Here is a 55,622-nt window from a genome sequence, read left to right on the forward strand (position 1 = left end):
CATCGTGGCGGATGCACCCCTTTAAGCCGTTGCGGCGCCCCCAAACGAAATCGCGCCGCTGCGCGAGTCTTCGCGGAGCGGCGGAGCCGACCCACCCGTGGTGGGGCGACCAATTGTCGGGGGGTACCCGATGCGTCGGTTCCTACCCCCGGCAGGGCGTTCCGGTCAAGCCGGCCGGCGGCCAATGACGACAAGGTTCTACCAGGCATCCGGCAGCGGGCTCGCCGCCGCCTCCGCCGTATTCCAGCAGGCCGAACAATGCGCCAACTCCACCTCCAGCCCCGAGTCGGCCAGCGCGTCCAGGACCTCCGCCATCGTGTATTCGCGGACATGATGGTGCGAGCTTTCGCCGGGGCCGAAGCCGGCGCCAAGGATGGGCTGCGGGTTGCGATCCTCCAGCAGGCGACCGCGGGCCGATTGCCGCAGGAAGTTCGGCGTCGTCACATACAGGAACCGGCCCGGCCGGAGGGTGCCCCCCAGCGCACCAAACAAGTTGGCGGGGTTCACCACCAGGTGCTCCAGCACCTCGCACAGCATGACGAGGTCCAGACCCTCCAGCGCCGTGTCCGGAACAGGCAGCGTGCTGGCGGCCCGCCGATCCACCAGTTCCAGGTCGAGTTGCACCTGGCGTTCGACCACGCCCTTCAACTGCGGGTGGTGGAACAGGCACAGCGATGTCAGGCGGAGGCCCGGGACGGCAGCGTGGTACAGCATCGGCGTGATGGAGGCGCCGATCTCCAGCACCCGGCAACCAGGCCAGCCGGGCGTGTCCCGCAGCAGGGTCCTGATGGCGCGCAGCGCCTCCGCGAACCGCAGGCGGTGGAAGGCCGCATAGTCCGTCTAGTCCTGCCGAGGGCCACCTGCGCCCCCGCCCCAGCCTCGAAGGCGGCCGACCGCGCGAGCAGTCCGGCATCGGCCGCCAGTCGCGCGGGCAAGGCAGGGGTAAAAGGCGGCGGCAGGGACCGGTTCGGTGGCCGGGAAGAAGCGGTTGCGCAGGGCGGCCAGCATCGAGTCTCTGCCAGCCTCCCTCAGCACCACCAGGGCCGGCGCCTATTTCGGCGCCAGCACCATGATCATCTGCCGGTTTTCCAGGCGCGGCATGGATTCCACCTTCGTGGCCTCCGCCAGCTCCGTCCGGATCCGGTCCAGCACGCGCAGGCCCAGATCCTGGTGCGCCATCTCGCGTCCACGGAAGCGAAGGGTTACCTTCACCTTGTCGCCTTCGGAGATGAACTCCTTCATCTGGCGCATCTTCACGCCGTAATCATGGTCGTCGATGTTCGGACGAACCTTGATTTCCTTCAGCTCGACGACCTTCTGCCGCTTGCGCGCCTCGTTGGCCTTCTTCTGCTGCTCATACTTATACTTGCCGTAGTCCAGGATCTTGCAGACCGGTGGCACGGCATTCGGGCTGATCTCGAGCAGATCGAGGCCGACTTCATAGGCCCGCAGCAAAGCGTCGCGCGCAGACATCACTCCAATCATCTCGCCGTCCTGATCGATCAGGCGGACCTGGGGTACTCGGATGTCTTCGTTGACCCGCGGGCCGTCGCGCGTCGGCAACTGGGCGGGCATCGGACCTCGGGCTATAGTGCTCTCCTGTCGTTGTTCAAGTCGAATCTGCCCTGTTATGGCGATGCGGTCCTGCGGAAGCAAGCCGCTACGGGGTGACCAAATCGGGGGGGACCGCTTCCGCGACCAGGCGGGCGACCGCCTCCGAAAGTGGTAGCGTCTCCTGTTCCCGCCCAGGTAGGCGCCGCAGAACCAGTTGGCCCTCCTCCGCCTCCCGCCGCCCGACCACCGCCAATACCGGCACGCGCTGCGCGATGTGGTCCGGCACCTTGCGGTTGATCTTCTCGTTCCGCAGATCCAGTTCCACGCGAATGCCGGCCTTGGCGAGGTCTGCCGCCACCTTGCGGGCATACTCGTCGGCATCCGAGACGATGGTCGCCACCACCACCTGCACCGGCGCCAGCCACAGCGGGAAACGTCCGGCATACTGCTCGATCAGGATGCCGATGAAGCGCTCGAAGCTGCCCAGCACCGCCCGGTGGAGCATCACGGGCCGCTTTCGACTGCCATCCTCCGCCACGTATTCCGCGCCCAGTCGCTCCGGCAGCACGAAGTCGGTCTGCAAGGTGCCGCACTGCCAGTCGCGGCCGATGGCATCGCGCAGCACGAATTCCAGCTTCGGGCCGTAGAAGGCGCCCTCCCCCGGATTCAACTCGTACGATACGCCCGCCGCCTCGCAGCCGCGCCGCAGCGCATCCTCCGCCTGGTCCCATACGGCGTCGCTGCCGGCCCGCTCCGCCGGGCGGTCCGAGAACTTCACACGGAAGCTCTCGAAGCCCAGGTCGCGGTAGACTGCGGTCAGCAGGGCCACGAAGCGCACCGTCTCATCGGCGATCTGCGCCTCGGTACAGAAGATGTGGGCATCGTCCTGCGTGAAGGCGCGCACCCGCATGATGCCGTGCAGCGCGCCTGAGGGCTCGTAGCGGTGGCAGGCACCGAACTCCGCCATCCGCCACGGCAATTCGCGGTAGGACCGCAGGCCCTGGTTGAAGATCAGCACATGGCAGGGGCAGTTCATCGGCTTCAGCGCAAGTGCGCGATGCGCCTCGTCCTGGTCCTCCACCGTCGCCATGAACATGTTCTTGCGGTAGTTCTCCCAATGGCCGCTGGCTTCCCACAGCTTGCGGTCCAGCACCTGCGGGGTGCGCACCTCCTGGTAGTCCGCCGCATCCAGGCGGCGGCGCATGTAGTCCTCCACCGTGCGGTACAGCTTCCAGCCCTTCGGATGCCAGAACACGCTGCCGGTCGCTTCCTCCTGCACGTGGAACAGGTTCATCTCGCGGCCGATGCGCCGGTGGTCGCGCTTCTCGGCTTCCTCGATCTGCAGCAGGTGTGCGTCCAACTCCTTCTGGTCGCGCCAGGCGGTGCCGTAGATGCGGCTCAGCACGGGATTGTCCGACTTGCCGCGCCAGTACGCCCCGGCCACCTTCATCAGCTTGAAGGCGGTGCCGACATCGCCGGTGCCGCGCATGTGCGGCCCGCGGCACAGGTCGATCCACTCGCCCTGGCTGTACAGGCTGATCTCGACGTCTTCCGGCAGGTCCTGGATCAGCTCGACCTTGAACGCCTCGCCCTTCTTCTCGAACAGCGAAATGGCATCGTGGCGGGACACGACGCTGCGCCGGAACGGCGCGTTGCGGGCGATGATCTCCCGCATCTTCGCCTCGATCGCGGCAAAGTCGTCCACGCCGAAGGGCTGGTTGCGGAAGAAGTCGTAGTAGAACCCGTTCTCGATGGTCGGGCCGATGGTGACCTGGGTGCCCGGGAACAGCGCCTGCACGGCTTCCGCCAGCACATGCGCCGTATCGTGGCGGATCATCTCCAGCGCCTCGGGGTCCCGGCGGGTGATGAAGCGCAGGCTGGCGTCTTCCGAAATCTCGTCCGACAGGTCGCGCAGGCGGCCATCCACCTGCATGGCGAGCGCGGCCTTGGCCAGGCCCGGCCCGATGCTGGCGGCGACCGTCGTGCCGGTGACGGGCCCGGCGAAGTCGCGGACGGAACCGTCTGGCAGGGTGATCGCGGGCATCGGGATACAGGGCTCCTGGGCTGTGCTAAGGGGGGCGGACCATGGCCAGCCCACTGCGCCCGCGTCAAGCCGGCGCGGCGGCCTGGGTGGCCTCGCGTGACATTTCTGCCGTCACTACCCGTCGTTACTACCTGATGGATCACTCATGACCGAAGCCGTCTCGCCGCCCCGCGCGGCGCTCTATGTCGATTTCGACAATGTCTTCATGGCCCTGATGCGCTGGGACGAGCGCGCCGCCTACGCCTTCGGCGAACGCCCCGATGCCTGGCTCGCTTGGCTCGAGGGACGGGAGGAGGATGGCAAGCCCGCCACCCGCCGCACCCTGGTGCGCCGCTGCTACCTGAACCCGGCCGGCTACCATGATTTCCAGCTCGGCCGCCCCGTCGCCCGCTACCGCGCGGCGCGGGACCTGCGCAACCGCACCTACTTCTCGGAATTCCGCGCCGCCTTCGTTCAGGCCGGCTTCGACGTGGTCGACTGCCCGGCCATCGCCTGGCTGAAGAACAGCGCCGACATGAAGATGGCGCTCGACATCAGGGAGGCGCTGGACCACCGCACGAACTTCGACGAATTCGTGCTGCTGTCCGGCGACAGCGACTTCCTGCCGGCGCTGGCGCGGCTGCGGGCGCATGACCGGCGCATCACCATCCTGGCGCAGGACACCGCCAAGGCGGCCTACCTGGCGGCGGCGGATGTCGTGGTGGGGCTGGATGAGTTCGCCCGCGCCGGCATGGGCAACCTGCCCGTGGCGCAGTTCAGCGCCCCGGCGGCGCCGCAGGCGGTCGCACCGGCCGCGCCGCGCCCGCCGGCCGTGGACATCCCGGCGCTGCGCGCCCAGGCATTGGACTGGGTGCGGGATGCGGTGGCGCGCAGCCCGGGCGGCGCCGTGCGCCTCACCGAGATCGGCCAGGCCCTGCCCCGCGCCTTCCCCGCCCTCCGCCACACGGACTATGCCGGCGCCGGCTCGCTCGGCGCCCTGATCGAGGAAGCGCACGACCCGCGCATGACGCTGTCCGGCCCGCCCGCGCGGCGCTGGGTCTTCGATGCGGAGCGCGGCGCCGCACCGGGCGACGCGCCCGCCGAGCCGGTGACGGCCCGGCCGCCCGAGGATGCGGCGAAGCCCGCCGAGGAGGTTGCGCCCACCGAGACGCCGGAACCCGCGCTCGAAGCGCCGGAGCCGGCACCCGAGGCCCCCGACATCGAAACGCCCGAGCCGCAGATCACGCCGGAGGCCGCGATGGCGGAGGCGGCGCAGCTGGTGCGCGACCTGCTCTGGGGCTCCCGTGACCCGAAGGGCCTGCCGCACGACCTGCCCGCCTTCACGTCGGAGGAACTCGGCTTCCTGCTGCCCGCGATCGCCGCAGCGCAACCGCTGAACCCCGCCGAGGCCGCGCCGATGCTGGCCGAGGCCGCCGCCGCCCAGGGGCTGTTCATCTCGGCGCGGGAGGTGACGGCGCTGCTGCGCTGGCTGATGCGCGGCTACGTCAAGCTGCACGAACCGGTCGGGCCGGAAGGCGCGCTGCGCCTGTCCCGCGTGCTGTTCGCCACGCTGGTCAACACCACCCGCGCGCTGGACGAGAAACTGTCGGAGCCGGAGACGGAGGCGCTGCGCCGCTGGACGCAGCACGCGCTCATCCCGGCGTAAGGTCCGCCGGCACCACGCCGGCCAGCGCCGCCTGCACCGTTTCCGGCCCCAGCGCCGCCAGCGGCACATGCCGCAGCACGGCGACGGCGGGCCCGCGCGGGGCGCACAGCGCCGGGTCGCTGTCGCCGCCGAACAATGCCAGCGTCGGGCATCCGGCGGCGGCGATCAGGTGGGTCGGGCCGGTGTCGTTGCCCAGCGCGAAGCGGGCGCGGCGTGCCAGTGCCGCGATCTCGGCGAAGCCGGTCCGGCCGGCCAGGCTGAGGCTGCCGGGTGCGACCCGCGCGATGCCCTCGGCCATCTCGACCTCCGCCGGCCCGCCGAGCACCACGCAGGGCACCGGGCAGGTTCGCGCGAATTCCGCGAAGCGCACCGCCGGCCAGCGCTTGCCGGGCCGCTGTGGCGAGGCGCCGGGCACCAGCAGCGCGAAATCCGGCGGCAACGCGAAGGCCGAAAGATCGGCATCCAGCCAGCCCATGGCCGGCGTGGGGAAATGCGTGATCCCGGCCGCCTCAAGCTGTTCGCGCTGGCGTTCCACAGTGTGCAGCGCATCGCGGTCTGGGTTGTCGTGCCGGTGGGAGGCGCCGCTGGCGACGCCCGACCACTCCGCCTGCAGGCCCACCAGCCAGCGGTAGCGGGAGGATCTTCCGCTGGTTTGCAAATCATACACGCGCCCGAACCGCGCCGCCCGCAGCCGCCGTCGCAGTGCCAGCACGGCGCGGAGGTCGTGCCAGGCCGGCCGACCTTCCGCCCAGACCTCGTCGAACCACGGGCTGCGCCGCGCCAGGTCGGCGAAGGGGGGCGTGGTCAGCAGCACGATACGCGCGCCGGGGTGATGCGCGCGGATTGCGGCGAAGGGTCCGAAGGACTGGACGAAATCGCCCAGCGCCCCGAGCCGGATGACGAGGATGGCATCCATCACAGCAATTCCCGATACACGTCCAGCGTCGCCGCCTGCATCGCCGCTGTGCTGTAGCGCGCCAGCACGGCCTTCCGCGCCGCCTGCCCCACCGCATCGCGCAGCGCCGCCGGCATGGCCAGCACCTGCGCCAGCATCGCCGCCAGCGCCACCGGGTCGCCGGGTGGCACCAGCCAGCCGGTCATCCCGTGCTCCACCGTCTCCCGCGGTCCACCAAGATCGGCGGCGATCACAGGCCGCGCCATGGCCTGCGCCTCGACGACCGTACGGCCGAAGGCCTCGGCATCCGTGCTGGCATGCACCACCAGCCCGGCGGCGGCCAGCGCCAGGTCCATGCGCTCGACGTGGCCGATCAGGCGCACGCGATCCGCCACGCCATGCCGGCGCGCGAGGGCCAGCAATTCGTCGCGGTAGGCATCCCGCCCGCCGCCCGCCAGCACCGCGATGGATTGCCCCGGCAGCCGCGCCAGCGCCTCCACCAGCACAGCCTGGCCCTTCCAACGGGTCAGGCGGGCCGGCAGCAGGATCGCCGCCTCGCCGTCCGGCACACCCCAGGTGGCGCGCTGCGCGGCGATGGCCTCAGGAGGGATCCGGGCCGGGTTGAAGCGCCGCGGATCGACGCCGCGCGCGATCAGCCGGATGCGCGCATCCGGCACGCCGTGGCGACTGCGGACCAGGTCGGCGATGAAGCCACTGATGGCGATGACACGGTCGCCCCGCGCCATGACGGAATTGTACAGCCGCTTGCCGGGCAGGTTCTCGTTGTAGGTGCCGTGGTAGGTGGTAACGAAGGCCCGACCGGTGCGCCGCGCCGCGATCAGCGCGGACCAGGCCGGGGCACGGGAGCGTGCATGCAGGATGGCGATATCCTCCTGCCGCACCAGCGCCGCCAGCGCCGCGGCATTGCGCCATATCGCCAGCGGCGACTTGGTGGCCAGGGGCAGGGTCACGTGCCGCACACCCAGCTCTTCCAGTTCCGCCACCAACGGCCCTCCGGCGGAGGCCACGAGCGGCCGCAGCCCGGCATCGCGGATCGCCTCGGCGATCTCGATGGTGCCACGCTCCACGCCGCCGGAGGCCAGGCTGGGCAGCAGTTGGAGCACGCCGGGCGGCTGGGTCATGGCGGTGCGCTCATCGCCGGCTGGTCTAGACCCCGGCCGCCTGTGCGTCCATCAGCCCCCCTTCACGCCGCCCTGCGTCAATCCGGCGACGATCTGCTTCTGCGCCACCAGCGTCAGGATCAGCACCGGCGCCGTGACCAGCAGCGCGGCGGCGGACAGTGGCCCCCAGCTGATCTGCTCGAAGGTCAGCATGTTGTTCACCGCCACCGGCAGCGTCCGCGTCTCCCGCCCCGCCAGCACCATGGCGAAGATGAAATTATTCCAGGAGAAGATGAAGGCGAGAATCGTCGCCACCGTGATGCCCGGCCGCGCCAGTGGCAGCGCAACGTAGCGGAAGGCCTGCCAGATGGTGGCACCATCGACCAGCGCCGCCTCCTCCAGCTCCCCTGGCAGACCCTCGAAGAAGCCGATCATCACCCATACCGCGATCGGTACAGTCAGCACCAGGTGGGTGATCAGGATCGGCCACAGCGTGCCAGTCAGGCCGAGCCACTGGAACAGCAGGAACAGCGGGATGAGGTAGGACAGGCCGGGCGTGATCCGCGCGATCAGGATCAGCACCGCCGCCTTCGTCGCGCGCATCTTTGCGATGCCGTAGCCCGCCGGCACGCCCACCAGCAGCGCAATGCCGGTGGCACCAAAGCTGACGACGATGCTGTTCCACGCCTGCAACAGGAAGTCGTTGCGCTCGAACACGGCGCGGAAATTGTCGAGCGTCGGCGGGTAGGGGATGAAGACCGGCGGGAAGGCGGTGTTGTCCACCTCGTTCTTCAACGACAGCGACAGCATCCACAGGAATACCAGCGCCGCCGGCGACACCAGCACGATGACTGAAAGGCCGAAGGCCAGGCTTTCCAGCCGCCGCCGGATCGGCCTGCGGCGTATCGCGCCATCCGCCATCAGACGGCGTCCTTGAAGCGCTCGCGCGACCACAGCAGCAGCATCGCGAGCAGGATGATGAGGGCGAAGAACACCACCACCACGGCGCTGGCGTAGCCCATGTTGTAGTAGGCGAAGGCGTTGAGATACAGGAAGATGTTGATGGTCTCGCTGGCCGTGCCGGGCCCGCCCTGGGTGATGACGTAGATCGTGTCGAAGGTCTTCAGCGCATCGATCGTGCGGATGATGATGGCCACCATCAGGAACGGCGCCAGCAGCGGCAGGGTGATGTAGCGGAAGGCCTGGAAGCTTGTTGCGCCATCGATCTTCGCCGCCTCGTAGGGATCGACCGGCAGGCTCGCCAGCCCGCCAAGCACCAGCAGCATCACCAGCGGCGTCCAGTGCCAGACCTCCACCATCACCAGCGTCGGGATCACGGTGTTGGCGTCATAGACCCACAGGCTCGGCGGGATGCCGAACTGGCTGAGGATCCAGTTCAGCACGCCGAGCTGCGGGTGGAACATCATGGTCCAGACCAGCGCCACGGCCACCGGCGTCGCCATCATCGGCAGGATGAAGATGGTGCGCGCCAGCCCACGCAGCGGGAACTTGCGGTGGAAGGCAAGTGCCGCCGCGACGCCGAGCACCACCGGGATCACCACCGCAAGCACGGTGAAGTACAGCGTGCGCAGGATGCTGCCGTGGAAGCGCTCGTCGTGCAGCAGGCGCTCGTAGTTCGCCAGGCCGACGAAGGTCCGGCCCTGCCCCAGCTTCCATTCCTGCAGGCTCATCCACAAGGTGAAGATCCAGGGGAACAGGATGACCGCCACCACCACTACCGCGGCCGGCACGATGAACGGCCAGTAGTGCCGCGCATAGGCGCGCTTGCGCCGCACCTTGTCCGCCGCGACGCCCGCCAGCGCCGCCGCATGCCCATCCGCCATCACAGGCGGCCCGAGACGGGCCGAGCGCCCGAACGGGCGCCGCCGCCAACGCAGCGAAGCCCGGCAGCCGGAAGATGCGCCCGGCGTCCGAGGGCGAACATCACGTCGCGCGTTCCGACTGCTCCAGGATCGGCCGGAACGCTTCCGTCGCGCGCTTCAGCTCCGTTGCCACGTCGGCGCCGCCGATGGTGTTGGTCAGCGCGGTGCCGAGCGTGTCGCGGAATTCCGTCACCGGCACGATTTCCGGCAGGCCCGGCCGCGCGATCTCGGCGCTCTTGATCAGCGTCTCGAAGTAGTCGCGCCCGAAGCGGCTGGACCGGATCGCCTCCTCGTTGCGGAAGGCGCTCTGCCGCGCCGGCGCGCCGGCGCCGGAGGTCAGGTAGCGAAGCTGGTTCTCCTTGCCCAGCGCCCATTGCAGGTAGTACCAGGCGGCGCCCCGCTTGCGTTCGGACGATGCCTCGCTGATGCCGAAGCCTGTGCCGAACAGGCAGCAATGATGATGCGCCGGCCCGGCCGGCACCACGGCGTAGCCCACCTTGCCGGCGACGCGCGAGCGCGTCGCATCCTCCAGCGGCGCGGCGAAGCCGACGCCATCCAGCCACATCGCGGCGCGGCCCTGCATGAAGGTGGTCTGCGCCTCGTTCCAGTTGAAGCCGGCGGATCCGGGCGGCGCGGTTTCCCGCATCAGCTTCTTGTACATCTCCCCGGCCCAGATCGCGTCCGGCGTATCCGTGATCAGGCGGGTGTTCGCATCGATCGTGTCGCGCTGCTGCGTGCCGAGCAGGAAGCTGGTGTAGAGCACGACATTGGCGTTGCGCAGGCCGCGCCCGACGAAGCCATATTGCTGCGCGCGTGCATCCGTCAGGCGCTTCGCCGTCTCGTACAGCTCGTCATAGGTCTTGGGCGGCTGGAGCCCGGCGCGGGCGAAGATTTCCTTGTTGTAGTACAGGATGAAGTAGTCGGTGAACTCCGGCAGCGTATCCATCCGCCCATCCGCCTGCGTCGAATAAGCCACCGCGCCGGCGCCGAAATCCGGAAAGTCGAAATCGGGAGCGGTCAATGACGCATCGGCGATCAGCGGCCGCAGGTCCGTGGTCCACTTCGCACGCCCGACCTGCCGCTTGCTGACATGCAGGCTGATGCCGACCGCATCGAAGGACGGCCGGCCGGAGCTGAACTCGATGACGAATTTCTGGCGGTGCTGCTGTTCGGGAATGCCTTCCGAACCCACGCGGATGCCGGTCAGCGCCTCGAATTCCCGCTGCTGGCGGATCAGGATCTGACTGCGCGGATTGGCGGTGAGGCTGACCTCGATCCGCTCGCCCTCGAAGCGCTTCCAGTTGAAGGCGCCCTGCGCATCCACCTGTCGCACCAGCGCCGGGGCCGCCAACAGACCCGCACCACCCAACAGCGCCGTGCGGCGCGTGAAAAGCGTCATCCGTTCCTCCATCGGGCTCGTCACGGCCCGTGGAACGTATGCTCCGCCAGAACTGCGCCGCACGGCAAGCCCCATTCGCGGCGCGTCACGCCGCGCGCGCGGCCCCCACGGCACGGCTGCGCGCCATTGCGGCCTGGGCGAAGGGGCTTTCCGGCTTGGCGGCCAGGCGCCGCGCCGCCAGGTCCCGCGCCACCGAGCCCTCCCCGGCCCGCAGCGCCGCTTCCAGCAGCGTCAGCCAGATCACGTCGCGCTGCGCGTTGGACCCGCCGAAGCCGATCGCCTGCCCCGCCACCGGCACCATGGTCCACACCGCGCGCCCGTGGTCGCCGAGCATGAAGGCGGCGAAGCCTTCCGCCAGCGGCAGGCCGATCTCGCGCGTCATGCGCGCGTTGCTGCCACGGCCGGCCGCCGCGCGCCGCATCGCGCCCAGCACCTCCGCCACCAGATCGGCACGGCCAGCCCCGAGATGCGCCATCACGGCGTGCAGGTCGCTGAAGGCATAGAAGCCGGCGCCGCCCATCGCCTGCCAGGCAGCGGAGACGGCGGCGAAGCGCCCACCGGTGTCGACGCCCCTTAGCATCAGCCGCCACAGCATGGCCGAGGCATCGACCAGCTCCAGCACCACGCTGCCCTCCCGCGGCGCCACCGCGCGGTCGTAGATCGCCAGCACCTGCTCATGCTCGCCATGCTCCAGGTGGTACAGCGCCAGGTGCCACCAGTTGTGCACGGCGAGCAGGCCGGCCTGGCTCCATTCGCCTTCCCGCAGACCGAGGAACCGCACGCCCTCCCGGTCGCGGCCCTGCATCTCCAGCACATGCGCGACCGCATGGGTGGCCCAGGCATCGGCCGGGTTCAGCGCCAGCGCCATGCGGCCGGCTTGCTCGGCCTGATCGTACGCGCCGCACTCCTCCAGCCCGAAGGCCTGCATGCCGAGCATCCAGGCGAAGCCCGCCTCCGCCTCCCGCCAGTCGCGCATCGCCGCCGTCGGGCGGTCGCGCAGCCCGGCCGCGTTGCCCAGGAAGAAGTCGGTGGTGTGCGCCACCTGCAGGGCGAACAGGTCGCGCGGGTATTCCGCGCTGATCGCGCCGTAGCGCGTCTGTGCGAGGGTCATGTCGCCCTCGCACCAGGCACGCGCGGCGGCCAGGTGGGCGCGTTCACGCGCATTGGCGTGCCGCAGCGCCTCCCCGGCCTCGACGCTGCGAAGGCCTTCCGCTGCGGCGGCGGGCTCGCCCGACATCACCATCAGGCCGGCGCGCAGCGCGTGGCCCATGGCGAAGTCCGGCTGCTCGGCAATGGCGGCATCGGCCAGCGCCAGCGGATCGGCGCGGAAGCCAAGCATGGCCTCCGCCGCCTGGTCCAGCGTCGCGACGGCGCTGCGATTGGTGGTGGAGACGGCGTTGCCGTAGCGGTCCGTGGTGGCCATCGATGAAACTCCCTCAGAACTGGTGCAGCAGCGGCAGGACAGGCGCCGGGGCGGGCGGCAGCCCGATGTCGCGGCGCAGGTGATTGTCGAGCCGGGCGATCTCCGCCCGGTGGCGCCAGCGGCGACCGATCCGGCCATCCAGCAGCGCGGCGAAAGCAGCGTCCATCATCGTCGTGATCCTTCGAGTGCATCGTCTGACGGCGCGCTTTCTGGCGGATGCGGGTTTCGGGCCGATTGCGCGGCGTGGCCCAAAGCGGTTTCGGCCGGATGTCGCGTGTTTCGCCGGCGGCACCCTGCCGAGGGGGGCCTTGGCGGTCGGCCGCAAGCGGCTACTCTGCCTGCCGCCAGCCACACAACAGGAAGATCGCACCGCATGTCCCAGCCCGATGCGCTGCCCGCAGATTGGCAATCCGGCAGCTTCGCGCTGCGCCTGATGACGCCGGACGGCCCGGTGGCCTTTGCGCTCCAGGCCGGCGAAGCCTTCGACATGACCCCCGCCTTCGGCACCGTCAGCGCCTGGCTGAACACGGAAGACCCGGTCGGTGCCATCCGCGCCCGCGGCGTGCCGGTGGCGCTGGACCTGCCCGCCGCGCTCGCCAATGCGCACCACGCCGCGCGCGATGCGGCGCAGCCCTGGCTGCTGGCGCCCATCGACCTCCAGGTCATCAAGGCCGCCGGCGTCACCTATGTGCGGTCCATGCTGGAGCGCGTCATCGAGGAACGATGCCGCGGCGATGCCAGCCAGGCGGAGGCCATCCGCGCCGAGGTCCGCGCCATCATCGGCGACGACCTGGCGAATTTGATCCCCGGCAGCCCGGAGGCCATGCAGGTCAAGGCGACTCTGGTCGAGAAGGGCTGGTGGAGCCAGTACCTGGAAGTCGGCATCGGCCCGGACGCCGAGATCTTCACCAAGGGCCCTGTGCTGTCAGCCGTCGGGCCCGGCGCCAAGGTCGGCGTGCATCCGGTCAGCAAGTGGTCGAACCCGGAACCCGAGGCGGTGATGGTGGTGAACGCGCAGGGCCGCATCGTCGGCGCCACGCTCGGCAACGACGTGAACCTGCGCGACGTGGAAGGCCGCAGCGCGCTGCTGCTGGGCCGCGCGAAGGACAACAACGCCGCCTGCGCGCTCGGCCCCATGGTCCGCCTGTTCGACGAAGCATTCACGCTGGAGGATGTGCGGCAGGCCGAACTTTCGCTCGACATCACCGGCCGCGACGGCTTCGCGCTGCACGATCAGGGCCGGATCGGCGCCATCAGCCGCGACCCGGCGGATCTGGTCGGCCAGATGATCGGCGCGCATCACCAGTACCCCGATGGCGCCGTGCTGTTCCTCGGCACGCCCTTCTCGCCCTCCAAGGACCGCGGCGCCCCCGGCATGGGCTTCACCCACCATCCCGGCGACATCGTCCGCATCGCGACCCCGCGCCTCGGCGTGCTGGAGAACGAGGTGGACCGCACCGATTCCTGCCCACCCTGGGGCACCGGCATCGGCGCGCTGATGGCGAGCCTCGCCCGCCGCGGCTATCCGGCGTGAGGGAAGAATCCGGTCGGCTCGACGACCGCCTTGCCTGGTCCCGCCTGCCAGGGGCCGGCCCCGGCGTGGTGTTCCTGCCCGGCTACCGCAGCGACATGCAAGGCAGCAAGGCGCTTGCGCTCCGCGACCACTGCGCAGCCCGCGGCCAGGCCTTCCTGCGCGTGGATTACAGCGGCCACGGCGCCTCTGCCGGACGGTTCGAGGACGGCACCATCGGCCAATGGGCGGCTGATGCGCTGGCGGTGTTCGATGCGCTGACCAGCGGTCCTCAGGTGCTGGTCGGCTCCTCCATGGGCGGCTGGATCGCGCTGCTGCTGGCGCGCCAGCGGCGGGACCGGCTGGCCGGGCTGATTGGCCTCGCCCCGGCGCCGGATTTCACCGAGACGCTGATGTGGCCGGCGCTGCCGCCCTCCCAGCAGGCCGCCCTGATGCGCGACGGCCTCATCCACCTGCCCAGCCAGTACGGCGAGCCGACGCCGGTGACGCGGGCGCTGATCGAGGACGGCCGCCGCCAGTCCGTGCTCGGCCAGTCCCTCGACCTGCCCTGCCCGGTCCGCATCCTGCAGGGCATGGCCGACCCCGACGTGCCCTGGCGCCACGCGCTGCGGCTGGTGGAGGCGCTGGGCGGCGGTGATGTGCGCCTGCACCTGATCAAGGACGGCGACCACCGCCTGTCCCGGCCGGAGGATCTGCGGCTGTTGGCGCAGACGCTGGACGCGATTCTGGACGATCCGACCAGCCCGGAGTGACCAGACCGCAACAAGCATAACCAAAGCACAACGATGCATCAATGCTGCTTCGTTTCTTGGACGCACTGCGCGAATATTGAAGTCTCTTGCCTGTCGAACAACAATTCGCGACCCCGCAACTCCTGCGTGACGGCGGGCAGTACGGCGCTTCAGATTGCCGCATCACCCGGTCGGGATGCGCGCTCATGTCGAGAAAGCTGGTTGCAGAGTTCATCGGCACCTTCTGGCTGGTGCTGGGCGGATGCGGCAGTGCCGTGCTCGCCGCCAAGTTTCCGGAAGTGGGCATCGGCCTGGTCGGCGTCGCGCTGGCCTTCGGGCTCACCGTCCTCACCATGGCCTATGCCATCGGCCACATCTCCGGCTGCCACCTGAATCCCGCGGTGACGCTGGGCCTGGTCGCCGCCGGCCGGTTCCAGGCGAATGAGGCGCTGCCCTACATCCTGGCGCAAGTCGCGGGCGCCACCATCGGCGCCGTCCTGCTCTGGGCCATCGCCTCCGGCGCGCCGGGCTTCGACCTCGCGGGCGGGCTTGCCGCGAATGGCTTCGGGGAAGCCTCGCCAGGTCGCTACAGCCTGCTCGCCGGCTTCACGACGGAAGTCGTGATGACGCTGCTGTTCCTGCTGATCATCCTCGGCGCCACCTCCGCCCGCGCGCCGGCCGGCTTCGCGCCGATCGCGATCGGGCTGGGCCTGACGCTGATCCACCTGATCAGCATCCCCATCACCAACACCAGCGTGAACCCGGCGCGCAGCACCGGCCCGGCGCTGGTGGTGGGCGGGCTGGCGCTGCAACAACTCTGGCTGTTCTGGGTCGCGCCCATCCTCGGCGGCGTCATCGGCGGCCTGCTGCATCGCTGGCTCTCGACGGAGGAAGCGCTCGACCGCGCCGACCGCACTGCCGCCATCCGCGCCGCCGCGACCACCGCCGCCGAGGCGCTTGCCCCCGCCCCGGCGCGGGAGCCGCGTTGAACCTCGCCTGCGGATCGTGACCGATCCGCACTCAGGCGCCGGCGCGCCACTCCGCGAGCTTGGCGACGCGGCAGGAGCCGCGGTGACCCTCCGGACGCTCACCCGCCTCCGGCGGGCGCCGGTCAACCGTGCTACGGCCGGCCCTGGCCCTCGCCGGCGAGGATGCGCGCCAGCCCCTCGCGGTAGCTCGGGCAGCGCCAGGTGATGCCGAGCGCCGCACGGGTCGCGCCGCTCGTCACGCGCCGGTTCTCGGACCAGAAGGACAGCGCCATCGGCGACATGCCGGTGCGCGCAACCTCGAACGGAATTTCGGGCGGCGGCGCCACGCCCAGCAGCCGCGCCGCCTCCGCCACCACCTCCGCATTGCCGGCCGGTTCGTCATCGACCAGGTGCAGGACGCGTGCGCCCGCAGAGGGCTGCCGCGCGGCCGCGACCACGGCCAGGGCGATGTCGTCGACATGGATGCGGCTGAAGGAATGCCCGGGCTTCACCACCCGGCGCGCCGTGCCCGCGCGCACATCCTCCAGCGCGCTGCGGCCCGGCCCATAGATGCCGCCGATGCGGAACAGGTCGAGCGCCCGTCCCGCCGCCGCCAGCCGCCACGCATTCTCCGCCGCCAACCGGCGCTGGGACCGCGGCTGGCCCGGCGCCGGCGGCGTCGCCTCGTCCACCTCGGCACCGCCACGATCGCCGTAGACCCCGGTGGTGGACAGGTAGCCGATCCAGCGCAGGCCGGTTGCGGCGGCCACGGCACCCGCATGGGTCGCGAGCACCGGGCAACCCTCCGCCTCCGGCGCCGCCGTCACCACCAGATGCGTCGCCTGCGCGATTGCCTCTCCCGCCTCGGCGAAGCGGACCACCGCAACGCCCTCCGGCGCTGTCGCGCGGCCCGGATCGCGCGCCGTGCCGGTGACGGCAAAGCCCGCCGCCACGGCCTCCGCCGCGATGGCGCTTCCAGCATAGCCCAGGCCCGCAATCACCATCCGCATCCCGGCACACCTCCCACCGCCGCCACGCGAACTGGCGCCGCGACCCGGCGATGCGTAGGATCACGCGGCATGCGACGCCAGCCCCGCCCCCTCCTCCTCGGCGCCCTCGCCGCCGCCGTCACCCTCGCCGGGCTCGCCGGCTGGATGGGCGTGGCGCCGCGGGAGGCGCTGACCGCCGAGACCCCGCCTCGCCTCGCCGCCGGCCCGGCCTTCGAACGCTGCGTCGGCCTGCTGCGCCGCGATCCGGAAGGCGCCCTCGCCCATGCCGAGCAATGGGCGCGGGAGGGTGGCGGCGAGGGTGCCGCGCATTGCCAGGCGCTGGCGCTGCTCGGCCTTGGCCAGCTCGAGCAGGCGGCGCAGCGGCTGGAGACGCTGGCCAGCCAGTCCCGCGCCGCCAACCCCGCCCGCGCCGCCATCTACGCCCAGGCGACGCAGGCGTGGCTGCTGGCTGGCGAGATCAACCGTGCCTTCGCCAGCGCGACGCTCGCCCTGACCCTGGCGCCGGATGATGTGGACCTGCTGGTCGACCGCGCCGTGGTGCACGGCAACCTGTCCCGCTACGGAGAGGCGATCGAGGATCTCGACCGCGCCTTGACGCTCGACCCGACCCGCGCCGAGGCGCTGGTGTTCCGTGCCGCCGCGCATCGTCACCGCGATGAGAAGGTGCTGGCGGCCCGCGACATCGACCTCGCCCTGTCCCTGCAGGCCGACAATGCGGAGGCGCTGCTGGAACGCGGCATCCTCCGCCAGTTGCAGGGCGATGCGGCGGGCGCGCGGGCGGACTGGGAGCGCGCTGTCCGCGTCGCCCCCGGCTCCCCCGCCGCCGACCTCGCCGCGCAGAACCTGGCGCTGAACGAGGCCGGGCCGGCGCGACGCTGATGACGGGTGCCATCACCGCGCTGCTCGCCTGCCAGCTGGCGGGCGAGGTCCTGGCTCGCAGCCTCGGCCTGTCCATCCCGGGGCCGGTGATCGGCATGGTCCTGCTGCTGGCCGTTCTGCTGCTACGCGGACGCCCCGCCCCGGCGCCGCTGGCGGAGGTCTCGGACGGACTACTGAACAACCTTGGCCTGCTGTTCGTGCCCGCCGGAGTCGGCGTGGTGCTGCACCTGCCGCTGCTGGCGCGGGACTGGGCACCGCTGTCGCTGGCCATCCTGGCCGGCACGCTGCTCGCCATCGCCGCCACCGGACGCCTCGCCCAGGCCCTGCTGCGGCGCTTCGGGTGACGGACCTCGCGGAGATCTGGGTCTACCTGGCGCGGGAGCCGCTGGCGGCGCTGACGGCGACGCTGCTTGCCTGGCTCGCCGCGCTGCGGGTGCAGCGGGGCCTCGGCCGGCATCCGCTGGCGAACCCGGTGCTGATCGCGGTGGCGCTGCTGGCTGGTGGGCTGCTCGCCACCGGCATCGAGTACCGGGACTATTTCACCGGCGCGCAGTTCGTGCATTTCCTGCTGGGTCCGGCGACCGTCGCGCTCGCCATCCCGCTGCACCGGCACTTTGCCAGCGTCCGCAAATCCGCCATCGCGATCCTGCTGTCGGTCGGCCTTGGCGGCGCCTTCGCCGCGGCGGCGGGCGTCGGCATCGCGCTCGCCTTCGGCGCGGCGCCGGAGGTTGCGGCGAGCCTGGCGCCCCGCTCCGTCACCACCCCCGTCGCCATGGGCATCGCGGAGCGTATCGGCGGCCTGCCCTCGCTGACCGCCGTGGTGGTGATCCTGTCCGGCATCACCGGCGCCGCGCTCGGCCCGCTGGTGCTGAACCTGGTGCGGGTGCGGGACTGGCGCGCACGCGGCCTCGCCATCGGCACGGCGTCGCACGGCATCGGCACGGCGCGGGCGCTCAGCGTGGATGCGACGGCGGGCGCCTTCAGCGGGCTGGCGATGGGGCTGAACGCCATTGCATCCGCGCTGCTGGTGCCGCTGCTGTGGCGCCTCTGGGCGGGGTGAGGCGCCTCAGAAGGCCAGCGGTGCAGACGGGCTGCGGCCATAGAGCCCGCGCCGCAACTCGGCGCGCGCGGCCGAGGTGAAGGCATCCACCCGGCCGAGGAAGGCACTCTGGTCGGCGCTGCGCATGCCATCGGACCAGTTGCCGGCGCTGCGGGCGTTGCCGGTGGCATAGGCAACCGGGGCGAAGCGATAATCCACCTGCAGCAGGTGCATGCTTTCGGAGAGCAGCACCTGCCCCACGATCCAGCGCGGCGGGATATAGCCGGGGCGATCCTCGCCCAGTGCATAGATGCTGCGGACCCAGTCCGGCGTGTTCGGGCCGGCACCGGCGCCCTGGTTCACCAGCCCACGGCAATCCAGGTTGCCCTGCACCGCGACTTCGATGTGCCGGCGTAGCGTGTCGGTGCGGGTGCAGATTCCATGCGGCGTCCAAACCTGGCCCACTTCCGTCGCCGCGCTGACGAGAATCACGCCGGCCGCGCGTCCGCCGACCTCCTGCGGCAATACGGCGCGGTGCAGCGTGGTGGGGGTGGTCAGTTCGCGGCTTCGGCCGGGCTTGCTGTCATGGAAGATCAGGCGCCACGGCCCCGGCGGCAGCGCGACGACCTTGCCGCCGAGGGTATAGGACCCCTCCACCGTCTGCGCCGCCGCCTGCGGCGCGGCAGGTCCCAGTGCCATCAGCAGCGCGAGGATGGGCAATAGGCAAAGGCGTCGCATGGCAGCCTCCGAGGCACGATCCTCCCAGCTTCTGGGACCGTTACGGAGACAACTCAAGCTACGGCTTAGAAATCCAGATCGTCGTAATGCGCCGGCGGCACGACGCCCGTCACCCGGTCGCCCAGCAGCGGCCGGAAGGACGGCCGAGACTTCACGCGCGCGTACCAGTCCTTCGCCGCATCCGAGAGGCTCCAATCCACGTCGCCGATGTAGTCCAGCGCCGAAAGCTGTGCCGCGGCCGCCAGGTCCGCCAGGCCGAGCTGCGGGCCAGCCAGCCAGGCGCGCGTCTCCGCCAGCCAGCCGATGTATTCCAGATGCGGCTTCAGGTTCGCATAGCCGGCGCGGATCGCCGTGGCATCCGGATTGCCGCGGCCGAACAGCCGTTTCATCTGCTTCTCGAACACCAGGTTGCGCGTGACCTCGGCGTAGAATTTCTGGTCGAACCAGGCGACCAGCCGCCGCACCTCCGCCCGTTCCCCCAGCGTCCGCCCCAGCAGCGGCAGGTCCGGATAGGCTTCGTCCAGGTATTCGCAGATCGCATAGGAATCGGCGATGGAAAGCCCGTTCGATTCCTGCAGCAGCGGCACGGTCCCGGCCGGGTTGATCGCCAGGAACTCCTCCCGCCGCTCCCAGACGCGCTCGATCCGCAAATCGAAAGGCAGGCGCTTCTCGGCGAGTGCGAGACGGACCTTGCGTGCGAAAGGAGACAGGGGAAGGTGGTAGAGGGTTCGCATGCAGGCCTGAATCTGAGACGCGTTGGAATATCGCACGCGCCGCCTCCAGGGCCAAGCGGCGGCGGTCAGGCGCGGGTCGGGGCGGCATCCAGCGCGCCGGCGATCGCCGCCCACATCGGCTTGCGCCGCAGCGCCTCATCGAAGGGCAGCGGCCTGGCCTGGGCGCGGTCCCGCCGCCGATGCTCCGGCAGACGTCCCTGCCGCACCCAGGACTCGCGATCGCTCAGCCCCCAGGTCACCACCGCACGCACCGCGGGCTCGGCCAGTGTCGCGTCCAGGAAACGCCGCACCAGCGCCGCCGCGGCCTCGTCCCGCGCCGCCACCGGCGCCGGCAGCGCGGCATCGTTCACGTCGAGTTCCGTCACGTCGATCGTCAGGCCGAGCGATGCGACCTCCGCCAGGAAGCCGCGCCATTCCCCGGCATCGAAGGGCTGTCCGGCCTGCAGATGCGCCTGCATGCCCAGCACATGCACCGGCACGCCCGCGCGCAGCAAGCCGCGCAGCAGCGCCAGCACGCCGACGCGACGCCGGCGCGACCAGAAGGTTGCGTGCTCGCAGCCGAAATCGTTATAGGCCAGCCGCGCCGCCGGGTCCGCCGCATGCGCCAGGTGAAACGCCAGCGCGATGTGGTCCGGACCCAGCCGTTCCAGGAGCCGGGTGCGCCGCAGCCAGTCCGGCCGGCCATCCTCCGGCGCCACCGCTTCGTTCACCACGTCCCAGGTGCCAATCGCGCCGCGCCAGTGGCGCACCGTGGCATCGAGATGCGCCGCCATCGCGGCTTCCGTCGCGCGCGCATCCAGCCCGCCGAGCCAGGCCGGCTCGCTCTCATGCCAGACCAGCGTGTGCCCGCGCAGCGCCAGGCCGTGCCGGCGGGCGAACGCCACCAGGATGTCGGCGCGCCGGAACCGCCGGTCGCCGGCCCGGGGTTCCAGTTCGGCCCACTTCATCTCGTACTCGGCGACCATCACGCCGCATTCGGCGCGGATGAGGCTGCTCATCGCCGGATCGACAAGCTGGCGGGTGCTGACCGCCGCGCCGAAGACCAGCCCCTTTGCCGCAGCCCGCGCATGCAGGCCCTGGTCACCGGAAGCGGCCGGCATCGCCGGCACCGGCTGCGCGCTGGCGCAGCCTGTCGCCGCGCCCGCCGCCAGGGTGAGCGCGGCCCGCCGTCGCAGCGTCACTCCGCCGCGACGGCCAGCACGTCTTCCATCGGCTGCGGCAGGTAGCGGGCGTAGTCCTTCGGCACGATGTGCCAGAACTTCGCCGCCTCCGACGCCCAATCATTCAACAACCGTGAGGCGAAGGGGCTGCCCGTCTCCTCCACATGCCGCTCGACATGCTCGCGCAGTGCCGCCGCCCAGTGTGCAGAGGCACCGACACGGCACCAGCGCAGCGATTCCGGGTTCACCCGCTGCTCAAAAGTGTTCTCCGCGTCGTAGAGGAACGCCATGCCGCCGGTAAAGCCAGCGCCGAAGTTGTCACCGACCGGGCCGAGGATGACGATGGTGCCGCCCGTCATGTATTCGCAGGCATTGGCGCCGGCACCTTCCACCACGGCGAGCGCGCCGGAATTGCGCACCGCGAAACGTTCCCCGGCCTGGCCTGCCGCGAACAGCGCACCGCTAGTCGCGCCGTACAGGCAGGTGTTGCCGATGATGGTGTTCTCGTTCCACACCAACGTCGAGGACGGCGCCGGACGCACCACGATGGTGCCGCCCGAAAGCCCCTTGCCGACATAGTCGTTGGCGTCGCCGAACACTTCCAGCTTCAGCCCACGCACCGCGAAGGCGCCCAGCGACTGCCCGGCAGACCCGCGCAGCCGCACCGTCAGGTGGCCGCGCTGCAGACCCTCCATGCCGAATTTGCGGACGATCTTGCTGCTGATCTTGGTGCCGATGGCGCGGTGCGTGTTGCGGATGTTGTAGGCGAGCTGCATCTTCTCGCCGCGCTCGAACAGCGCCGCCGCGTCGCGGATCATGTCGGCATCCAGCGTCTCCGGCACCTCGTTGCGGCCATCCATGGTGCAGTAGGCCGGATGCGCGCCGGCATCCGCCTTCACCAGCAGCGGGTTCAGGTCGAGGTCGTCCAGATCCTCCGCGCCACGGCTGACCTGGCGCAGCAGGTCCGTGCGGCCGATCACGTCGGTCAGCTTGCGGAAGCCGAGGCTGGCGAGAATCTCCCGAACCTCCTCCGCGACGAAGCTGAACAGGTTGATGACCTTCTCGGGAGTTCCAGCGAATTTCTGGCGCAGCGCATCATCCTGCGTGCAGACGCCGACGGGGCAGGTGTTGGAATGGCACTGGCGGACCATGATGCAGCCCATGGCGACGAGGGATGCCGTGCCGATGCCGAATTCCTCGGCCCCCAGCATCGCCGCGATCACCACGTCCCGCCCGGTCTTGAGCCCGCCATCCGTGCGCAGCTTCACGCGGTGCCGCAGGCGGTTGAGCATCAGCACCTGATGCGTCTCGGTCAGCCCCATCTCCCAGGGCAGGCCGGCATGCTTGATGGACGACACCGGGGATGCGCCCGTGCCGCCGGAGTGCCCCGAGACCAGGATCGCATCCGCCTTCGCCTTGGCGACGCCGGCCGCGATGGTCCCGATGCCCGACCGCGCAACCAGCTTCACACAGACCGTGGCGTCCGGGTTGATCTGCTTCAGGTCGTAGATGAGCTGCGCCAGGTCCTCGATGGAATAGATGTCGTGGTGCGGCGGCGGGCTGATCAGCATGACGCCCGGCGTGGAATGCCGCAGCTTCGCGATCAACTCCGTCACCTTGAAGCCGGGCAACTGCCCGCCCTCCCCCGGCTTGGCGCCCTGCGCCACCTTGATCTCGATCTCGCGGCAGTTGTTCAGGTACTCCGCCGTGACGCCGAAGCGGCCGGAGGCGATCTGCTTGATGGCGGAATTCGCATTGTCGCCATTGCGACGCGGACGCGCGCGGATCGGGTCCTCGCCGCCCTCGCCACTGTCGCTGCGCGCACCGATGCGGTTCATCGCAATCGACAGCGTCTCATGCGCCTCCGGCGACAAGGCACCCAGCGAGATGCCGGGCGCCACCAGCCGCTTGCGGATCTCCGTGATGCTCTCGACTTCCTCGAGCGACACGGCGACGCGGCCATCGGCGCGGAAATCCAGCAGGTCGCGCAGCGCCACCGGCGGCAGCTTCCGCACACCCTCGGAGTAGCGCTTGAAGGTCTGGTAGCTGTCGCTTTCCACCGCCTTCTGCAACGTGTGGATCAGGGACCCGTCGAAGGCATGGTTCTCGCCGCGCTTGCGCAGCTTGTACAACCCGCCCACCGGCAGCGTCACCGCATCCGCGTCCCAGGCCTTCGCATGCAGCGCGAGGACGCGCCGCGCGATCCCCGAAAGCCCGATGCCCGAAATGCGCGACGCGATGCCTGGGAAGAACTCCGCCACCAGCGCGCGGGACAGCCCGATGGCCTCGAAGTTCATCCCGCCGCGGTAGCTGCTGATGACGGAGATGCCCATCTTGGACATCACCTTCAGCAGCCCCTTGTCCACCGCCTTCTTGTAGCGCGCCACGCAATCCTTCAGCGACAGCTCGGGGAACAGCCCGCGCCGGTGCCGGTCCGCGATGCTCTCCTGCGCCAGGTAGGCATTCACCGTGGTCGCACCGGCGCCGATCAGCACGGCGATGTAGTGCACGTCGATGGACTCGGCGCAGCGCAGGTTCAAGCTGGTGAAGGTCCGCAGGCTATGCCGCACGAGATGCGTGTGCACGCCGCCGACAGCCAGGATCATTGGGATCGCCGCCCGCGCCGGCCCCTGCTCGGCATCCGAGAGGATCACATGCGCGCAGCCGCTGCGTACGCCTTCCTCGGCCTCCCGCTTGATGCGCTCAATGGCAACGCGCAGCCCCGCCTCACCTTCCGCAACCGCGAAGGTGCAGTCCACCACGCAGGCGGTATCGCCCATGTAGGCGCGCATCGCGGCGAATTCGGCGTTGGACAGCACCGGGCTGTCCAGCATCAGCATGTCGCACTGCGTCGGGTCCTCGTCGAGGATGTTCCCGAGATTGCCGAGCCGCGTCTTCAGCGACATCACCCGCGTCTCGCGCAGGCTGTCGATCGGCGGGTTCGTCACCTGGCTGAAGGACTGGCGGAAGTAGTGGTGCAGCCCGCGATACTGGCTGGACAGAACCGCGATGGGCGTATCGTCGCCCATGCTGCCGATCGCCTCGCTGGCTTCCTCCACCATCGGGTGCAGGATCGTCTCCAGCTCCTCCAGCGTGTAGCCCACGGCAAGCTGGCGGCGCCGCAGCGCCTCCCCGGTCAGCTCCGCCTGCTCATCGGCACCGGACTTGACGATGCCGTCGATGCGCGTCGTGCGGCTGGTCCAGTCGCCGAACGGCTTGCGCGACGAAAGCGCATCCTTCAGCTCCGTGTCGCCATAGAAGCGCCCGGTCGCCAGTTCCACGCCGACGCACTGACCAGGACCCACGCGGCCCTTGGCGACGATCCGGTTCTCGTCGATCTTCACCATGCCGGTCTCGGAGCCGATGACCAGGATGCCGTCATGCGTGATGGTGTAGCGCATCGGCCGAAGGCCGTTGCGGTCCAGCCCGCCGATCACCCACTTGCCGTCGGTTGCCGCGATCGCGGCGGGCCCGTCCCAAGGCTCCATCACCGCATTGCAATACAGGAACATCTCGCGATGCGCCGCCGGCATCGTCGCGTTGCTGCCGAGGCTCTCCGGAATCAGCATGGACTTCGCCATCGGCGCGTCGCGGCCGCCACGCACCAGCAGCTCGAACACGTTGTCCAGCGTTGCCGTGTCGGACCCACCGGCCTGCACCACCGGCTTGATGTCGTCCATCGCGGCATCCAGCAGCGGATGCGCCAGCCGCGTCTCGTGCGACTTCATCCAGTTGATGTTGCCGTGGACGGTGTTGATCTCGCCGTTATGCGCCAGCATGCGGAACGGCTGCGCCAGGCGCCAGGTCGGGAAGGTGTTGGTGGAGTAGCGCTGGTGGTAGATCGCGAAGCGGCTGGTGAAGCGCGCATCCAGCAGGTCCGGGTAGAAATCCGCCAGCGAAGCCGCCAGGAACATGCCCTTGTAGACGATGGAGCGGCAGGACAGCGAACACAGGTACAGCTCCGGAATCTGCGCCGCGATCGCCTGCTTCTCGATCCGCCGGCGGATCACGTACATGTCCCGCTCGTACAGATCCTCATCCACGCCGCGCGGGTTCCACAGCAAGATCTGCTCGATCTCCGGCCGCGTCGCATTGGCCTTCTCGCCGATGCAATCCACGTCGATCGGCACCTGGCGCCAGGAATAGATGTTGTAGCCGGCGGCGAGGATCTCGGTCTCGACGATCTGCCGGCAGCGTTCCTGCGCGCCGAGATCCGTCTTCGGCAGGAACACCATGCCCACCGCTATCCGCCCCGGCCGCAGCCGGTCGCCGCCGCGTTCTACCACCTCGGCGAAGAAGTCCTGCGGGATCTCGATATGGATGCCGGCGCCGTCGCCGGTCTTGCCATCTGCATCGACCGCGCCGCGATGCCACACCGCCTTCAGTGCATCGATACCGGCCTGCACCACCTTGCGGTGCGCCTTGCCGTCCAGCGAGGCGACCAGTCCGACGCCGCAGGCATCATGTTCCGTCAGGTCGATATGCCCGGCATCGCGCAGCGTTGCGGTATTGGCCAGGTGGTTCGCCACATAATCCTGCATCGCCGTCACTCCGCCGCCACGGCGAGCATGCTCGCCTTCTGCTCGATGTAGTGGTGCATCGTCTCCGCCGCGTCGCGCCCGTCGCGGATCGCCCAGACCACCAGGCTCGCGCCGCGCACGATGTCGCCGGCGGCGAAGACGCCAGGCAGCGCCGTCATCATGGTGCGATGGTCCACCTTCAGCGTGCCCCACTTCGTCACCGGCAGCGCCGGCTCGTTGAAGGCCGCCGGCAGGTCCTCCGGGTCGAAGCCCAGCGCCATGATGACAAGGTCGGCCGGCAGGTCGAACTGGCTGCCCGCGATCGCTTCCACCTGCTGCCGCCCCGTCGCATCCGGCAGGCCGAGATGCATCCGGTGCGCACGGACGGCGGTGACCGTGGCATCGCCGAGGAAAGCCTCCGGCGCGCCGAGCCACTCGAACACCACGCCTTCTTCCTCGGCGTTGTGCACCTCCCGCATCGAGCCGGGCATGTTCGCCTTGTCGCGCCGGTACAGGCAGGTGACGGAGGCAGCCCCCTGGCGGACCGCGGTGCGCACGCAGTCCATCGCCGTGTCGCCGCCACCGATGACAACCACGCGCTTGCCAGCCGCGTTCATCGCGCCGGATTCCATGGCCGGCACCACCCCGCCGAGGCCGGCGCGGTTCGACGCGGTCAGGAATTCCAGTGCCGGCACGATGCCGGGCAGGCCGATGCCGGGCGCGGACATGTCGCGCGCCTTGTAGACGCCGGTCGCGATCAGCACGGCGTCATGCTTCACGCGCAACTCCTCCAACGTCACGTCGCGGCCGACGGCGACGTTGAGGTGGAAGTGGATGCCGCCTTCCTCGAACTGCTTCGCGCGCCGCAGCACCACCTCCTTCTCCAGCTTGAAGTTGGGGATGCCGTAGATCATCAGACCGCCGACGCGATCGTAGCGGTCGTAGACATGCACCTGGTAGCCGCGCACCCGCAGCCGCTCCGCCGCCGCCAGGCCGCCCGGGCCGGCGCCGATGATGCCGATGCTGCGGTCCAACTCGCGCCGCGGCTTCGGCGGCTTCACCCATCCCTGCGCCCAGGCATTGTCGGTGATGTACTTCTCGACCGAGCCGATGGTGACGGAACCAAAACCTTTTTCGATGACGCAGTTGCCCTCGCACAGCCGGTCCTGCGGGCAGATGCGGCCGCAGATCTCCGGGAAGGTATTGGTCGCCGCGGCGACCTCATACGCCTCCTCCAGCCGGCCTTCCGCCGTCAGCTTCAGCCAGTCTGGGATGTTGTTGTTCAGCGGGCAGTGCACCTGGCAGAACGGCACGCCGCACTGGCTACACCGGCTGGACTGTTCCGCCGCCGCCTGCGGCGCGAACTCCTCGTAGATTTCGCCGAAATCCTCCCGACGCAGCGTCGCCGGCCGCTTGTCCGGCTGGTGCTGGTCGAGGCGCACGAATTGCAGCATCCGATCGGCCATGGCGACGCGAAGCTCCCTGGGGCGCTCGCCTCCTACACCACGATTTTTCCAGATGCGAGTCTAATTCGCGACGCAAGGTCAGCATCTCTGTCCTTTATCGCGGATTATCCTTCCGGGGCTCTAGCGAGGGCCGCCGCGGCGCCCGGAGATCGGGCCGATATGGCCCATTAAACCGCGGTAAAATCTCGGCGACCGCCGCCGACCCGGTACCGCCGCAGATAGGCCGGCACCAGGGACTCGACGGATTTGGGCTCGATCCCCAGCGCGTCCAGGCCCGGATGCTGACCGGACACCACGTTGTCCTTCCCCAGCAGCAGCAACTGGTCGCTGGTCAGCGCCGGGTTCGGCAGCTTCTCCAGTAGCCGCGCCTGGAAGCGCATGAACCCCATCGGCATCTCGACCATCCGGCGCCGGCGCCGCGTGGTATCCAGGATGAAGCGCAGCACTTCCCGCATCGTCATCGCGCGCGGGCCGCCAAGCTCGTAGGTGACGCCTTGCGCCGCGTCCTGCTCCAGCGCCGCCATCACCGCATCGGCCACGTCGCCCACATACACCGGCTGGAACCGCGACCCGCCAGAGACCACCGGCATGAAGGGCAGCATCTGTGCCATGCTGGCGAAGCGGTTGAAGAACTGGTCTTCCGGCCCGAACACCACCGAGGGCCGCAGGATGGTCGCCTTCGGGAAGGCCGCCAGCACCGCCGCCTCCCCCTGCGCCTTGCTGCTGGCGTACAGGCTCTCGCTGCCCGCATCGGCGCCGATGGCGGAGACATGCACCATCCGCCGCACGCCCGCGGCGGCGGCCGCCTGCGCAACCAGCCCCGGTGCCTCCCCCTGGATGCGCCGGAAGTCGCCGGGCCGGCGCTCGTACAGGATGCCAACCAGGTTCACCGCAACATCCGCCCCCTCCAGGGCGCGCGCCAGCGCCGGCGCATCGGTGACGGAAACCGCCAGCGGCACGATCTGCCCGACCCGCCCTTGCGTGGTGAGGAACCGCGTGCCGGCCGGGTCTCGCGTCGCCACCCGCACGACGTAGCCCTGCGCCGCCAGGCGCTGCACCACGTAGCGGCCGATGAAGCCGGCGCCGCCGAACACCGTGGCTACCCTGCGATTCCGCCCCACCTGCATCACCCGCACTCCATCCGCCGTTGCGCGGAACATATGGGCCGCCGCAGCGCCAGCCAAGGCGAGGCGGCGCGCCCCGTCGGTCCCTCGGTCACGCCATTGCAAGAAACCGCCGCAACCCCGCTTGACGCATCACGGCCCCCCCCGTAAATCCCGCGTCGTCGCAGGACGCCCCCATTGCCCAGGTGGCGGAATTGGTAGACGCGCTGGCTTCAGGTGCCAGTGACCGCAAGGTCGTGAAGGTTCGAGTCCTTTCCTGGGCACCACTCCCGCAGATCGTGTGCAGAGTTACCAGTCAACACGGTTGGGGCATGTGCGCTCAGCGCGTTGGCCCGAGGCTACAGCCCCAACGCATCGCAGGCGCCGTTCAACGCCGGAATGTCGATCAGGAAGGCGCTGTTGTTGGTATCCTGCCGCGCCAGGAAGCAATCTCCCACCACCTGAGCTGCCCGCAGGTCGAGAACTGGTGCCGCCGTGTCCATGCCAATCCGCCAATAGGCCGTCGAGGTCAGGCTGAGCACACGGGTCCCGGGCGGTGAGAAGACGCAGTTGAGCAGCCCACCGCCATATATGCCGGCGACCGCCTCCGCGGACCGGAAGACCTCCAGCTGCTCCGTGGCGGAAAGCTGGTCCGGCGTGACGGCGCGGAAGCCGCGCGCGGCAAGCTGCTCGAACACCTCCTGCTCGTTCAGCAGGTTGCGGAACCAGGCCTTGATGCCGATCCGCCGGATGTACAAACGGTTGCCCGCCACCGGCCGCGCCGGCGCTCGCCCGACATCGGCGGCCTGGCGCAGCGCGGTCATGACCGGACGGTGCAGCCAGCTCGGGCTTTGCGCTACGAAAATGCGGTCGACGCGTATCCATCCCTTCGGCGGCACCGAAACAAGGTCGCCCTCCGGCACACCCAGCGCCAGCAGGAACCTGCTGAAGGTCGCGTGCACCGCCTGTGACACCAGGACCTTCGGCCTCGGCGCCGGCAGCGCGAAGTAGAAGGCCAGCTTGGGCAGAAGCTCGAACATGAAATGCGTGTAGTTGTGGTCGCGTGCGTTGATCAGGTGGAACACCGGATCCCGCAGGTGAAGCGCAGGCTTCCCAGGGTCCCTGTCCCTGCGCCGCAGCCCCTCCGGCACCAGGCTGAGGCCGTGCTGGGACAGCACGCCGGGATGGTCCTGCGGCGCCGCCGTGAAGTCCTCGGCCCGGTCGACGATGCTGGTGACCAGCAGGCGTCCGTCGCGGTCGAGCACCTCGCCGCGGCCCAAAACGGCAGCGTCCGACAGCACGGTCAGGTGGATCTCGGGCCAGCGCAAGTTGAAGCCGCGCAGGGCTTGTGGTTCGGGCCCATGGCGAAAGGTTGGAAGGCGCGTCGCCGGTTGCTCGATGGCAGGGGCGACCGACAGGGCGCGATGGCTGCCCTGCAGAAGCGCGGCCAGTTCGGCGACCGGCTCGATCGCGTCCATCGGCAGCAGGCGCAGTACCTGCGGCAGCCTCATGACCGGACGGCCAACGTGAAATCCGCAAATGCATGATGCTGCACCGCCGCCGCGGCAATCCGCGCGCCAGCCGGAAGCAGTGCGCACAGCAGCAGGGGACCCTCGAGGCCGGGCAGGTCCAGGACGCCAGATGGCGGATCACCTTCGAAGAAGGCGGCAGCCAGGGTGCGTCCTTCCGGCAGCGGCACAGGGTCACCAGACAATCCGGCGCGCGCTTCGCAATGCAGGTCGGGATGCGTGTTCCGGAAGGCATTGTCGAAGACCAGGCTGTCGCGGCAGCTCCAGCCGATGGCTGCCATCCGTCGCGTCACATACTTGTGGTTCAGCCGGTGCAGCGCCGCATGGGCCAGGGCAGCCAGGGCGAAGCGCGCCGCCTGCCGGCGGAGATCCTCCGCGAACAACTGGCTGAAATAGCGGTCCAGGGTCGAGGTCGGCATGCGGAGCTCGGCGGCTTCCAGCCTAAGTCCAGCCGCGAACTGCGACAAATCCAACGCAATCTCCAACGCGGGCGCCGCCCGTGCGCCAATGTAGCCAGCCTGGTCGTGCACCCGCAAGGCCCGCACCGCCGCGCGGCCAGCCCGCCGGTCCTGGTTGCCACACCGCGCAGGCATGCCCTACTCCCCTCTGCGGTAAGTCCATCTCGGGCGCGACGCCACCCGCGGCCCCTGCCAGGACCGCAACGTCTTCAACCGGTTTTTTAGGGGTCAGGGCGCACGTGTCTGACAGAATCGGCCCATCCTGGGCGCCACCGACTGGGGTATCCGCGACGTGGGCTGCACCCTGTTCTCCCGAAACGCCGTGATCCGCCTGCATCGGCATGACCTGCCCGACGGTCTGGGCTTCGGGTCCTCCGTCGCGATCGACACGGAGACCATGGGCCTCGACCCGCGGCGGGATCGGCTCTGCCTGGTGCAGCTCTCGGACGGCAACGGTACTGCGCATTGTGTACAGATCGTGCCGGAACGCCTGGGCGGCCGTGGCGCGGACTGCCCCAACCTGAAGCGCCTGCTGGCGGACCCGGAGGTGCTGAAGATCTTCCACTTCGCCCGCTTCGATGTCGCGGCGCTGTACAACGCGCTGGGCGTGGTCGTGGCGCCGGTGGTCTGCACCAAGATCGCCTCCAAGCTGGTGCGCACCTACACCGACCGGCACGGCCTCAAGGACCTCTGCCGTGACCTGCTCGGCGTGGACCTGTCCAAGCAGCAGCAGACCAGCGATTGGGGCGCGGCAGATCTGACCCCGGAGCAACTGACCTACGCCGCGTCCGACGTCCTGCACCTGCACGCGCTGTGGGCGCGTCTCAAGGCACTGCTGGAACGGGAGGGCCGCCTGGACATCGCCATGGCCTGCTACCACTTCCTCCCTATGCGCGGACGCCTTGATCTCCTGGGCTACGAAGATCCGGATATTTTTTCGCACTGAGCGTTAACCCGGGGTCTTCTTGGCACGTTTCTTGTCCGAAGGCCGGCGCGGGCGCATCTTCGCGTTGACCCTGTTCCCAGCGAGGCCCATAGGACTGCCGTGAGATTGCCGCCGCCCACCGCCGTCCGGTCCACCGAAACGCCGAGCGCCGCCGCCCGCGCCGCGGCGCGACGGGTGCTGGCGCCGTCGCGCGCCCGCCGTGCCCCGAGCGCCGGCCAACTCGCGCGTCGCCGGATCATGGTCAGCATCGCCAAGCGCGTCCTGCCGCTGGCGGCCGTCGGCCTGCTGGCGGCGGTCGCCCTGTGGCCGGAGCTGGACCAGGCGGCGGACAACGCCCGCGTCTCCTTCCGCCGGGTGCTGCAGGCGGCACCAGACGCGCTGCGCATCGTCGATCCACGCTACCAGGGCGTCGATGACCAGAATCGCCCCTACACCGTCACCGCCAGCGTCGCCACGCAAGGTGGCACGGAGAATGTGGTGGCGCTGGACGCGCCCCGCGCCGACCTGCTGATGGGCGACGGCGCCTGGGTGTACCTTGAATCGCGGGAAGGCCGTTTCGACCGCCCGACCAACAAGCTGGACCTTTCCGGCCGTGTCACCGTGCACCACGACGATGGAACGCAGTTCGTGACGGACCGTGCCGCCGTGGACCTGAAGGGTGGCTCCGCCACCGGCGATGATCCCGTCGCCGTCCAGGGACCGTTCGGCACGCTGACGGCGGAAGGTTTCCGGCTGTACGAGCGTGGCCAGGTCGTCCTGTTCACCGGCCGCGCCCGCGCCGTGCTGGAAGGCGGACAATGAAACGGCTGGTCCTTCTTCTGGCCCTGCTGGCCCTGCTGGCCCTGCCTGTCGCGGCGCAGAATCTCGACCTCAACCAGGGCGGCCCGGTCGAGATCACCGCGAATGACGGCATCGAATGGCGCCAGCAGGACCAGGTGGTGATCGCCCGCGGCAATGCCCGCGCAGTGCGCGGCGGCGTGACGGTGGACGCCGATCGCCTGATCGCCCGCTACCGTCCACGTGGCGCCGCGCAGGGCACCACGTCCACCGCCACCAGCCCGTCCGGCGACAGCCCGCTGTCGGGCGGCGAGATCTGGCGCCTGGAAGCCGAGGGCAATGTCCGCGTCACCAGTGCCACCGAACGCGCGCAGGGCCAGCGCGCCGTCTATGACATGGACCAGGCCGTCATGGTCCTGTCCGGCCGCGGCCTGTCCCTGACCACGCCGGAACAGACCATCACCGCCCGCGACAGCCTGGAGTATTGGCCGCAGCGCCGCATGGCGGTGGCGCGTGGCGGCGCCGTGGTGGTGACCTCCGACGACCGCCGCATCGCCGCCGATACGCTCGTCGCCTATTTTCTGGATGCAGCACCGGCCGCGACCCAGGCCGCAGCACCGACACCCGCCGCCAGGCCACCCATCGCCGGCCTGCCGGCCGCCAACGAGGGAAGCCGGATCGACCGCGTCGAGGCCTATGGCGGCGTCGACATCCGCACGGCGGATGAGGTCGTGCGCGGCGAGCGCGGCGTCTACAGCCCGCAAACCGGCCTCGCGCGCCTGGTCGGCGGCGTGCGTATCACCCGCGGGGAGAACCAGTTGAACGGCCAGGAAGCCATCGTGAACCTGCGCACCGGCGTCTCGCGACTGATCTCCGCGCCAGGCACGCGCGTGCAGGGCCTGGTACTGCCGGGTCAGCAGCAGCCGACCCAGGCCGAGGTGCCGCAGCCGCAGCGCCCGGCCGCACGACGCCCGGCGCCGCCGCCCGCGCGGGGGGCGTCACCCCAATGAACAGCTTCGACCGCAACGCGGACCTCAAGCCCTCCCCCGTCCGGCTTGCTGCCGAAAGCACGGGCCTGGTCGCGACCGGCCTCGGCAAGCGCTACAAAAAGCGTCCGGTGGTGCGCGGCGTCTCGATCAGCCTGCGACGGGGCGAGGCAGTCGGCCTGCTTGGCCCCAACGGCGCCGGCAAGACCACCACCTTCTACATGATCACCGGCCTGGTGCAGCCCGATGAGGGCACGGTGACCATGGATGGCCACGACGTCACCTTCCTGCCGATGTACCGCCGCGCCCGCCTCGGCCTCGGCTACCTGCCGCAGGAGGCTTCGATTTTTCGAGGCCTGTCGGTGGAGGACAACATCCGCGCGGCGCTGGAGGTGGTGGAGCCCGTCCGCGACCGGCGCGAACAGATGCTGGACAGCCTGCTGGCGGAATTCGGCATCGGCCACCTGCGCCGTGCCCCAGCCCTGGCTCTGTCGGGCGGCGAGCGCCGGCGCTGCGAGATCGCTCGCGCCCTGGCGACGCAGCCCTCCTACATCCTGCTCGACGAGCCGCTGGCCGGCATCGACCCCATCGCCGTCGGCGAGATCCGTGACCTGGTCAAGCACCTGAAGAACCGCGGCATCGGCGTGCTGATCACCGACCACAATGTCCGCGAGACGCTCGAGATCATCGACCGCGCCTACATCCTGCACGATGGCCAGGTGCTGATGGAGGGCAACCCGCGGGACGTCGTGGCGCATGAGGGTGTGCGCCGGGTCTACCTCGGCGAGAGGTTTTCGCTCTGACGCGCCGCCACACCGTGCCGGGCCGGACTGCGCGGTGAATCGCGCGCCAGAACAAAAGGCTAGACCGGGGTCGGCGCTTCTACCGGCGCTGATCCTGGGCTAGACTCGGGATATGCAACGGATCGCGCATTCCAGGATCGGGGGCTGAGGGTCGTGGCGCTCGGCCCACGCCTGGACCTGCGGCAATCCCAGTCCCTGGTGATGACGCCGCAGCTGCGCCAGGCGATCAAGCTGCTGCAATCCAGCAATGTCGAGGTCACCGCCTTCGTCGAGGAGGAACTGGAGCGCAACCCGTTGCTGGAGCGCGACGAACGCACCGACCCCCGCACCGTCGCCGATGAACGCGCGCCCGAGCCCGCCGCACCCGAACCCACGGACAGCCACGCGGCGGCCACCTCCGGCGACATACCGGCGGAGGGCGCGGCGCCGCTCGATGCCGATTGGGGCAATGTCTACGACAGCGACGGCGGCGGCAGCCTTGGCGAGGGCGGTGGCCGCGGTGGCAGCACTGGCTTCGACGACACGCTTTCCGATATCGAGGATCTGGCGGATGGCCGGAAGTCGCTCCGCGAGCATCTGGGCGAACAGGTCCGGCTCAACATCGGCGATGCACAGGACCGCCTGATTGCGGCGCAGATGCTGGCCCTGGTGGATCCGGCCGGGCGCATGGCCATCACGGACCTGCAGATCGCCAACGCGATGGGCTGCGCGGAGGCGCGCGTCGCCGGGGTGCGCGCGCAGCTCCAACGCCTCGATCCCGTCGGCATGTTCTGCCGCGACCTGCGCGAATGCCTGGCGGTGCAGCTGGCCGACCGCAACCGCCTCGACCCCTGCATGGATCGGCTGCTGGACAACCTGGACATGCTGGCGCGCCGCGACCTGCGCGGCCTGATGCGGGTCTGCGAGGTGGATTCGGAAGACCTCGCCGACATGATTGCCGAGCTCAAGCGCCTCGATCCCAAGCCGGGCGCGAGCTTCGACGCACCGCCGGCGATGCCCGTGGTGCCGGACGTGCTGATGCGCCGCATGCCGGATGGCGGCTGGGCGGTGGAACTCAATCCGGAAACCCTGCCGCGCGTGCTGGTCAACCGCGGCTTCCACGCGCGTGCCGTGGTCGGCGCAAAGTCGCGAGACGACCGCGCCTTCATCGCGGACCGGCTGCAGACCGCGACCTGGCTGGTGAAGTCGCTGGAACAGCGCGCCAACACGATCCTGAAGGTTGCGGCCGAGATCGTCCGCCGGCAGGACGCCTTCTTCCGCCTCGGCGTCGGTCACCTACGGCCGCTGATCCTGCGCGACGTTGCCGAATATGTCGCCATGCATGAAAGCACCGTGAGCCGCGTCACCGCGAATAAATACATCGCCACGCCACGCGGCACTTTCGAGCTGAAGTATTTCTTCACCACTGCGATTGCGGGAACGCTGGGCGGTGTGAGCCATTCCGCCGAAGCGGTGCGCTTCAGGATCCGCGAGATGATCGGGGCGGAGACCAGCGAAGATGTGCTGTCCGATGACGCTATCGTCGAACGTCTGCGCAAGGAGGGAGTGGACATCGCCCGGCGAACGGTGGCCAAATACCGGGAGGCGTTGCGCATTCCCTCATCGGTGCAACGCAAGCGGGAGAAGGCCGTCCCGGCCTGATCCGCGGCACGCACTTCGCCGCATTTTCATCCGGGCGCGGCCTTCCCAACACGGGAAAGGAGCGAAGCTCGCATGCATATCACCGTCGCAGGCAAGCAGGTCGAGACTGGAGACGCGTTGAAAACCCATGTGCGGGATGGGCTGAACACAATATCACGCAAGTACTTCGACCACGCCGTCGAAGCCAACGTGACGTTCAGCCGCGACGCCAAGGGCCACGCCTTCCTCTGCGACATCAACCTGAAGGCCGGCCGCAACCTGTTCCTGCGCGGCGAGGGCGAGGGTGCCGATGCGCACCGCGCCTTCGAGGTCGCGGCCGAACATGTGGCCAAGCGCCTGCGACGCTACCGCCGCCGGATGAACGACCACGCCCGCAGCCTGGCCTCCGAACGGAACCCCGAGGAAGGCGAGCCCGCCCGCCAGGTCGTGCTGCGTCCGGAGGAGGATGAGGAAACCGCCGACCCGGCCCTGGCAGAAGGTGGCGACAGCCCGGCGGTGGTGGCGGAAACGCCTGCGGTGATCGATCGCCTGACGGTTGGGGAAGCCGTGATGCGCATGGACCTGGCGCATGTGCCGGTGCTGATGTTCCGCAACCGCGCGACGAACGGCCTGAACGTGGTCTACCGCCGCGGCGACGGCAACATCGGCTGGATCGACCCCAAGACCACCTGACTGCTAAGCCCTCTCCCCCTTGGGGGAGAGGGTTCGGTCAGGGGTCCAGCGCCCCCCCAGAAAGCTCCGCCTCAGTGAACCAGCATCGGTTCCATGTCATGCTGCCGGATCGCCGCCGCGGCCAGCGCCGCATCGGGGGCCGCGCCGATCGGCGTGCCATCCGCCGCATGGATCGAGAAGGCGAGCGCGCCGTTCAGCACCACAGGCCGCAGATAAGCGACCGCATCCGCGCCGAGGCGCGCGAAATCCAGGTTGGACAGGCTGCGCAGGCTCGCAGGAGTCAGGGTCACGCGGCCCTCTTCGGCGCCGCTATCGAAGTCGGACATGGTCTTCTCCTTCCGGCGCGGCCATCATGGCCCGCGCCCGTCAACGCACGAAACGGCTCAGCTTTCCTTCAACCGGGCGTCACCCACCCGCGCTTCACCGGCCACCTGGCCCACCACCGGCCGCTGCGGCCCGTTGCCGCGGGTGGCGATTTGGATGGTCTTCACCCGTACCTCCGGCACCGGCCGGCGCAGGTCGACATGCAGCAGCCCGTTGTCGAGCCAGGCACCCTCCACCTCGATGCCCTCGGCCAGCACGAACGCGCGCTGGAACTGCCGTGCGGCGATGCCGCGGTGCAGGAAGATGCGCCCTTCGGAATCATCCCGCTGCCGGCCGCGAATCACCAGTTGGTTGTCCTCCTGCGTGATTTGCAGATCATCCATGGAAAAACCGGCGACTGCGAGCGTGATCCGCAACCGCGTCTCCGCGGTCTGCTCGATATTGTAGGGGGGATAGCCGTCGGCGCTCTTCTGCACGCGGTCGAGCATCTGTTCGAGATGATCGAAACCCAGAAACAGCGGCGAACCGAACAGGGACGAACGTGACATCGGACTCGGGTGCCTCCTCGCTCAGGAGCGAAGCCTTGGTTGGCGGGGCCCAAAGGCACCCCGCGTGATACCAATTTTGGCAAGGGCGGGCGCCGTTGCAAGGGGTGGCGGCGGGGGCTACCTCTCGGCCCTGTCCATCCCCGCCGCGGCGGGTCAGCAGGTAAGATGACGCTCCAGACCGAATTGCTGCCCATCCTGTTCGTCCCCGACCCGCGCCTGCGCGCCAAGGCGCGCCCCGTCGCGCCGGACGACCAGCGGATTGCCGACCTCTCCGCCCGTATGCTGGCCACCATGTACAAGGCCCCCGGCATCGGCCTGGCTGCGCCACAGGTAGGAGAGATGCTGCGCCTGGTGGTGCTCGACCTGCACGAGAACGACATCCCGGCGCCCATGGTTCTGGTGAACCCGCAGGTCATCGCCAGCACGGATGAACTGGCGGCGCGGGAGGAAGGCTGCCTGTCCCTGCCCGGCCAGTTCGCCGAGGTGACGCGCCCCGCCCGCGTCAAGGTCCGCTACCAGGACCTGACCGGTGCGAAGCGCGAGATCGAGGGCGACGGCCTGCTCGCTGCCTGCCTGCAGCACGAGATCGACCACCTGGATGGCGTGCTGTTCGTCGACCACATCTCCGCGCTGAAGCGCAACATGCTGCTGCGGAAGCTGGCCAAGGAGCTGAAACTGAAGGCCCAGGGGGGCCGGGACCCGGAGTGACGCCGAAGCTCCGCCTCGCCTTCATGGGCAGCCCGGATTTCGCGGTGCCGGCGCTGCGGGCGCTGCACGCGGCGGGGCATGAGATCGCCGCCGTCTACACCCAGCCGCCCAAGCCCGCCGGGCGCGGCCAGCGCGAAACCCCCTGCCCGGTTCACCGCGCCGCACTCGACCTCGGCCTGCCCGTCCGCACCCCGGCGCGGGTGCGGCGCGATGCGGCGGAACACGCGGCCTTCGCGGCGCTCGACCTCGATGCCGCGGTGGTCGCCGCCTACGGCCTGATCCTGCCGAAGCCGATGCTGGACGCCCCGCGTCGCGGATGCCTGAACATCCATGCCTCGCTGCTGCCGCGCTGGCGCGGCGCCGGGCCGATCCAGGCGGCGATCCTGGCCGGCGATGCCGAGACCGGCATCACCATCATGCAGATGGAGGAAGGGCTGGACACCGGCCCGATGCTGCTGGCCGAAGCCGCCCCGATCGGCCCCCGCGCCACCACGCCCGAACTGCACGACACGCTGGCCGCAATGGGTGCCCGCCTGATCCTGCGCGCCCTGGCGGAAAACCCATGGGCCGTGCCGCAGCCCGAGTCGGGCGCATCCTACGCCCCGAAGCTGGCCAAGGCCGATGGCCGCCTGGACTGGACGCAGGAGGCCTTGGCGCTGGACCGCCGCATTCGAGCCCTCACCCCCTGGCCCGGCTGCTACTTCCAGGCTGGCGCCGAAACCATCCGCGTGCTCGCCGGCGAACCCGCCCAGGGCAGCGGCCCCCCCGGCACCCTGCTGGACGCCCAGACCGTCGCCTGCGGCAGTGGCGCATTGCGCCTGCTGCGCCTGCAGCGGCCCGGCCGCGCCGCGCAGCCGGCCGCCGAATTCCTGCGTGGCTTCGCCCTGCCCTCGCGCCTCGCCTGATGCCGCGCTACGCCCTGCTGCTGGAATTCGACGGCACGCGCTTCTGCGGCTGGCAGCGCCAGGGCGCCCTGCTTTCGGTGCAGCAGGTGCTGGAGGAAGCCGCTGCGCCGCTGAACAACGGCATCACGCCCACCGCGACCGGCGCCGGCCGCACCGATGCCGGCGTGCACGCGGAAGGCGCGGTCGCCGACCTCGACCTGGCGCTGGACCTGCCGCCCGAGCGGGTGCGGGACGCGCTGAACTTCCGCACCCAGCCCCTCCCCGTCGTGGTGCGGGCGGCGGCGCGTGTGGCACCGGACTGGTCGGCGCGCTTCGACTGCCTCGGCCGCGGCTACCGCTACCGCATCCTCAACCGCCCGGCCCGCCCGGCGCTGGCTGCCGCCAAGGCCTGGCACGTCAAGCGCCCCCTGGACGCGGCGACGATGCACGCGGCGGCGCAGACCCTGCTCGGGCGGCACGACTTCTCCGCCTACCGCGCCGCCGCCTGTCAGGCGAAATCAGCCCTGCGGACGCTGGACGTGCTGGACGTGGCACGGTGCGGGGAGGAGGTGGTGATTACCGCAGAGGCCCGCAGCTTCCTGCACCACCAGGTCCGCAACCTGGTCGGCACGCTCGTGGAGGTCGGCCAGGGCCGCCGCCCCGTCACCTGGCCGCGCCAGGTGCTGGAAGGCCTGGATCGCGCTAAGGCCGGCCAGACGGCACCCCCGGACGGCCTGACCTTCCGCTTCGCCCGCTACGAGCCGGAACCAAGCTGGTCGAGATAGGCTAAGCCCCGCACACGCCTCCGGATGCGCCGATATGCATCAAGGTCCGGGAAGGCGAGCCGCACGTCAACGTGTGCGCAAGCACATTGACTGAATACTGTATGAAGCGTAACGCTTTGCAACCAGAGGTCGTTAGACAACCGCCCGCACCCAACAGGCGCAGGCGATTGTCCAGGGGTACAACCCCATCCTGACCACCCGCGGTGGCATGGCCCGTGCACAAGCCGGCCGGCCTCTTCTTCACCCGAACAAGCCCCACAGCCCTGGCACCCGCCATGGCCGCAGACCATCACGGCGCACGCGGTTCGGGGATTCAGACATCTCTTCGCCGTCTCCGCTCAGGAGACACCCATGGCCATTCTCACGGTCGGTCCGACCTCGACCCATTCCTCCATTGCCGATGCACTGGTCGCCGCCCTTGCCGGCGACACTCTCTCGATCGAGGCCGGCTACGGCAGCGAATCCGCGACCATTTCCACGAACAACCTGACGGTCGACGGCACCGCGACCTCCACCGGCATCGTCCTGCAGCTCGGCGCGGGCGTCGCGCTGTTCGCCCTGACCGGCGATGCGCCCATCGCCATCCTCGACGGCGCAGATGGCAACGGCATCGTCGGCAATGACGGCGACAACGTCATCACCGTCTCCTCCGGCGTCGACGCCGTCGATGGCGGCGGCGGCGTCGACCGCCTGGTCGTCGACTACAGCCTGGCGACCGGCAGCGTCACCGGCAACTCGACCTCCAACTTCACCGAGGCCGGCGGCGGCGGCCGCTCCGTCGTCATCACCGACGGCACGATCGAGAACTTCACGGTCCTGACCGGCGCCGCCGCGGACACGCTCACCACGGGCGACGGCGATGACATCATCGAGGCCGGCAACGGCGCCAACACCGTCACCGCTGGCGAGGGCAACAACACACTGACCGGCGGCGCCGATGCGGACACCTTCACCGTCGGCGACGGCGACAACCTGATCGACGCCGGCGACGGCGCCAACACCATCATCGCCGGCCAGGGCGTCAACACCATCGTTGCTGGGGACGGGGTCAACACGATCACGGCGCTGGATGGCGGCAACGTCATCACCGGCGGCGACGGCACCAACATCATCACCTCCGGCGCGGGCGCCGATGTCATCACGGCCGGCAGGGGCCCGATGACCATCGTGGCCGGCAGCGGCTCGGACCTGATCACGGTCAAGGCCCCGCTCGGCGGGACCATCAATGCGGGCGCCGATGACGACCGCCTGGTCCTGGATCTCCGTGATGAGGACACGTCCATGTTCGTCGTCATCGACGGCGGGACCCTCGCGACGGGCTACAGCGGCTATCTCGAAGATGCGGGTCAGGTCTACGTCGAGTTCGTCGGTGTCGAGAACTTCACCTACCTGGGCGGTTCGTCCAACGATAGCGTCATCAGCGGCGACGGCATCGACATCCTGGTAGGCAACGGCGGCAACGACTCCCTGACCAGCGGCGATGGCGATGACAGCTTCACCGGCGGCGCCGGCAACGATGCGCTGAACGGCGGCGCGGGCACCGATACCGCCTTCTATTCCGGCGCCCGCAGCGACTACACCATCACCTCCGACATCGACGGCAACCCGACGCAGGTCGTCGATAACCGCGACGGCACCCCCGACGGCACCGATACGCTGATCGACATCGAGATGCTCAACTTCGCCCTCAACAGCCTGCCCAGTGGCGAGGTGCTCATCACCGGCTTCCCGCGCGAGGACCAGACCCTCACCGCCAGCAATACCCTGGTCGATCCGGACGGCCTGGGCACGGTCAGCTACCAGTGGCAGTCGAACGGCGCCGACATCGCCGGCGCCACCGGCGACACCTTCACGCTGGGCCAGGTCCAGGTCGGCACCGTCATCACGGTCGTCGCCAGCTACACCGATGGTTCGGGCCGGGCCGAGTCCGTCCCCTCCAGCGCCACCAACCTCGTCGAGAACCTCAACGACTTTCCGACGGGCGACGTCACCATCACCGGCATCATGACCCAGGGCGAGATCCTGACGGCCAATCCGGCGGCCGTGGCCGATGAGGACGGGCTTGGCGCCTTCAACTACCAGTGGCTCGCCAATGGCGCCGTCATTGATGGTGCCACGAGTACGACCTTCACCCTGACCCAGGCCGAGGTCGGCGCCAGCATCTCCGTCTGGGTCAACTACATAGACCAGCAGAACACAGCCGAGAGCCTCTTCGGCTTTGCCACCGGCTCCGTCGCCAACGTCAACGATGCGCCGACCGGCACCGCGACCATCACCGGCACACCCACCGAGGACCAAGTCCTGACGGCCAGCAACACGCTGGCCGATGCAGACGGCCTCGGCACCGTGGCGTACCAGTGGCAGTCCAACGGCACCAACATCGCCGGCGCCACCGGCGGCACGCTGACCCTGGGCCAGGCACAGGTCGGCACCCTTATCACCGTGGTCGCCAGCTACACCGACGGCCAGGGCGTCAACGAAAGCCGCGCCTCCGACGCCACCACCGCCGTCCTCAATGTCAATGACCCGCCGGTTGGCGGGCCGATCATTGCCGGCACGCCGACGAAAGGCGGAACCCTCACCGTCACGGGCGAACTGGCCGACGAGGACGTGCTCGGCCCGGTCAGCCTGCAGTGGCGCGCCGATGGCGTGGCCATTGCCGGCGCAACTGGCGAAAGCTTAACCCTGACCCAGGCGCAGGTCGGCACGGTCATCGATCTGGTCGCCAGCTACACCGATGGCCAGGGCACGGATGAGCAGGTCATCTCGCCTCCGACAAGCGCGGTGCTCAACGTCAACGATGCGCCGACCGGTTCCGTGACCATTGTCGGCATCCCGACCGAGGACCAGGTGCTCACCGCCAGCAACACCCTGGCCGATGCAGACGGCCTGGGCACCGTGTCCTACCAGTGGCGGTCGGGCGGCATCGACATCGTCGGTGCAACCGGCGCCACCCTCACCCTGGCCCAGGCACAGGTCGGCACGACCATCACCGTCGTCGCCAGCTACACCGACGGCCAGGGCACCGACGAAAGCCTCGCCTCCGACGCCACCACCGCCGTCGCCAACGTCAACGACGCACCGACCGGCCCGGTCACCATCTCCGGCACCCCGGCCGCGGGCCAGATCCTCACCGCCAGCAACGCGCTGGCCGACGAGGACGGCCTGGGCACCGTCAGCTACCAGTGGCGCGCCGATGGTACCGACATCGCGGGTGCCACCAACGCCACCTTCGCCCTGACCGCGGCGCAGCTCGGCACCGCGATCTCTGTCCTGGCCAGCTACACCGACCAGCAGGGCACGGATGAGGCCGTCTCCTCGCTGCCCGTCCCGGTCGCCGCGCCGCCGCCCCTGCCCTTCTTCCAGTTCACCATGACGGAGACCGATGTCGCCGGGCAGACCCAGGCGGTTGGCTATGTCGGCCCGGTCGCCGGCCTGACCTACGCCTTCACCGGCAGCGCGGCGAACGAGGCCGTGTCCGGCACCGCATCCAACGACTTCATCCACCTCGGCGCCGGCGACGATGCCATCAGCGGCGGCGATGGCGACGACGTGCTGGATGGCGGCACCGGGTCCAACTTCCTGACCGGCGGCGCCGGGCGGGACATCTTCTTCCTGGATGGCCGCAACGGCGAGACCACCTGGTCCACCATCACGGACTGGCAGGGCGGGGAGGAACTCGCCTTGTGGGGCTGGGTCAATGGCGTCAGCCAGGCGACCTGGCTGGAGAATGCCGGGACCGAGGGCTACCGCGGCGCGACGCTGCACGCGGACCTCGACAACAACGGGGTGATCGACACGTCCGTCACCTGGGCCGGCTTGACCCAGGCCGACCTGCCGACCCCGTCGCAGCATGACGGCCTGCTCTGGTTCGCCTGAGCCGTCCGACGCCTTCCGCAGGCCGGGCCGGCACCCTTCCGGGTGCCGGTCAGGCTGCGGGCTTCAGCGCGTGGCGGGCACGGCCAGCCCGAAACGTCCCGCCAACTTCTCCAGCGCCTCCGGGATTCCCGGATGCAGCACCACACCTTGCGCCATCGCCGCCGCCTTCCGTGCCATCGCACGCTCCCCCGGCAGCCGCGGCGCCGGCCAGCCCGGCCGCGGCGGGTTGGAATGCACGGCCTCCGCCATCCATCCGGTCTCCCGCAGGAAGGCGGCGGTGCCGCCGAAGCGGGCCGGGTCGATCACCATGACCAGCACGGAAGCCCCCCAGCCGGTCGGCGCATCCGCCCGCCCGTGGCCGGCCAGCGCACTGGTCAGCACCTCGACCAGCAGTCCCAGCGCGAAGCCCTTGTGCCCCGACTCGACCCCGCCCAGAGGCAGCAGCGTGCCGTCCTGCCAGAACACGTTCGGATCGGCCGAGGGCTCCCCCGCCCCGTCCAGCAGCACCGGATGGTCAAATGACGCACCCTGGGCGCGCTTGCGGGCCGTCATGCCGTTGGTGGTGATGGACATGGACACGTCGATCAGCACCGGCCCCTCCGGCGTCGGCCAGGCGGCGGCCAGCGGATTCGGCGTGTACACCCGCCGCGTGCCGCCCCAGGGTGCGACCGAGCCCGTCGCCGGGTCCGAACAGGTCAGCAGCAGCATCCGCCCCGCCGCCGCCACCGGTGGGCCATAGGCGGCGAGCGCCCCGATATGGTGGCAGCGGCCGATGCTGACCACGCCAATGCCCATCTCCCGCGCCGCCGCCTCGGCCTTGGCGATCGCCTCCCGCACCAGCCACGGCCCCGGCAGCTTGCGCCCATCCCAGGTCTCGGCGACGGCGGTCACGGCCAATACCTCCGGCGCGCCCTCCGCCCGCATGTCGCCGGAGGCCAGCGCATCCAGGTAGGGTGTCAGCAGCGCCAGGCCGTGCGTGTCGTGGCCCATCAGGTCGCCCTCGACCAGCACCTCGGCCACCGCCGCCGCCTTGTCCGCATCCAGGCCCGCGGCCTCGCAGGCAGCGGTGGCGAAGCGCGTCAGCGCCGCCACGTCGTAACGCGTTTCCATGTTCCGCCCTGTCCCCTCAGCCGATCGAAAGCCGCTGCACGAAGCCGGCGATGAACAGGCCAAGCCCCAGATCCAGCACCACCAGCCCCGTTGCCCGCCGGCCCGAGATGCCGAGTGCGGCGCGCGCCATGAACCATTCCAGCCACAGCGAGTAGCCCACCACCACCAGCGTCGCCACCTGCGCCAGCATCCCCGGCAGCCCGAGCATCAGCAGCACCGCGAGGACGATCTGCAGCAGGTACTGCACCACGCTGATCCAGTTCCAGGCCGACAGGAAGCGCGGCCACTGCGCTGCCCGGCCCCAGCCCGCGATCACCGGCAGGCTGACCAGCGCGAACAGCGTCCAGCCATAGACATAGCCGGTGAGTTCCGCGAACAGCGGCCGGGCCAGGGCTTCCGGTGGTGCCTCCATGGTGGACCAGGACAGCAGCCGGAGGGCCAGGAAGGCCGGCAGGCAGATCGCCGCGGCCGCGAAGGACCGCAGCGCGCCGGCCGGCGTCGCCTCCATCAGCGCCATCCCCTCCGCGCGCCCGCGGCCCAGCAGGAAGGCGCCCAGGATGCCGGCCGTGATGGTCAGCCGCAGCGGCGGGCCCGGCGGGGGATCGGGCGAGGGGTCAGGCGGAGGATTGGGCGTGCCGCTCAGCCGGAAAACTCCTCGATCACCCGCGCATAGAGCCTGGCCAGCGCCCGCAGTTCCTCGACCGGGGTCGATTCATCCGCCTGGTGCATGGTGGCGCCCACCGCGCCAAGTTCCGCCACCGGGCAATACCGCGCGATGAACCGCGCATCGGAGGTGCCGCCGCCGGTATCCAGCGTCGCATCCCGCCCGCACTCGGCCCGCACCGCCCGCTCCAGCGCCGCGACGAAGGGGCCTGGCTGGGTCAGGAACGCCTCGCCCGAACACACCACGGCCAGCTCGTGCCGCGGCGCCTCCCGCGCCAGCACCTCCCGCAGATGCGCGGTCAGGGAAGCTTCCGTGTGCCGGTCGTTGAAGCGGATGTTCAGCCGCGCCGTGGCGCCGGCCGGAATCACGTTGGTCGCCGTGTTGCCGACATCGAAGCTGGTGACCTGCAGGGTCGAGGGCTCGAAGAACTCGGTGCCCCTGTCCAGCGCCTCCGCGGTCAGCGCCCCGAGCACGCGCACCAGCCGGTGCACCGGGTTGTCGGCGCGCTGCGGATAGGCGCTGTGGCCCTGCGTGCCCTGCACCGTGATGCTGGCGTTCAGGCTGCCGCGCCGGCCGACCTTGATGGTATCGCCCAGCACCACCTTGCTCGTCGGCTCCCCCACCACGCAGGCATCCGGGATCTCGCCCCGCTCCGCCAGCCATTCCAGCACCCGCACGGTGCCATCGGTGGCGGGGCCTTCCTCGTCGCCGGTGATGAGCAGGGACAGGCTGCCCGGACGACCGGGTTTGCGGGCCACCACGTCCTGCACCGCGGCGACCCAGGCCGCGACCCCGCCCTTCATGTCGGTGGCGCCGCGGCCGAACAGCAGGCCGTCGCACACCTCCCCGCCAAACGGGTCGACGGTCCAGGTCGCCTGGCCGGGCGGCACCACGTCGGTGTGCCCGGCGAACATCAGGTGTGGCCCGCCGGCGCCCCGGCGCGCGTACAGGTTCTCCACCTCGCCGAAGCGCAGCCGGTGGCAGGCGAAGCCGAGCGGCGCCAGCGCCGCCTCCAGCACCGCCAGCGCCCCGTCATCGGCCGGCGTGACGGACCGGCAGCGGATCAGCGCCTGGGCCAGCGGCACCGGGTCCGGCATGTCGTTCCGCATGGCGGTGACGCTCAATCGCGCAGCAATTCGTTGATCGAGGTCTTCGACCGCGTCTGCGCATCCACCCGCTTCACGATCACCGCGCAGTACAGGCTCGGCCCCGGCGAGCCATCCGGCAACGGCTTGCCCGGCAGGCTGCCGGGCACCACCACCGAATAGGCCGGCACGCGGCCGATGAAGACCTCGCCCGTCGCCCGGTCGATGATCTTCGTCGAAGCCCCGAGGAACACGCCCATGGACAGCACGCTGCCGCGTTCCACGATCACGCCCTCCGCCACCTCGGACCGGGCGCCGACGAAGCATTCATCCTCGATCACCACCGGATTGGCCTGCAACGGCTCCAGCACCCCGCCGATGCCGGCACCGCCGGAGATGTGGCAATTCTTCCCGATCTGGGCGCAGGACCCGATGGTGGCCCAGGTATCCACCATGGTGCCGGAATCGACATAGGCCCCAAGGTTCACGAAGGACGGCATCAGCACCACGCCCGGCGCGATGTAGGCGGACCGCCGCACGATGGCGCCCGGCACGGCGCGGAAGCCGGCTTCCCTGAAGCGGTTGGCACCCCAGTCGGCGAACTTCAGTGGCACCTTGTCATAGGCCCCGGTGCCGACCTCCATCGGCGCGCTGTCGGTCAGCCGGAAGCTCAGCAGCACCGCCTGCTTCAGCCACTGGTTCACCACCCAGGCGCCCGCCGCGCCCGGCTGGGCAACACGCGCCTTGCCGGAATCCAGCACCTCCAGCGCCGCCTCCACCTGGTCGCGATCCGCGCCCTGGGTCTGTGCGTTCACCTGGTCCCGCCGTTGCCACAGCGCCTCGATGCCGGCCTGCAAACGCGTCATGTCCATGGCGGGGGTCGTGTCCTGGTTCTGCCGGGTTGAGACTGTGCTGCCTTGTGCGTGTCCGGCCGCGCCCCGTCAACGACACCCGCCGCGCTAACCGCGCCTTCATCGCCGTCCCATAGAATCGCGGCATGGACGGCCACATCCCCCCCGCATCCGCCGCAGCACCCGGTCCCTTGCAGGACGGCAACGCGCCGCTTTCCCTGGCCCTGGTCGAAAGCCGTGCGCGCTGGCGCGACTTCGCCCTGCTCGCCGCCGACATGGTCTTCGAACTGGACGCGGGCGGCTGCTTCACCTTCCTCGCGCCGGAGGACGTATTGGGCCATGCGGCGGAGGCGCTGCTCGGCACGCCGGCGGTGGCGCTGCTGGCCTCCCCGGGCCCCGGGCCCTTCGCCTGCGTCGGTCGCCGGCGCAACGTCAGGGCCCGGCTGCACCGCGCCGATGGCACCGAGGCCTGCCTCGACTTCTGCCTGATGCCGCAGCCCGGGGGCACGCTGCGCGGCGTCGCGCGGGACATCACCGCGACCGAACGCCAGGGGGAGGTCGCGGCCCGCGCGCTGCGCCGCGCCAATGCGCTCGGCAGCCTGCTGCGCCTCGCCGCGCGCCAGGGCAGCACGGAAGCCTCGCTCGAGGCCATTCTCGCCGCGCTACCGGCGGCGCTGTCGTCGGAGGGCGCTGCCCTGCTGCTGCCCGAGGACGGCGCCTGGCGGGTCGCCCATACGGTGGGCGCCCACCCGCCGCTGCACGCCCTGCCGCCGCCCGGCACCCCGGCCCCACCCGGCCTGCATGCCATGGCCGCGGCCGAATCCGGCCCCTGCCTGGTGGTCTGGCGCGCCGCAGGCCAGCCACCGCTGGAGGCCGATGACCGCGACCTGCTGGCCGCACTCGCCTTGCCGGTAGCGGCTCTGCGCGCCAAGGCGCTGCACCAGCGCGAACTGACGGATGCCGCGGATGGCGATGCGCTGACCGGCCTGCTGAACCGCCGCGGCTTCACCGATGCGCTGGCCCGCCGGCTCTGGGTTGCCTCCGGCCGGCCTGGTGGCGCCCTGATCTTCCTCGACCTCGATGGCCTGAAGCCGCTGAACGACCGGCTGGGTCACGAAGTGGGTGATGCCGCGCTGCGGGCGATGGCCGCCCGGTTGCGCAGCGTCGCCACCGGCCATGACCTGGTCGGGCGCCTCGGCGGCGACGAGTTCTGCCTCTGGATGGACGGCGTCGATGCCGCCCAGGCCGCCGAGCGCATCCGCCATGTCGGCAATCCCGGCCCCCTGCCCGGCATCCCGGAAGCGGGGCCAACGGCGCTCCGCGCCAGCTTCGGCATCGCCCTCGCGATGCCGGAGGAGGAGGTGGGGGCGCTGCTGTCGCGCGCCGACGCAGCCATGTACGTCGCCAAGCGCGCCAATGCCGGGGAACGTCGCCGATGACCGACAACGCCGCCGCCATCCATCTGGCCCGCCACGGCGATGACGAGTCCCGCGCCGCCGTCGCCCGCCAGCCAAACACCTCGCCAGAGTTGCTGACCTTCCTGTCCGCCGACCCGGTGGCGGAGGTTCGCCAGGCCGTCGCGGCCCACCCCGGCACCCCAGCCGCCGTCGCGCGCCTGCTGGCGGAGGATGCCAACGCCGAGGTCCGCCGCGTGCTCGCCGCCCGCGTCGCCACCCTGGCACCCAGCCTGGACACCCGCGCGCGCAGCCGCGTCACCCGGCTCACCGCCGCCACCCTGGCCCTGCTGGTCGAGGACACCGAGGTCGAAGTCCGCGCCGCCATTGCCAATGCGGTGCGGGACATGCCGGACGCACCGCGCGAGTTGATCCTGCGCCTGGCGCGCGACACCGCCATGCCGGTCGCGGAACAGGTCATCCGCCTGTCGCCGATGCTGACCGAGCAGGACCTGCTGGAGCTCATCACCGACCCGCCCGCCCCGGCCACCCGCCGCGCCGTCGCCCGCCGCCCGGCACAGACCGAGCCGGTCGCCGACGCCATCGCGGCCTCCGCGGACACACCGGCCATCGCCGCCCTGCTGGCCAACCCGTCCGCCGCCATCCAGGAGGCGACCCTGGACCGCCTGGTGGCAGGCGCCGGTCAGCACACAAGTTGGCAGGCCGCGCTGGTCCGCCGCCCGAGACTGCCGGCCAATGCCGCGCGCATCCTGGGCGAGATGGTCGCCTCGCACCTGCTTGGGGTGCTGGCCGCCCGTAGCGACTTGCCCGCGGAGCTGACGCTGAGGCTGCGCGCCCAGATCGCGGCGCGCCTGGCGGCGGAGCAGGCGGACACCGATGGCGAGGCCGAGCTGTTCGCCGCCGCCCGCGCCGGCGACCGCGACCTGCTGCTGCAACGCTTGGCGGAGGCCGCCGGCGCCACGGAGGCACGGGTGGAGGCGGCGCTCGCGCTGCGCAGCGGCCGCGCCATCGCCGGGCTGTGCCACAGCGCCGGCTGGTCGGCCCCGCTGGCGGCGGAGGTCCAGTCGGTCCTGGGCGGCCTCAGCCCGCCCGAGGTGGTGCGCCCCACAGCCGAAGGCCGCTGGTCGCTGAGCGAGGCGGAATTGCTGTGGCAGGCAGAACTGCTGGAAGGCCTGCCCGCCTGACCTACCCGCCTCCTACGGGCGGATCAGCGTGCCGGCGCCCTGCCCGGTGAACAGTTCCAGCAGCACGGCGTGCGGCACGCGGCCATCGACGATGACCGCTCCCTTCACGCCACGCTCGACCGCATAGATGCAGGTCTCGACCTTGGGGATCATGCCGCCGGAAATCCAGCCCGCCTCGATCCCGGCGCGGACCTCCGCCACCGTCATCTCCGGGATCAACACGCCATCCGGGCCCAGCACGCCGCGCACATCGGTCAGCATCAGCAGCCGTTCCGCGTTCAACGCGCCGGCGATGGCACCCGCCACCGTATCCGCATTGATGTTGTAGGTCTGGCCATCCGCCCCGACGCCGACCGGCGCCACCACCGGCACGATATCCGCGCCGATCAGCAGTTGCAGCACGCGCGGGTCCACATGCTCCGGCTCGCCGACGAAGCCGAGGTCAAGCACCTTCTCGATGTGGCTGTCCGGGTCGCGGTAGGTGCGCGTCAGGCGGCGCGCCTGGATCAGCCCGCCATCCTTGCCCGAGATGCCCACCGCGATGGCGCCGGCACGGGTGATGGCGCTGGCCACCTGCTTGTTCACCGGACCAGCGAGGACCATCTCGACCACGTCGAGCATCTCCTCATCGGTCACGCGCAGGCCCTGGACGAAGTTGGACTTCACGCCGAGTCGCTTGAGCATGGCGTTGATCTGCGGCCCGCCGCCGTGGACCACCACCGGATTGACGCCGACCTGTTCGAGCAGCGCGATGTCGCGCCCGAACCGCAGCGCCGTCTCCTCCTCCCCCATGGCGTGGCCGCCATACTTCACCACCACGATCTGGTCGTCGTAGCGCTTCAGGAAGGGCAGCGCCCCGGCGAGGATCGCCATCTGGTCGAGCGCGTCGTCGGTCATCGGCAAAAGTCCCCGTGCCACGGGCCTTCCGCCGCGGGCGGCGCGGTTTGGGGCCAGTCGCGGAACGGGTCAAGTGCGCGGGCGATGGACCCGCCCGCGCCGCGCAGCCTCAGCGCGCCTCGATGCCGCGCAGCCTCAGCGCGCCTCGATGCCGCGACGCGTGGCAACTATCTCGGACGCCTCGCAGATGTTCACGCGCATGACCTCGGCATTCTCGCCATTCGCCCAGACCACCTTGAAGTCATAGGCACCACCGCGCCCGCCGGGCGTGAAGCTGACCGACCGGCCGGCGGGCAGCACGTTCTCGCCAAGGCGGTCACGGCCCCAGTTCGAGTTCGAGGAGGGTCCGAAATAGAACTCGTTCACCTGCTGACCGGAATCGTTGCGCAGCGTGAAGCGGGTGTCGCACTGCGCGGAGGCGGGCGCGATGGCCGCCCCGAGCAGCAGGGTGGAAACGGCAGCGGTCAGGGCCAGGCGGCGGAACATGAACTTATCCTCATGGGACCGGCGGAACCACGGGTTGCGGTGCGCCAGCTGCATTACGCGCCACAAGAATTAACTTTATATTACGCCGAATGTAAGGCCAGTGCCGCAAGTTCCGCTCGCAATTCCGGAATGCCCTGGCCGGTCTCGCTGCTGGTGATCAGGATCAGCGGATGCGCCGCCGTCCGCTTCTTCACGATCTCCTCGACCTCCGCGATCCGCTTGTCGAGCTGGGCCGCCTTCACGTCATCCGCCTTGGTGATCACCAGCTGGAAGGCGACGGCGGCATCCGACAGCAGGTCGATCGCGGCGCGATCCGCCGGCTTCGTCTCCACCCGCGCATCCATCAGCAGCAGGACCCGGCGCAGGGTCGTGCGCCCGCGCAGGAAGTCGAACATCAGCCCCTGCCAATCCTCCTTCAGCAGCTTGGAGGCCTTGGCGTAGCCATAGCCCGGCATGTCCACCAGCGTCAGTCGGCCCTCGTCGCAGGCAAAGAAGTTGAGCTGGCGCGTGCGGCCCGGCGTGACGGACACCCGCGCCAGCGCCTTCTGCCCGGTCAGCGCGTTGAGCAGGGAGGATTTGCCGACATTGGACCGCCCGCAGAATGCAACCTCCGGCCCCTGCGCCGGCGGCAACTGCGTGATGGCCTGGGAGGCGTAGAAGAACTCGCAGGGTCGCGCGAACAGCAGCCGCCCGGCCTCGAGCAGCGCCGCGCGCTCCTCGTCCGTCGTCGCCTCGGCGAGCCCGCCGGCCGGTAGCGAGGGGGGAGGCAGGCTCACCCCTTCTTGCCCTTGGGTGCGGCGACCTTGGCGACCGCGGCCGGCTTCGGCGGCGGCGGCGCGGCCGGCGCGCGGGCCTGGCGCTTCTTGTCCATCTGCATGATCCAGTACTGCTGCGCGATGGAAAGCAGGTTGTTCCAGGTCCAGTAGATCACCAGGCCGGCCGGGAAGCTGGCCAGCATGAAGGTGAAGATTAGCGGCATCCAGGCAAAGATCTTGGCCTGGATCGGGTCCGGCGGCGTCGGGTTCAGCTTGAACTGCAGGAACATCGTGATGCCCATCGCGATGGCCCAGGCCGGCATGTGCAGGAAGCTGGAAAGCGCCATCGGGTCGTAGGGCAGCAGGCCGAACAGGTTGAACAGGTTCGTCGGGTCCGGCGCGGAAAGATCGCGGATCCAGCCGAAGAACGGCGCGTGCCGCATCTCGATGGTGACGAACAGCACCTTGTACAGCGCGAAGAACACCGGGATCTGCAACAGGATGGGCAGGCAGCCGGAGGCCGGGTTGACCTTCTCCGACCGGTACAGCGCCATCATCTCCGCCTGCGCCTTGGCCGGGTCGTCCTTGTAGCGCTCCCGCACCTCCGTCATCTTCGGCGCCAGCACCTTCATGCGGGCCATGGAGATGTAGGCCTTGTTGGCCAGCGGGAAGAACGCCGCCTTCAGCGCCAGGGTGAAGATCAGGATGGCGACGCCGAAATTGCCGAAGATCTGGAACAGCCAGTCGATCGCGTAGAAGAACGGCTTGGTGATCCAGTAGAACCAGCCGAAGTCGATCGCCTTGTCGAAATCGACGATCCCCAGGTTGTCCCGGTAGGCATCCAACAGCCGCACTTCCTTGGCGCCGGCGAACAGGCGCGTCGCCAGACCGGCCTCCGCACCCGGTGCCACGGCCTGCGGCGCGGGCGGCGCCATGTCGATCTGCCAGCGATCCTGCCCACCTTCGGCGGAGTGGCGATAGGCGGCCCGCACCGCGGTCGCCTGGTCCACCGGGGTCAGCGCCGTCAGCCAGTACTTGTCGGTGAAGCCGACCCAGCCGCCGGTGCTCTCCTGCTCGAAGGCCGGGCCGCGGCGACGCTGCGCCTCCTCCTTCGCATCCGAATAGGTCCACTCGGACAGCCGGCCGTTCAGAACGCCGGTGAAGCCCTCATGCAGGATGAAGAAGCCGGCGGTCTGCGGCGTGCGCTCGCGGCGCACCCGCGCCCAGGGCAGCACCTGCACCGGCTCGGTGCCGGTGTTGCGCACGGTCTGGCGCGCCGTCAGCATGAAGTCCTGGTCGACCTCGAGCTGGATGCGGAATTCCTGGCCCTGGCCGTTGTCCCAGCGCAGCGTCACCGGTGCGCCGGGCGCCAGCGCGGTGCCATCCGCGGTCCAATCGGTATCCGGCCCCGGCACCACCGTGCGGCCATCGGCCGCGGTCCAGCCCCATTGCGCGAAGTAAGGGTTGGCATCGCTGCGCGGCGCCAGCAGGCGGACCAGCGCGCTCCCCGGCTGCACCGTCTCCCGGTAGCCACGCAGGATGGCGTCATCCAGCCGCGCGCCACGTAGGCTGATGCTGCCCTGCAGGGCCGGATTCTCCAGCCCCACCCGCTGTTCCGGCGGCAGGCCCGCCGCCGGCGCCGCCGCACTGGCCGCGCCACCGGGCAGGGCCAGCGGCGCGCCGCCGCTCGGCATCGGCACCGGCACTGCGGCGTCCGGCGCAGCCGTGCCCGCCGCAGGGGCCTGCTGGGCCGCGATCTCGGCCTGGCGGCGCTGCTCCGCCTCCCGCGTCGGACGGTTCCACAGGTCGAACAGCAGCAGGATGCCGACCGAGAGGGCAATGGCGGCGAGGAGACGCTTCTGGTCCATGACGGCCTGATTCAGCCTTTCGTCGGGCGCGGTTCGGCGAGCGGCGCCGATGCGGGGACGTTCTGGGAAAGTGGCGGGACCGGGTCATAGCCACCCGGGTGCCACGGGTTGCAGCGCAATACACGGCGAGCGGTCAACCATCCACCGCGCATCGCGCCATGGGTGGCCACCGCTTCCAGCCCGAACTCGCTGCAATGCGGGTAGAAACGGCAATTGCAGCCGATGAACGGCCGCAAGGTGAGCTGGTAGGTGCGAATCGCCCCACGTAGCAGGTGCTGCTGCGGCGTCATGCTTCGCGGTCCGGAACGGCGACCCCGCCCTGCTTCAACGCACCGCGCAGGTCGCCGAGCAACTGGCGAAACTCGCGCTTCGCCGTGCCGTCGCGGCCGATCATCACCAGGTCGAAGCCTGGTGGCGCGTCCTGCCCCAACAGCAGGCGCGCCGCTTCCCGCAGCCGCCGCTTGCAGCGGTTGCGGATCACGGCGTTGCCGACCTTCTTGGTAACGGTGAACCCGACGCGCAACGGCGCGCCGGTGTCCTTCAGGACCTGAAGCACGAGCCCCGGGCGTGCCGCACGCTGACCGCGCGCAGCCACGAGCTTGAACTCGCGCCGAAGCTTCAACCGTGGCGGGCGCGCCGGCATGGCACAGCTCCGGCCCGCCCGGCGCTCAGGCCGAGAGCTTCTTGCGGCCCTTGGACCGGCGATTGGCCAGGATTCGGCGCCCGCCGACGGTCTCGGTGCGGGCGCGAAAGCCATGGCGGCGCTTCCGGACGAGCTTCGAGGGCTGATAAGTACGCTTCACGACACACTCCCGCGGGCTCCGGCCCGGGCGGGTCAGGGAAAGCCCCTGTCCGCCGATGCGCCGGCTGGTATCTAAAGGAAACGCCGGCGGCCGCCCAGGATCGCACCTGGACCGCCCCGGCAAGGCCCGGACGTATAGGGAGCCGCCACCCCTGCCGTCAACCGCGGGGATGAGGCACAAGGCGCGGATTGGCAGAGTGGGGACGACAGGATGCCCGATTTCGACGTCGTGGTGATCGGGGCCGGGGCTGCCGGCCTCTCCACCGCCGCGATATCCGCCGGCCTCGGCCTGAAGGTGGCGCTGGTGGAGCGCGGCGTCATGGGCGGCGACTGCCTGAACTATGGCTGCGTCCCCTCCAAGGCGCTGCTCGCCGCCGCCCACGCCGCCGCCAGCGCCCGCCGCGCCGGCCGATTCGGCATCCGCCTGCCGGAGCCGGAGATCGACTGGCAGGCGCTGCGCGCCCATATCCGCGGCGCCATCGACACCATCGCCCCCATCGACTCGGAGGCCCGCTTCCGCGGCATGGGCGTCGAGGTCATTCGCGCCCCGGCGCATTTCGTGGCGCCCGACACGGTGGAAGCCGCCGGCCGTCGCCTGACCTTCCGCCGCTGCGTCATCGCCGCCGGCAGCCAGGCCATCGTCCCCGACATCCCCGGCCTCGGCCCCGTCCCCTGGCTGACCAACGAGACGATCTTCGAACTGGAGGATCCGCCCGGACACCTCATCATCCTCGGCGGCGGCCCGATCGGGCTGGAGATGGCGCAGGCCCACGCCCGCCTCGGCTGCCTCGTCACCGTGATCGAGGCCGGCCGGATCGCCGGCCGCGACGACCCGGAACTGACCGACGGCCTGCGCCGCGCCCTGGTGCGCGACGGCGTGACGCTGCTGGAAGGCGCCAAGCTCTCCCGCGTCGTCTCCGCCCGGGCCGAGGATGGCGGGCCCGGCCTGACGGCGGTGCTGGAGGATGGGCGCGAGATCGGCGGTACCCACCTGCTGCTGGCGATTGGCCGTGCGCCACGCCTGGCGGGGCTCGACCTGCAGGCCGGCCAGGTGCAGGCGACGAAGGCGGGCATCGCAACCGATGCCGGCCTCCGGTCCCTCACCAACCGCCGGGTCTTCGCGGTGGGCGACATCGCCGACCCGCAGGGCATCGGCCCGCGCGCCTTCACCCATGTCGCCTCCCAGCATGCCAGCCTGCTGGCGCGACGCATGCTGTTCCGCCTGCCGGCCCGGCTGGATTACGCCGCCCTGCCCCGCGTCACCTACACCGACCCTGAACTGGCGCAGATCGGCCTGACCGAAGCCGAGGCACGCGACGCCGGCCACGAGGTCAACATCCTGCGCTTCCCCGTCGCCGAAACCGACCGCGCGGTGGCGGAGGGCATCGGTGAAGGCTTGGTCAAGCTGGTGGCGACCTCCAAGGGCCGCCTGCTCGGCGCCGGCATCCTGGCCCCGCATGCCGGCGAGATGGCCGGCACGTTCGCGCTGATGATCGGCCGCAAGCTGCCATTGTCGGCCCTGGCCGGCTTGGTCCTGCCCTATCCGACCCTGGCGGAGGCGGCGAAGCGGGCGGCAGGTGATTTCTACACCCCGAAACTGCTCTCCCCGGCCGTGAAGCGCGTTGTCGGCTTGCTCAAGCGCCTGCCGTAGGCAACCTTTGTTGCAACGCAGAAGGACTTTTCCATGACAAGCACGCGGAAGCTGGAGGGCCGGGTGGCCCT

At 70.2% G+C, this 55,622-nt stretch carries 54 protein-coding genes and 1 tRNA gene (2 of these 55 running past the window's edge); 22 read left to right on the forward strand and 33 right to left on the reverse strand.

Features of this window, described 5'->3' with window-relative positions; translation table 11 throughout:
* The 4 genes from ffh to thrS form a co-directional block, all read right to left on the reverse strand.
* Positions 1-3: the 5' portion of a signal recognition particle protein gene (gene ffh / locus ACLF3G_RS01645; protein WP_430667570.1), read on the reverse strand. The gene continues 1,383 nt to the left of window position 1, outside the view; 3 of the gene's 1,386 nt are visible here — the first part of the coding sequence; it begins with the start codon at positions 1-3; the stop codon falls past the left edge of the window.
* Between the two features lie 195 nt (positions 4-198).
* Positions 199-744 (reverse strand): hypothetical protein, encoded by a 546-nt coding sequence (locus ACLF3G_RS01650; protein WP_430667571.1) that lies wholly within the window; start codon positions 742-744, stop codon positions 199-201.
* A gap of 306 nt (positions 745-1,050) precedes the next feature.
* Positions 1,051-1,575, reverse strand: coding sequence for a translation initiation factor IF-3 (infC, locus tag ACLF3G_RS01655; RefSeq protein WP_430667572.1), 525 nt, complete (start codon positions 1,573-1,575; stop codon positions 1,051-1,053).
* Positions 1,576-1,660: 85 nt separating this feature from the next.
* Positions 1,661-3,598: a threonine--tRNA ligase gene (gene thrS / locus ACLF3G_RS01660; RefSeq protein WP_430667573.1), complete on the reverse strand. Its 1,938-nt coding sequence runs from the start codon at positions 3,596-3,598 to the stop codon at positions 1,661-1,663.
* Positions 3,599-3,743: 145 nt separating this feature from the next.
* On the opposite strand from thrS, the gene ACLF3G_RS01665 reads away from it, so the two are divergent.
* Entirely contained in the window at positions 3,744-5,243 is a 1,500-nt protein-coding gene (locus ACLF3G_RS01665) for an NYN domain-containing protein (RefSeq protein WP_430667574.1), read from the forward strand.
* Here ACLF3G_RS01665 and ACLF3G_RS01670 read toward each other — a convergent pair.
* The 7 genes from ACLF3G_RS01670 to ACLF3G_RS01700 all read right to left on the reverse strand — a co-directional run bounded on the left by ACLF3G_RS01670 (position 5,230) and on the right by ACLF3G_RS01700 (position 12,133).
* Positions 5,230-6,159 carry a glycosyltransferase family 9 protein gene (locus ACLF3G_RS01670; protein WP_430667575.1) on the reverse strand — a complete coding sequence of 310 codons (930 nt, stop codon included), beginning with the start codon at positions 6,157-6,159 and terminating at the stop codon, positions 5,230-5,232. The two genes, ACLF3G_RS01665 and ACLF3G_RS01670, sit on opposite strands and share 14 nt — an antisense overlap.
* Positions 6,159-7,280, reverse strand: a complete 1,122-nt coding sequence (locus tag ACLF3G_RS01675; protein ID WP_430667576.1) for a glycosyltransferase family 4 protein — start codon at positions 7,278-7,280, stop codon at positions 6,159-6,161. Before ACLF3G_RS01675 ends, ACLF3G_RS01670 begins: the two co-directional genes overlap by 1 nt.
* A 51-nt stretch (positions 7,281-7,331) precedes the next feature.
* Positions 7,332-8,180 carry a carbohydrate ABC transporter permease gene (locus ACLF3G_RS01680; protein WP_430667577.1) on the reverse strand — a complete coding sequence of 283 codons (849 nt, stop codon included), beginning with the start codon at positions 8,178-8,180 and terminating at the stop codon, positions 7,332-7,334.
* Positions 8,180-9,103: a carbohydrate ABC transporter permease gene (locus tag ACLF3G_RS01685; RefSeq protein WP_430667578.1), complete on the reverse strand. Its 924-nt coding sequence runs from the start codon at positions 9,101-9,103 to the stop codon at positions 8,180-8,182. Before ACLF3G_RS01685 ends, ACLF3G_RS01680 begins: the two co-directional genes overlap by 1 nt.
* Positions 9,104-9,203: 100 nt before the next feature.
* Entirely contained in the window at positions 9,204-10,541 is a 1,338-nt protein-coding gene (locus ACLF3G_RS01690) for an ABC transporter substrate-binding protein (RefSeq protein ID WP_430667579.1), read from the reverse strand.
* A gap of 85 nt (positions 10,542-10,626) precedes the next feature.
* A complete protein-coding gene (locus ACLF3G_RS01695) occupies positions 10,627-11,964 on the reverse strand; it encodes a tetratricopeptide repeat protein (RefSeq protein WP_430667580.1) in 1,338 nt (445 codons plus the stop codon).
* A gap of 13 nt (positions 11,965-11,977) precedes the next feature.
* A complete protein-coding gene (locus ACLF3G_RS01700; protein ID WP_430667581.1) occupies positions 11,978-12,133 on the reverse strand; it encodes a DUF1127 domain-containing protein in 156 nt (51 codons plus the stop codon).
* A 204-nt stretch (positions 12,134-12,337) separates the two neighbouring features.
* On the opposite strand from ACLF3G_RS01700, the gene ACLF3G_RS01705 reads away from it, so the two are divergent.
* The 3 genes from ACLF3G_RS01705 (at position 12,338) to aqpZ (ending at position 15,215) form a co-directional block, all read left to right on the forward strand.
* Positions 12,338-13,498: a fumarylacetoacetate hydrolase family protein gene (locus tag ACLF3G_RS01705; RefSeq protein WP_430667582.1), complete on the forward strand. Its 1,161-nt coding sequence runs from the start codon at positions 12,338-12,340 to the stop codon at positions 13,496-13,498.
* Positions 13,495-14,247, forward strand: a complete 753-nt coding sequence (locus ACLF3G_RS01710; RefSeq protein ID WP_430667583.1) for an alpha/beta hydrolase — start codon at positions 13,495-13,497, stop codon at positions 14,245-14,247. Before ACLF3G_RS01705 ends, ACLF3G_RS01710 begins: the two co-directional genes overlap by 4 nt.
* Before the next feature lie 185 nt (positions 14,248-14,432).
* Positions 14,433-15,215, forward strand: coding sequence for an aquaporin Z (aqpZ, locus tag ACLF3G_RS01715; protein WP_430667584.1), 783 nt, complete (start codon positions 14,433-14,435; stop codon positions 15,213-15,215).
* 131 nt (positions 15,216-15,346) lie between these two features.
* Here the strand turns inward: aqpZ and ACLF3G_RS01720 are convergent, their stop codons facing one another.
* Positions 15,347-16,204, reverse strand: a complete 858-nt coding sequence (locus ACLF3G_RS01720) for an SDR family NAD(P)-dependent oxidoreductase (protein ID WP_430667585.1) — start codon at positions 16,202-16,204, stop codon at positions 15,347-15,349.
* Positions 16,205-16,273: 69 nt separating this feature from the next.
* Here ACLF3G_RS01720 and ACLF3G_RS01725 point away from each other — a divergent pair, with 69 nt between their 5' ends.
* Genes ACLF3G_RS01725 through ACLF3G_RS01735 form a run of 3 tightly spaced genes read left to right on the forward strand, consistent with a single transcriptional unit; the run spans position 16,274 to position 18,143 of the window.
* Positions 16,274-17,083, forward strand: coding sequence for a tetratricopeptide repeat protein (locus tag ACLF3G_RS01725; RefSeq protein ID WP_430667586.1), 810 nt, complete (start codon positions 16,274-16,276; stop codon positions 17,081-17,083).
* Positions 17,083-17,427, forward strand: a complete 345-nt coding sequence (locus tag ACLF3G_RS01730) for a CidA/LrgA family protein (protein ID WP_430667587.1) — start codon at positions 17,083-17,085, stop codon at positions 17,425-17,427. Before ACLF3G_RS01725 ends, ACLF3G_RS01730 begins: the two co-directional genes overlap by 1 nt.
* The gene (locus ACLF3G_RS01735; RefSeq protein ID WP_430667588.1) at positions 17,424-18,143 is read left to right on the forward strand and encodes an LrgB family protein; all 720 of its coding nucleotides are present in this window, start codon (positions 17,424-17,426) and stop codon (positions 18,141-18,143) included. The genes ACLF3G_RS01730 and ACLF3G_RS01735 overlap by 4 nt, the downstream gene beginning before the upstream one ends.
* 6 nt (positions 18,144-18,149) lie before the next feature.
* Here ACLF3G_RS01735 and ACLF3G_RS01740 read toward each other — a convergent pair whose 3' ends face one another.
* The 6 genes from ACLF3G_RS01740 to ACLF3G_RS01765 form a co-directional block, all read right to left on the reverse strand.
* Complete coding sequence (locus ACLF3G_RS01740) at positions 18,150-18,860, reverse strand: hypothetical protein (protein WP_430667589.1); 711 nt, start codon at positions 18,858-18,860, stop codon at positions 18,150-18,152.
* A gap of 65 nt (positions 18,861-18,925) precedes the next feature.
* Entirely contained in the window at positions 18,926-19,594 is a 669-nt protein-coding gene (locus ACLF3G_RS01745; protein ID WP_430667590.1) for a glutathione S-transferase family protein, read from the reverse strand.
* A 65-nt stretch (positions 19,595-19,659) separates the two neighbouring features.
* Entirely contained in the window at positions 19,660-20,775 is a 1,116-nt protein-coding gene (locus tag ACLF3G_RS01750; RefSeq protein ID WP_430667591.1) for an endo-1,4-beta-xylanase, read from the reverse strand.
* Positions 20,772-25,295 (reverse strand): glutamate synthase large subunit, encoded by a 4,524-nt coding sequence (gltB, locus tag ACLF3G_RS01755; RefSeq protein WP_430668126.1) that lies wholly within the window; start codon positions 25,293-25,295, stop codon positions 20,772-20,774. The genes ACLF3G_RS01750 and gltB overlap by 4 nt, the downstream gene beginning before the upstream one ends.
* Before the next feature lie 5 nt (positions 25,296-25,300).
* Complete coding sequence (locus tag ACLF3G_RS01760; protein ID WP_430667592.1) at positions 25,301-26,740, reverse strand: NAD(P)-dependent oxidoreductase; 1,440 nt, start codon at positions 26,738-26,740, stop codon at positions 25,301-25,303.
* 167 nt (positions 26,741-26,907) lie between these two features.
* A complete protein-coding gene (locus tag ACLF3G_RS01765; RefSeq protein ID WP_430667593.1) occupies positions 26,908-27,900 on the reverse strand; it encodes a complex I NDUFA9 subunit family protein in 993 nt (330 codons plus the stop codon).
* Positions 27,901-28,043: 143 nt separating this feature from the next.
* On the opposite strand from ACLF3G_RS01765, the gene ACLF3G_RS01770 reads away from it, so the two are divergent.
* Positions 28,044-28,130 (forward strand) — tRNA-Leu (locus ACLF3G_RS01770).
* Positions 28,131-28,202: 72 nt separating this feature from the next.
* Here the strand turns inward: ACLF3G_RS01770 and ACLF3G_RS01775 are convergent.
* Positions 28,203-29,354 (reverse strand): glycosyltransferase family 61 protein, encoded by a 1,152-nt coding sequence (locus tag ACLF3G_RS01775; RefSeq protein WP_430667594.1) that lies wholly within the window; start codon positions 29,352-29,354, stop codon positions 28,203-28,205.
* Positions 29,351-29,965, reverse strand: a complete 615-nt coding sequence (locus ACLF3G_RS01780; protein WP_430667595.1) for a hypothetical protein — start codon at positions 29,963-29,965, stop codon at positions 29,351-29,353. The genes ACLF3G_RS01775 and ACLF3G_RS01780 overlap by 4 nt, the downstream gene beginning before the upstream one ends.
* Positions 29,966-30,122: 157 nt before the next feature.
* On the opposite strand from ACLF3G_RS01780, the gene ACLF3G_RS01785 reads away from it, so the two are divergent.
* The 6 genes from ACLF3G_RS01785 to hpf all read left to right on the forward strand — a co-directional run bounded on the left by ACLF3G_RS01785 (position 30,123) and on the right by hpf (position 35,655).
* On the forward strand, positions 30,123-30,776 hold the full coding sequence (locus tag ACLF3G_RS01785) for a ribonuclease D (protein ID WP_430667596.1): 654 nt from the start codon (positions 30,123-30,125) through the stop codon (positions 30,774-30,776).
* Between the two features lie 105 nt (positions 30,777-30,881).
* The gene (gene lptC, locus ACLF3G_RS01790; RefSeq protein ID WP_430667597.1) at positions 30,882-31,577 is read left to right on the forward strand and encodes an LPS export ABC transporter periplasmic protein LptC; all 696 of its coding nucleotides are present in this window, start codon (positions 30,882-30,884) and stop codon (positions 31,575-31,577) included.
* Positions 31,574-32,563 (forward strand): LptA/OstA family protein, encoded by a 990-nt coding sequence (locus tag ACLF3G_RS01795; RefSeq protein WP_430667598.1) that lies wholly within the window; start codon positions 31,574-31,576, stop codon positions 32,561-32,563. The genes lptC and ACLF3G_RS01795 overlap by 4 nt, the downstream gene beginning before the upstream one ends.
* Positions 32,560-33,342, forward strand: coding sequence for an LPS export ABC transporter ATP-binding protein (gene lptB / locus ACLF3G_RS01800; RefSeq protein WP_430667599.1), 783 nt, complete (start codon positions 32,560-32,562; stop codon positions 33,340-33,342). Before ACLF3G_RS01795 ends, lptB begins: the two co-directional genes overlap by 4 nt.
* Before the next feature lie 153 nt (positions 33,343-33,495).
* Positions 33,496-34,983, forward strand: a complete 1,488-nt coding sequence (gene rpoN / locus ACLF3G_RS01805) for an RNA polymerase factor sigma-54 (RefSeq protein WP_430667600.1) — start codon at positions 33,496-33,498, stop codon at positions 34,981-34,983.
* Between the two features lie 72 nt (positions 34,984-35,055).
* Complete coding sequence (hpf, locus tag ACLF3G_RS01810; protein WP_430667601.1) at positions 35,056-35,655, forward strand: ribosome hibernation-promoting factor, HPF/YfiA family; 600 nt, start codon at positions 35,056-35,058, stop codon at positions 35,653-35,655.
* A 71-nt stretch (positions 35,656-35,726) separates the two neighbouring features.
* On the opposite strand, the gene ACLF3G_RS01815 is transcribed toward hpf, so the two are convergent.
* Complete coding sequence (locus ACLF3G_RS01815; protein ID WP_430667602.1) at positions 35,727-35,981, reverse strand: hypothetical protein; 255 nt, start codon at positions 35,979-35,981, stop codon at positions 35,727-35,729.
* Positions 35,982-36,038: 57 nt separating this feature from the next.
* The gene (locus ACLF3G_RS01820; protein ID WP_430667603.1) at positions 36,039-36,527 is read right to left on the reverse strand and encodes an Hsp20 family protein; all 489 of its coding nucleotides are present in this window, start codon (positions 36,525-36,527) and stop codon (positions 36,039-36,041) included.
* A 165-nt stretch (positions 36,528-36,692) separates the two neighbouring features.
* On the opposite strand from ACLF3G_RS01820, the gene def reads away from it, so the two are divergent.
* The 4 genes from def (at position 36,693) to ACLF3G_RS01840 (ending at position 42,783) form a co-directional block, all read left to right on the forward strand.
* The gene (def, locus tag ACLF3G_RS01825) at positions 36,693-37,235 is read left to right on the forward strand and encodes a peptide deformylase (protein ID WP_430667604.1); all 543 of its coding nucleotides are present in this window, start codon (positions 36,693-36,695) and stop codon (positions 37,233-37,235) included.
* Positions 37,236-37,258: 23 nt separating this feature from the next.
* Positions 37,259-38,140, forward strand: a complete 882-nt coding sequence (fmt, locus tag ACLF3G_RS01830; RefSeq protein WP_430668127.1) for a methionyl-tRNA formyltransferase — start codon at positions 37,259-37,261, stop codon at positions 38,138-38,140.
* Complete coding sequence (gene truA / locus ACLF3G_RS01835) at positions 38,140-38,904, forward strand: tRNA pseudouridine(38-40) synthase TruA (protein ID WP_430667605.1); 765 nt, start codon at positions 38,140-38,142, stop codon at positions 38,902-38,904. The genes fmt and truA overlap by 1 nt, the downstream gene beginning before the upstream one ends.
* Positions 38,905-39,255: 351 nt before the next feature.
* Positions 39,256-42,783, forward strand: coding sequence for a beta strand repeat-containing protein (locus ACLF3G_RS01840; protein WP_430667606.1), 3,528 nt, complete (start codon positions 39,256-39,258; stop codon positions 42,781-42,783).
* Positions 42,784-42,846: 63 nt separating this feature from the next.
* Here ACLF3G_RS01840 and ACLF3G_RS01845 read toward each other — a convergent pair whose 3' ends face one another.
* The 4 genes from ACLF3G_RS01845 to dapD form a co-directional block, all read right to left on the reverse strand.
* Entirely contained in the window at positions 42,847-43,893 is a 1,047-nt protein-coding gene (locus ACLF3G_RS01845) for an Ldh family oxidoreductase (protein WP_430667607.1), read from the reverse strand.
* A gap of 16 nt (positions 43,894-43,909) precedes the next feature.
* The gene (locus ACLF3G_RS01850) at positions 43,910-44,401 is read right to left on the reverse strand and encodes a hypothetical protein (protein WP_430667608.1); all 492 of its coding nucleotides are present in this window, start codon (positions 44,399-44,401) and stop codon (positions 43,910-43,912) included.
* A 131-nt stretch (positions 44,402-44,532) separates the two neighbouring features.
* Positions 44,533-45,666, reverse strand: a complete 1,134-nt coding sequence (gene dapE / locus ACLF3G_RS01855; protein ID WP_430667609.1) for a succinyl-diaminopimelate desuccinylase — start codon at positions 45,664-45,666, stop codon at positions 44,533-44,535.
* Between the two features lie 11 nt (positions 45,667-45,677).
* A complete protein-coding gene (gene dapD / locus ACLF3G_RS01860) occupies positions 45,678-46,514 on the reverse strand; it encodes a 2,3,4,5-tetrahydropyridine-2,6-dicarboxylate N-succinyltransferase (protein WP_430667610.1) in 837 nt (278 codons plus the stop codon).
* 125 nt (positions 46,515-46,639) lie between these two features.
* On the opposite strand from dapD, the gene ACLF3G_RS01865 reads away from it, so the two are divergent.
* Both ACLF3G_RS01865 and ACLF3G_RS01870 read left to right on the forward strand, forming a co-directional pair.
* Positions 46,640-47,932: a diguanylate cyclase domain-containing protein gene (locus ACLF3G_RS01865; protein ID WP_430667611.1), complete on the forward strand. Its 1,293-nt coding sequence runs from the start codon at positions 46,640-46,642 to the stop codon at positions 47,930-47,932.
* A complete protein-coding gene (locus ACLF3G_RS01870; RefSeq protein ID WP_430667612.1) occupies positions 47,929-49,092 on the forward strand; it encodes a DUF2336 domain-containing protein in 1,164 nt (387 codons plus the stop codon). The genes ACLF3G_RS01865 and ACLF3G_RS01870 overlap by 4 nt, the downstream gene beginning before the upstream one ends.
* A gap of 12 nt (positions 49,093-49,104) precedes the next feature.
* On the opposite strand, the gene argB is transcribed toward ACLF3G_RS01870, so the two are convergent.
* The 7 genes from argB to rpmH form a co-directional block, all read right to left on the reverse strand.
* Positions 49,105-49,989: an acetylglutamate kinase gene (gene argB / locus ACLF3G_RS01875; RefSeq protein ID WP_430667613.1), complete on the reverse strand. Its 885-nt coding sequence runs from the start codon at positions 49,987-49,989 to the stop codon at positions 49,105-49,107.
* 135 nt (positions 49,990-50,124) lie between these two features.
* Positions 50,125-50,475, reverse strand: coding sequence for a hypothetical protein (locus tag ACLF3G_RS01880; protein WP_430667614.1), 351 nt, complete (start codon positions 50,473-50,475; stop codon positions 50,125-50,127).
* A gap of 80 nt (positions 50,476-50,555) precedes the next feature.
* A complete protein-coding gene (gene yihA, locus ACLF3G_RS01885; protein ID WP_430667615.1) occupies positions 50,556-51,251 on the reverse strand; it encodes a ribosome biogenesis GTP-binding protein YihA/YsxC in 696 nt (231 codons plus the stop codon).
* Positions 51,248-53,098 carry a membrane protein insertase YidC gene (gene yidC, locus ACLF3G_RS01890; protein ID WP_430667616.1) on the reverse strand — a complete coding sequence of 617 codons (1,851 nt, stop codon included), beginning with the start codon at positions 53,096-53,098 and terminating at the stop codon, positions 51,248-51,250. The genes yihA and yidC overlap by 4 nt, the downstream gene beginning before the upstream one ends.
* Positions 53,099-53,109: 11 nt before the next feature.
* Positions 53,110-53,388: a membrane protein insertion efficiency factor YidD gene (yidD, locus tag ACLF3G_RS01895; protein ID WP_430667617.1), complete on the reverse strand. Its 279-nt coding sequence runs from the start codon at positions 53,386-53,388 to the stop codon at positions 53,110-53,112.
* The gene (rnpA, locus tag ACLF3G_RS01900; RefSeq protein ID WP_430667618.1) at positions 53,385-53,741 is read right to left on the reverse strand and encodes a ribonuclease P protein component; all 357 of its coding nucleotides are present in this window, start codon (positions 53,739-53,741) and stop codon (positions 53,385-53,387) included. The genes yidD and rnpA overlap by 4 nt, the downstream gene beginning before the upstream one ends.
* A gap of 25 nt (positions 53,742-53,766) precedes the next feature.
* Positions 53,767-53,901: a 50S ribosomal protein L34 gene (gene rpmH / locus ACLF3G_RS01905; protein WP_083813583.1), complete on the reverse strand. Its 135-nt coding sequence runs from the start codon at positions 53,899-53,901 to the stop codon at positions 53,767-53,769.
* Positions 53,902-54,111: 210 nt separating this feature from the next.
* On the opposite strand from rpmH, the gene ACLF3G_RS01910 reads away from it, so the two are divergent.
* Both ACLF3G_RS01910 and ACLF3G_RS01915 read left to right on the forward strand, forming a co-directional pair.
* Positions 54,112-55,551 (forward strand): dihydrolipoyl dehydrogenase family protein, encoded by a 1,440-nt coding sequence (locus tag ACLF3G_RS01910; RefSeq protein WP_430667619.1) that lies wholly within the window; start codon positions 54,112-54,114, stop codon positions 55,549-55,551.
* Between the two features lie 33 nt (positions 55,552-55,584).
* Positions 55,585-55,622, forward strand: the 5' portion of a protein-coding gene (locus ACLF3G_RS01915) for a 3-hydroxybutyrate dehydrogenase (RefSeq protein ID WP_430667620.1). It continues 763 nt past the right edge of the window; 38 of the gene's 801 nt are visible here — the first part of the coding sequence; its start codon is at positions 55,585-55,587; the stop codon falls past the right edge of the window.

The organism is Falsiroseomonas sp. HC035 (assembly GCF_050563525.1).
GTDB lineage: Bacteria > Pseudomonadota > Alphaproteobacteria > Acetobacterales > Acetobacteraceae > Falsiroseomonas.

What these genes read in the sequence shown, in the direction of transcription:
- infC (WP_430667572.1), bottom strand. Translation starts at nt 1,575, where the DNA reads ATGCCCGCCCAGTTGCCGACGCGCGACGGCCCGCGGGTCAACGAAGAC.
- thrS (WP_430667573.1), bottom strand. Translation starts at nt 3,598, where the DNA reads ATGCCCGCGATCACCCTGCCAGACGGTTCCGTCCGCGACTTCGCCGGG.
- ACLF3G_RS01665 (WP_430667574.1), top strand. Translation starts at nt 3,744, where the DNA reads ATGACCGAAGCCGTCTCGCCGCCCCGCGCGGCGCTCTATGTCGATTTC.
- ACLF3G_RS01670 (WP_430667575.1), bottom strand. Translation starts at nt 6,159, where the DNA reads ATGGATGCCATCCTCGTCATCCGGCTCGGGGCGCTGGGCGATTTCGTC.
- ACLF3G_RS01675 (WP_430667576.1), bottom strand. Translation starts at nt 7,280, where the DNA reads ATGACCCAGCCGCCCGGCGTGCTCCAACTGCTGCCCAGCCTGGCCTCC.
- ACLF3G_RS01680 (WP_430667577.1), bottom strand. Translation starts at nt 8,180, where the DNA reads ATGGCGGATGGCGCGATACGCCGCAGGCCGATCCGGCGGCGGCTGGAA.
- ACLF3G_RS01685 (WP_430667578.1), bottom strand. Translation starts at nt 9,103, where the DNA reads ATGGCGGATGGGCATGCGGCGGCGCTGGCGGGCGTCGCGGCGGACAAG.
- ACLF3G_RS01690 (WP_430667579.1), bottom strand. Translation starts at nt 10,541, where the DNA reads ATGACGCTTTTCACGCGCCGCACGGCGCTGTTGGGTGGTGCGGGTCTG.
- ACLF3G_RS01695 (WP_430667580.1), bottom strand. Translation starts at nt 11,964, where the DNA reads ATGGCCACCACGGACCGCTACGGCAACGCCGTCTCCACCACCAATCGC.
- ACLF3G_RS01700 (WP_430667581.1), bottom strand. Translation starts at nt 12,133, where the DNA reads ATGATGGACGCTGCTTTCGCCGCGCTGCTGGATGGCCGGATCGGTCGC.
- ACLF3G_RS01705 (WP_430667582.1), top strand. Translation starts at nt 12,338, where the DNA reads ATGTCCCAGCCCGATGCGCTGCCCGCAGATTGGCAATCCGGCAGCTTC.
- aqpZ (WP_430667584.1), top strand. Translation starts at nt 14,433, where the DNA reads ATGTCGAGAAAGCTGGTTGCAGAGTTCATCGGCACCTTCTGGCTGGTG.
- ACLF3G_RS01720 (WP_430667585.1), bottom strand. Translation starts at nt 16,204, where the DNA reads ATGCGGATGGTGATTGCGGGCCTGGGCTATGCTGGAAGCGCCATCGCG.
- ACLF3G_RS01725 (WP_430667586.1), top strand. Translation starts at nt 16,274, where the DNA reads ATGCGACGCCAGCCCCGCCCCCTCCTCCTCGGCGCCCTCGCCGCCGCC.
- ACLF3G_RS01730 (WP_430667587.1), top strand. Translation starts at nt 17,083, where the DNA reads ATGACGGGTGCCATCACCGCGCTGCTCGCCTGCCAGCTGGCGGGCGAG.
- ACLF3G_RS01740 (WP_430667589.1), bottom strand. Translation starts at nt 18,860, where the DNA reads ATGCGACGCCTTTGCCTATTGCCCATCCTCGCGCTGCTGATGGCACTG.
- ACLF3G_RS01745 (WP_430667590.1), bottom strand. Translation starts at nt 19,594, where the DNA reads ATGCGAACCCTCTACCACCTTCCCCTGTCTCCTTTCGCACGCAAGGTC.
- gltB (WP_430668126.1), bottom strand. Translation starts at nt 25,295, where the DNA reads ATGCAGGATTATGTGGCGAACCACCTGGCCAATACCGCAACGCTGCGC.
- ACLF3G_RS01760 (WP_430667592.1), bottom strand. Translation starts at nt 26,740, where the DNA reads ATGGCCGATCGGATGCTGCAATTCGTGCGCCTCGACCAGCACCAGCCG.
- ACLF3G_RS01765 (WP_430667593.1), bottom strand. Translation starts at nt 27,900, where the DNA reads ATGTTCCGCGCAACGGCGGATGGAGTGCGGGTGATGCAGGTGGGGCGG.
- ACLF3G_RS01775 (WP_430667594.1), bottom strand. Translation starts at nt 29,354, where the DNA reads ATGAGGCTGCCGCAGGTACTGCGCCTGCTGCCGATGGACGCGATCGAG.
- ACLF3G_RS01780 (WP_430667595.1), bottom strand. Translation starts at nt 29,965, where the DNA reads ATGCCTGCGCGGTGTGGCAACCAGGACCGGCGGGCTGGCCGCGCGGCG.
- ACLF3G_RS01795 (WP_430667598.1), top strand. Translation starts at nt 31,574, where the DNA reads ATGAAACGGCTGGTCCTTCTTCTGGCCCTGCTGGCCCTGCTGGCCCTG.
- lptB (WP_430667599.1), top strand. Translation starts at nt 32,560, where the DNA reads ATGAACAGCTTCGACCGCAACGCGGACCTCAAGCCCTCCCCCGTCCGG.
- hpf (WP_430667601.1), top strand. Translation starts at nt 35,056, where the DNA reads ATGCATATCACCGTCGCAGGCAAGCAGGTCGAGACTGGAGACGCGTTG.
- ACLF3G_RS01815 (WP_430667602.1), bottom strand. Translation starts at nt 35,981, where the DNA reads ATGTCCGACTTCGATAGCGGCGCCGAAGAGGGCCGCGTGACCCTGACT.
- ACLF3G_RS01820 (WP_430667603.1), bottom strand. Translation starts at nt 36,527, where the DNA reads ATGTCACGTTCGTCCCTGTTCGGTTCGCCGCTGTTTCTGGGTTTCGAT.
- def (WP_430667604.1), top strand. Translation starts at nt 36,693, where the DNA reads ATGACGCTCCAGACCGAATTGCTGCCCATCCTGTTCGTCCCCGACCCG.
- fmt (WP_430668127.1), top strand. Translation starts at nt 37,259, where the DNA reads ATGGGCAGCCCGGATTTCGCGGTGCCGGCGCTGCGGGCGCTGCACGCG.
- truA (WP_430667605.1), top strand. Translation starts at nt 38,140, where the DNA reads ATGCCGCGCTACGCCCTGCTGCTGGAATTCGACGGCACGCGCTTCTGC.
- ACLF3G_RS01840 (WP_430667606.1), top strand. Translation starts at nt 39,256, where the DNA reads ATGGCCATTCTCACGGTCGGTCCGACCTCGACCCATTCCTCCATTGCC.
- ACLF3G_RS01845 (WP_430667607.1), bottom strand. Translation starts at nt 43,893, where the DNA reads ATGGAAACGCGTTACGACGTGGCGGCGCTGACGCGCTTCGCCACCGCT.
- ACLF3G_RS01850 (WP_430667608.1), bottom strand. Translation starts at nt 44,401, where the DNA reads ATGGAGGCGACGCCGGCCGGCGCGCTGCGGTCCTTCGCGGCCGCGGCG.
- dapE (WP_430667609.1), bottom strand. Translation starts at nt 45,666, where the DNA reads ATGCGGAACGACATGCCGGACCCGGTGCCGCTGGCCCAGGCGCTGATC.
- dapD (WP_430667610.1), bottom strand. Translation starts at nt 46,514, where the DNA reads ATGGACATGACGCGTTTGCAGGCCGGCATCGAGGCGCTGTGGCAACGG.
- ACLF3G_RS01865 (WP_430667611.1), top strand. Translation starts at nt 46,640, where the DNA reads ATGGACGGCCACATCCCCCCCGCATCCGCCGCAGCACCCGGTCCCTTG.
- ACLF3G_RS01870 (WP_430667612.1), top strand. Translation starts at nt 47,929, where the DNA reads ATGACCGACAACGCCGCCGCCATCCATCTGGCCCGCCACGGCGATGAC.
- argB (WP_430667613.1), bottom strand. Translation starts at nt 49,989, where the DNA reads ATGACCGACGACGCGCTCGACCAGATGGCGATCCTCGCCGGGGCGCTG.
- ACLF3G_RS01880 (WP_430667614.1), bottom strand. Translation starts at nt 50,475, where the DNA reads ATGTTCCGCCGCCTGGCCCTGACCGCTGCCGTTTCCACCCTGCTGCTC.
- yidC (WP_430667616.1), bottom strand. Translation starts at nt 53,098, where the DNA reads ATGGACCAGAAGCGTCTCCTCGCCGCCATTGCCCTCTCGGTCGGCATC.
- yidD (WP_430667617.1), bottom strand. Translation starts at nt 53,388, where the DNA reads ATGACGCCGCAGCAGCACCTGCTACGTGGGGCGATTCGCACCTACCAG.
- rnpA (WP_430667618.1), bottom strand. Translation starts at nt 53,741, where the DNA reads ATGCCGGCGCGCCCGCCACGGTTGAAGCTTCGGCGCGAGTTCAAGCTC.
- ACLF3G_RS01910 (WP_430667619.1), top strand. Translation starts at nt 54,112, where the DNA reads ATGCCCGATTTCGACGTCGTGGTGATCGGGGCCGGGGCTGCCGGCCTC.